This is a genomic window from Rhizobium sp. CFBP 13726 (assembly GCF_014841925.1).
Lineage (GTDB): Bacteria > Pseudomonadota > Alphaproteobacteria > Rhizobiales > Rhizobiaceae > Neorhizobium > Neorhizobium soli.
In genome coordinates, this window is sequence record NZ_JACYUU010000002.1 from 624,367 (window position 1) to 679,974 (window position 55,608).

Sequence of the window (55,608 nt, forward strand, 5' to 3'; positions counted from 1 at the left end):
CTTCACCTCCTCGCCCTTCACCTTGACCACGCGCCGGACGAGATCGACACTGAGATCACCCGTCTGGAAGATCGGCTTTTCGCCCTGGGTCTGCAGCCGGTGGCGCAACGCAACCCGGATCCGCGCAATCAGCTCGTTCATGTTGAACGGCTTGGTGAGATAGTCGTCGGCACCCATTTCCAGCGCCTTGACGATCCCCTCCTCATCCGTCCGGCTCGACAGGATCACGATCGGCAGCGTCAGCCCCTCGGCCCGCCATTTCGCCAGAAGATCGTGCCCGGCCATATCGGGCAGGCCGAGATCCAGCAGAACGAGGTCGGGCTGATCGGCAGCCACGAGCTCCATCGCGGTCCTCGCGTTCGGTGCTTCGATGATGACGAAATCCTGCGTCGAAAGCCCGACCCGCAACAGCTTGCGGATCGGCGGCTCGTCATCGACGACCAGAATTCTCGTGGCGGCCTGGTTCATCGCATGTCTCCGTCAATCTGCAGCTGGGCCGGAATTGGCATACGGATCGTAAAGATCGCTCCCTCACCTGCTGGTCTGTTTCCGGCCGTCAGACGCCCGCCCATCGCTTCGATGAAACCACGGCTGATGGACAGTCCAAGGCCGGTGCCGGCCTTGACATGATCGATCTTGCGCACCCGGTAGAAGGTGTCGAACACCCGTTCCAGGTCGGCATCGGGGATCCCCGGCCCCTCGTCCAGAACGGCGAGGGTGACGTATTTCGCATCTGACCAGCCCAGAACTTCGATCGTTGTGCCCTCTGGCGCATATTTGGCCGCATTGTCGATGAGATTGAAGAGTGCCTGCTCCAGAAGGACCGGATCGCTTCTGATCATCGGCATTTCGGATGGAATAGCCACCTTCAGCCTGTGATCGGCGGTGATTTTCTGTGCCCGCTTCAAGGCCGTCCCGACGATATCGCCGACATAATGAAGCGCAAAGTTTGGCTCCATGGCGCCCGAACCGATGCGCGTCATGTCGAGCAGGTTGACGATGAACCGGTTGAGCCGCTCCGACTCTTCGATCACGGTGGTCAGAAGTTCATCTCGCGAGTGATCGGTCAGGTTCGCCCCGAAATCCTTGAGCGTGCTCGCCGACCCGAGCACGGCCGAAAGCGGCGTCTTCAGATCATGCGAAAGCGAGGTCAGCAGTGCGGTGCGCAGTTTGTCCGTTTCGGCGGCAAGCTTTGCCTTGTCGACGTCAGCGACGAGCTGGATCCGCTCGATCGCGAGTGCGGCCTGATCGGCCAGCGCATCGAACAGACGCTGCTGGTCCGGGGTGAGCAACGGTCCCTGCCTGTCGTTGTCGAGGCCGACAACGCCGATCGCCCCGCGTCCCGTGCGCAACGGCAGGTACAATCGCTTGGCGCCGGGTAACGTATCGGCCGCGCGGCCGGCCGGACGATTGTGTTCCCATGTCCACTTCGCCGCCGCGATGTCGGCATCGACAAGCGTGTCATCAGGCGGATAGCCGGCCCGGACGGCAAGGGTGTCGTTCTCGGGCAACAGAATGACAACCCGAACCTTCAGCATGGAGGCAATCTGGAACGCGGTGGCCCAGAGCACGTCGTCAAGCGTCCCGGTTCCGGCAAGCTTCTTCGAGAACAGGTAGAGATCCTCGGTCGTGCGGGCTCTCTGCCGGGCGGCTATCGCCTGCCTTTGAACCGACGCGGCCAGATTGCTCGCCACAACGGCGGTTCCGAGAAACGAGAGAAGGGCAACGACGCTTTCCGGATCTCGGATCGTGAACGTGAAGCGCGGCTCGAGAAAGAAGAAATTGAAGGCGAGAGCGCCGATGAAGGACGCATAGAGACCCGGCCCGAGCCCTCCCCGGATTGCCGAGGCGAGCACGCCCATCAGAAAGACAAGCGCCAGGTTCTGCACGTCGAGCGCCTGGTCGAGCAGCGAGCCGATCGCAACCGCCGCCGTCATGAACAGCGATGCGCGGATGTAATGTTTCGGATTGAGCTTCTTGGCCGGCAGCGCTGTCCGCACACCTGGAGATACGGCCTCCTCGCTGCCGCCGGACATCACATGAACGCTGATCGCACCGGAATAGCGGATCAGATCGTGTGTGATCGACCCATCCAATAGCTCCCGCCAGCGCGGCTTGGTGGACTTGCCGATGATCAGGTGATTGAAGTTGTTGGCATTCGCGTAGGCGATGATCTCCCGCGACACCCGCGAGGCGGGCAGCGTCACGGTTTCGGCGCCGAGCTGTTCGGCAAGCCGCATCGCAGCCGATAACCGGTCCTTGTCGGCCTCGCCCAGATTGGCAGATCCGGGCGTCTCCAGATGCAGCGCCGTCAAGGGTGCCCGCAGCCTGTCTGCCTGCCGTCTTGCGTAGCGCACCAGTGCCGCACCGTTTCGGCCATGATCGAGGCAAACGAGAATGCGTTCGCCCGCAGCCCAGGGACCCGCGATGGCATGCGCCTGCATGTGATTGAGAAGCTGATCATCGACCCGCTGCGCCGTGCGACGCAGCGCCAGTTCGCGCAGCGCCGTGAGGTTGCCCGGAGAGAAATAGTTCTCGACCGCACGCCGCGCGGTCGTCGGCAGATAGACCTTGCCGTCATGCAGACGCTTGATCAGATCCTGCGGCGTAATATCGATGATCTCGATATCGTCGGCGCGGTCGATCACCGAGTCCGGCACCGTTTCCCGGACGCGGATACGCGTGATCTGCGCGACGATGTCGTTCAGGCTCTCCACATGCTGGATATTCAGCGTCGAAAAGACGTCGATGCCGCTGGCGAGAATTTCGAGGACGTCGAGATAGCGCTTCGGATGGCGGCTGCCGGGGGCGTTGGTGTGAGCCAGTTCATCGACCAGAACCAGACGGGGCTTCCTGGCAAGGATCGCATCGAGATCCATTTCGTCGAGCTGCTGGCCGCGATAGTCGAACACGCGGCGCGGGATCATTTCGAAGCCCTCGACCAGCGCTTCGGTTTCCTTGCGTCCATGGGTTTCGACCACGCCGATCGCCACATCGATCCCGTCGGCCTTTCGGCTGCGGCCGGACATCAGCATTTCGTAGGTCTTGCCGACGCCGGGTGCGGCCCCGAGAAAGATCTTCAGCCTGCCACGCCCCTCCTGCCGGGCGTACTCGAGAAGTGCGTCCGGTGATGGTCTGCTAGCGCCTTCGTGTTTTGCTTCCGGCATGGAGGTCTTTCGTTCCGCAAACGAGCGGCGGTCAAACTGACCGCCGCTCGTTCAACTACGACTTCTCGGCGTCGAGCGCCATATTGAGCGCCAACACATTCACCACAGGCTCACCCAGAAAGCCCAGTTCTCGCTGTTCGGTATGCCGCTCGACTAGGGCGCGAACGGCCCCTTCATCCATGCTGCGCGCCCTTGCAACACGCTGTACCTGAAACAGCGCCGCTTCCGGCGAGATATGCGGATCGAGACCACTGCCCGATGCGGTGACGAGGTCGATCGGCACATCCGCGCCCGGGTTGGTCGCTTTCGCAGCCTCCGTGTCGGCCTTCACGCGGTCGATCAGCTTCTGGCTGGTCGGGCCGAGGTTGGAACCGGACGACGAGGCTGCGTTATAGCCATCGCCTGCAGCGGACGGGCGACCATGGAAAAACTGCTCGCCGGTGAAAGCCTGGCCGATCAGCGCGGAGCCGACGACCTTTCCATTCTGTTCGATCAGGCTGCCATTCGCCTGGACGGGGAAGATCGCCTGGGCGATGCCGGTCATGGCAAACGGATAGACAAGACCGGTGATGACGGTGACGGCAACGATCATGACGATTGCCGGACGGATCTGTTTCAACATGACGAAAGCTCCTTAGGCAAGACCGATGGTTGTGATGACCATGTCGATCGCCTTGATGGCAAAGAAGGGAAGGATGATACCGCCGAGGCCGTAGATCAGAAGGTTTCGCGACAGCAGAGCGCCTGCACCGACGGCGCGGTATTTGACGCCGCGCAGCGACAGCGGGATCAGGGCAACGATGATCAGCGCGTTGAAGATGATCGCCGACAGGATGGCGCTTTGCGGTGTCGCCAGTCCCATCACGTTGAGAACGCCGAGCTGCGGATAGAAGGCCAGGAACATGGCCGGGATGATCGCGAAATACTTGGCGATGTCGTTGGCGATGGAAAACGTCGTCAGCGCGCCGCGGGTCATCAGCAACTGCTTGCCGATCTCGACGATTTCAATGAGCTTGGTCGGATCGCTGTCGAGATCGACCATGTTGCCGGCTTCGCGGGCCGCCACCGTGCCGGTGTTCATGGCGACGCCGACATCGGCCTGGGCGAGCGCCGGCGCATCGTTGGTGCCGTCGCCGCACATGGCGACCAGCTTGCCCTTGGCCTGCTCCTCGCGGATCAGCGACAGCTTGTTTTCGGGCGTTGCCTGGGCGAGGAAGTCGTCGACCCCTGCCTCGGCCGCAATCGCTGCCGCCGTCATCGGATTGTCGCCGGTGATCATCACGGTGCGGATGCCCATGCGGCGCAATTCGGCAAACCGCTCGCGGATGCCGCCCTTGACGATATCCTTGAGCTGGATGACGCCGAGCAGTCTTCCGCCGCGGGCAACGGCCAGCGGCGTACCGCCGGCCTTGGCGATCTCGTCGGCGATCGCCTGGCATTCCACCAGAACGGCGTCCTGCGTGACGGGCCCACCGGCCACGGCATTCTGGCGTATATAGGAAAGGATGGAATCGACGGCACCCTTGCGGATCTGCTCTCCGTCCAGATCGACACCGCTCATGCGGGTCTGTGCCGTGAACGGAACGAAGGTTGCCTTCAGGCTCGCCATGTCGCGACTGCGGATCGCGTATTTTTCCTTGGCAAGCACCACGACGGAACGTCCTTCCGGCGTTTCGTCGGCCAGCGAGGCGAGTTGCGCCGCATCGGCAAGATCCTGTTCCGATACGCCTTTGACCGGACGGAAAGACGTCGCCTGGCGATTGCCGAGCGTGATCGTGCCAGTCTTGTCGAGCAGAAGCGTATCCACATCGCCGGCAGCCTCAACCGCGCGGCCGGACATGGCGAGCACGTTGAAGCGCACCAGGCGGTCCATGCCGGCAATGCCGATTGCCGACAAAAGCGCGCCGATCGTCGTCGGGATCAGCGTCACGAACAGCGCGACCAGCACGATGACGGGGATGGAGCCGCCGGCATAGGAGGCGAACGCCGGAATGGTCGCAGTTGCCAGAACGAAGATCAGCGTCATCCCCGCGAGAAGGATGTTGAGCGCGATTTCGTTCGGGGTCTTCTGACGTTCCGCGCCTTCGACGAGCGAAATCATCCGGTCGATAAAGGTCGAACCGGCGGCTGCCGTGATGCGCACGCGGATCCAGTCGGACAGGACCTGCGTGCCGCCTGTCACAGCCGAGCGGTCACCACCGGATTCGCGGATGACCGGAGCAGATTCACCCGTGATCGCGGCTTCGTTGACGGAGGCGACGCCCTCGATCACTTCCCCATCCGAGGGAATGATGTCCCCGGCTTCGACGAGAACGATGTCGTTCAGCTTGAGAGTGGTGCCGGCGACCATCTGGAAATCGGTCCGCTCTTTGCCGGTGAGAAGTTTTGCCTGGACCTCGGTGCGGGCCTTGCGCAGCGATTCCGCCTGCGCCTTGCCACGTCCTTCGGCAACGGCTTCCGCGAAATTGGCGAACAGGACGGTGAACCAGAGCCAGATGTTGAGCTGCAGGGAGAAGCCCAGGTCGTCACTGCCGGCGGCAAGATCGCGCAGGAACAGAACGGTGGTCAGCACCGACACGGTGGCCACGACGAACATGACCGGGTTTTTGACGAGGGTTTTCGGGTTCAGCTTGGTAAAAGCACCGCCGATTGCCGGAACGAGGATGCGCTTGTCCAGGATACTTGCGGATCTTGGTGCGCTATCGGATTTTGCCTGGCTCATATGAGGCTCCAGCCTTGGAAAGGGAGGCGACCGGGGAAAGGTCAGCCACGAAGGATTTCTAGTGTTGCGACGATGGCGAGCACTGCCGTCATCATCACGAGAATGGCGTTCGATCCGCACCACCAGCGGGGGACCATCCCGCCACGCTTTGGCGTGACGGGAGGTGACTGTGCGGGGTGCGTCTGACGGTTACGCATGGTGCGACCTCAGAACGTTTGGCCGGCGATCATCATCAGGTGCTCGACGACGGGACCGAGCGCCAGTGACGGCAGGAAGGTAAGGCCACCGACGATCATGATCGTGCCGACCAGCAGACCGACAAACAGGGGGCCGTCGGTCGGGAACGTGCCGGCAGACGCCGGAACCGTCTTCTTGGCGACCAGCGAACCGGCAATTGCCAGCGCCGGAATGATGACCAGGAAGCGGCCCATCAGCATGCCGATGCCGAGCGTGATGTTGAACCAGGGCGTGTTGGCGGACAGTCCCCCGAAGGCGGAGCCGTTATTGGCGGCGGCCGAGGTATAGGCATAGAGAATCTCGGAGAACCCGTGCGGACCGGCCGTCCCGATCGAGGCGACCGCCGACGGCAACACGCTGGCGACAGCCGTGAAGATCAGCATGGCGAGCGGCAGGCAGAGAATGGCGAGAAGCGCCATCTTCATGTCCTTGCCCTCGATCTTCTTGCCCAGATATTCCGGCGTACGGCCAACCATCAGACCCGCCACGAACACGGCGACGATGATGAACAGCACGATGCCGTAGAAGCCCGCGCCGACACCGCCGACGATGACTTCGCCAAGCTGCATGTTGATCAGAGGAATAAGCCCGCCGAGTGCCGTGAACGAGCCGTGCATGGCATTGACCGCACCGCACGAGGCCGCAGTGGTAATCACGGCAAACAGCGACGACATGACAACGCCGAAGCGGACTTCCTTGCCCTCCATGTTGCCGCCCGAAAGGCCAAGCGTATGCATGATCGGGTTTCCGGAGGCTTCTGCCCAGTAGACGACGGTGACGCCGGCCAGAAACAGGATGCCCATCGAGGCGAGGATCGCCCAGCCCTGGCGCTGGTTGCCGACCATCCGGCCGAACACGTTGGTAAAGGCGGCACCGATCGCAAAGATCGACAGCATCTGGATCATGTTGGAAATGCTGTCGGGGTTTTCGAAGGGATGCGCCGAATTGGCGTTGAAGAAACCGCCGCCATTGGTGCCGAGCATCTTGATGGCAAGCTGCGACGCGACAGGGCCGACCGCAATCGTCTGCTGGACGCCTTCAAGCGTCGTGGCATTGACATAGGCCGAAAACGTCTGGGGAACGCCGAGCGAGACATAGATGAGCGTCAGCACGACGCAGAGCGGCAGGAGGATGTAGAGCGTGGCGCGGGTCGTATCGACCCAGAAATTGCCGATCGCCTTGCCCGATGCCCGCGAAAACGCGCGAATGAGACCGATGGCGATCGCCATGCCTGTCGCAGCCGAGGCAAAGTTCTGCACCGCGAGACCAGTCATCTGGCTGAAATAGGACATGGTGCTTTCGCCGCCGTAACTCTGCCAGTTGGTATTGGCGACAAAGCTGACGGCGGTGTTGAACGACAATTCCGGTCCGGGCGATGCGAGACCTGCCGGGTTCATCGGCAGAACGTCCTGCAGCCGCAGGATACCGTAGAGCAGCAGGAAACCGGCCAGATTGAACACCAGCACGGAAAACGCATAGGCGGTCCAGTGCTGCTCTTCACGCTCGCTGGTGCCGGCCAGCGCGTAAAGCCCGCGTTCGATCGGACCGAACACGGGGGAGAGAAAGGTACGCCCGCCGGAAAACACAAGGGTCATATAGGCCCCGAGCGGTTTGACGAGCAGAAGGAGGATCCCGCAATAGACGAGGATCTGTAGCCATCCGTTGAAGGTCATGGGAAGAGACTTTCGGGCAAGCTGAAGCTTTGGTCAGAAGCGTTCGGGGCGAATGAGAGCATAGGTGAGGTAGAGGGCGAGGAAGACGGTCACACCGCCGCCGAGGATATAATCGAGGGTCATGGCATCCCTCCTCAAAGCCTGTCGCAGGCGCGGGTGTAGACCAGGCAGAGACCGAAGAAGCCAACGGTCGCCGCGACGAGAATAAGATCCATCATTGTTCTGGAATCCTGGTTGTTCGTGGATGAAGCCAGGAAAGGCGCCATTTTGCTGACGCCTCATTCTCCGTGGCTGGAGACGATCACGATCCGTCTCCAACACTATATGCGGCCGATCCCCATAGGGATTCGAGATGGCTCGGAAGGCTAAGAAATATAAACCGCATAGGAATTTGCGGTCGGGACCCCGTGCCGGGAGCGTGCCGGCCGCCGCTCGGAACAGCCCGGTTGCGGCGTTCACGTTGCGGTTTCACCTCCAAATCCTTACATCTACGGAGGATTGAATTTCTCTTGCGGAAAAGACAGGTGCGCGATGATTTGGGTAATAGGCGCAGCAGCCGTCGTGGTTCTCTACCTGTACTCGCGACGGGCGGGGATAGTGGCGGTGGCCGTTCTGGCTGTGCTTTATGTCGGCCTCTGGCTGATGTCGGGACAGATCAACTCGAAAGTGCCGACCAACCAATCCGTCGCCGTGGTCGCAAGCTCCGGAGGCGAGACATGCAAGGCACCCGGCGCGCCCGTCTCCGTCACCTTCACCAACAACGCGGACAGACAGCTGCTCGCGACATCCTTCACGCTGAGTGCACGCCAGGCGGGTCACAGCTCGCTGATCTACAGGGCAACGCTTCGAAGCGACAAGATCATCGAGCCGGGCGGCAGCTGGACCGAGTGCTACGGCCTCAATCCGCTGTCGTTTTCCGAACGGGACGTCCACTACAACCCCAGCGACCTCGAATGGTCGGCCGAGGTCTCGCTCTCGCGATTTGCGTCCAGCTAATCGTTTCTGGGACAAACCGTGCCGCAACGACTTGCGGTTTTGCTTGGCTTGAACGCTTCCACTTTCCCCGTCAGCGTGACCCGCAAACGGCTGTCGCGAATTATTTTTGCGTCACCGCTCGATAAGTTTTGTTCCAAGCGCATTTACACTGTCATGCCTGGCTTCTGGCAGCAGCGCATTCAATCGGGGACGGCTATGAGCGACATGAGTAAAGGGGCTATCGCAGCGGCGGGGATCGCGAACAAGCCTGTCGGGCTGAGCGCGCCGACCCTTTCGGGCCGAACGATCCTTATTCTCATCGGCGTGGCGGTGATCCTCTATGTCGGCCAGGAAGTGTTTGTGCCGCTTGCGCTCGCACTCCTTCTTACCTTCACGCTCGCACCCATCGTCAGTTTCCTGCGCAAGCGCTACGTCCCGAGGATCGCCGCCGTCCTCCTCGCCGTCGCCACCGCGTTTTTTGTCATTGCAGCCTTCGGTTTCATCGTGGCCGGACAGGTCGCCAATCTCGCGGACAATATTCCGACCTATCAGCGCAACATCGTCGCGAAGGTGCACTCTCTCAGCCAGGCGGGCTCCGGCAACGGCGTTTTCGAACATCTCAGTAAGGTCGTCGAGCGCATAGGCTCGGAACTGCAGGACAACGCCGAAGAAAGCAAGGAAGACGCGCCGCCACAGATCAAGCGTCGCGATCCGATGCCTGTCGAGATCGTAACCCGCGCCAACCCGATCGAAACGCTCGGCAATTTCATTCTGCCACTCATCAGTCCCTTTGCAACCGCGGGTCTGGTTATCGTCCTCGTGATTTTCATGCTGCTTGAGCGGGAGGAACTGCGCGACCGGTTCATACGCCTTGTCGGCCTCGGCGATCTCCACAGGACAACGGCGGCTCTTCAGGACGCGGGAAAACGCGTCGGCAAATATCTGCTGATGCAGTTGGTCGTCAACGCGCTGTATGCCTTGCCGATCTCGATCGGCCTCTGGCTGCTCGGCATCCCGAACGCCATCCTGTGGGGACTGTTGACGCTCGTCCTGCGCTTTGTCCCCTACATCGGTCCGGTCATCGGCATGATCCTGCCGCTGTTTCTGGCACTGGCGATTGCCCCCGGATGGTCGCTGGTTGCCTGGGTCGCCGCACTGTTTATCGTCACCGAACTCGTCAGCAACAACGTCGTCGAACCGTGGCTCTATGGAAGCCATACGGGCCTTTCGCCGCTCGCCATCATCGTCTCGGCCATCTTCTGGTCGTGGCTCTGGGGGCCTGTCGGACTGATGCTGTCGACCCCCCTCACAGTCTGTCTCGTCGTTCTCGGTCGCTACGTCCCGCAGTTCAGCTTTCTCGACGTGCTGCTCGGCAACGAGCCGGTTCTGCAGCCGCAGGAAAAACTCTACCAGAGGCTGCTTGCCGGCGATCCCAACGAGGCGACCGACAACGCGGAGGATTTTCTCGAGGAGGAGTATCTCGTCGACTATTATGAAAAAGTCGGACTGCCTGCACTCAGGCTGGGTGAACTGGACCGGCAGCGCGGCGTGATGAGCGAGGCCCAGATCGCCCTGTTTGCCTCAACCACCCAGACGCTGATCGGCAATCTGGCGGAGATCGCGATCGAGGAAGAAGCGGAAGACGATCCGGCCGAAGGGGAAGCCGCTGTCACAGAGCAGATCACCGGTGAAATCGACCTGCCCAGCGGCGAAGGGAAATCCGTTCTCTGCCTCGGCGGCAGAGGCGCGATCGACGATGCCGCGGCCGCCATGTTGTCGCAGGTTCTCGCCATTCAGGGCGCCACCGTGTCTCAGGCCGACCACACGGCCGTGAGCGGCAAGACGGTAAGCCTGATGAACCTGACCGATGTCGACACGGTTCTCATCGCTTTCCTCAATGGCGGCTCCAAAGCCCACGCCCGCCAGGCCGTCCGCCGGTTCAAGCGACAGAAGCCGTCGGTTCGGGTGGGGATCATGATCACCGGCGTTGACGGTCAGCGGGAAAGCCCGCTTGCGACAGAGGACATCGATGCAGACTTTGTCGTCACCACCATTTCCGATGCGGTTCGTGGCGCGCTGACCACAGCCCAGGCGGTCGAGATCAAGGCGCCGAAGCGGATCGGCCGGCCTCGCGAGCGCAAGACCACGCCGCTCGTCGCGTGATCGGAGCACCCCGCAGGCATGCCTGACCTGTGGGGTCCTCGATGCCGACGCGCCTGAGTGCATCGAGATCTGGATAGACAAGGATCAACTCGTCAAGACCTGAAGAGCCCGGGAGGCATGGACATGACCGAGACATTTACCGCCATGGTGATCGATACCGTCGACGGCAAGCCGAAAGGCGCCTTCCGGGAAATCTCCCTCGCCGATCTGCCTGACAATGACGTTCTGGTCGAGATTGCCTATTCGACGGTCAACTACAAGGACGGTCTGGCCATCACCGGCAAGGGCCGGATCACTCGCCGGATGCCGATGGTCGGCGGCATCGATCTTGCCGGAACCGTGGTCGAATCACGCTCCCCGGATTGGAAGCCGGGCGACAAGGTGGTCGTGAACGGCTGGGGCCTGTCAGAAACGGAATGGGGCGCCTATACCCGCTACCAGCGGGTCAAACCGGAATGGCTGATCCCGCTGCCCGACGCCTTCACGATGAAACAGGCGATGGCAATCGGCACGGCCGGCTATACCGCGGCGCTCTGCGTCGACGCGCTTGAAAAATGGGGCTCGATTAAACCCGGCGCAGGCGAGGTCCTCGTGACCGGCGCCGCCGGTGGCGTCGGCTCGGTGGCGATCGCGCTTCTGGCGGCGCGCGGCTACGTCGTCACAGCCTCGACCGGGCGTCCGGAAACCCACGACTATCTGGCCTCGCTCGGTGCCACCAGCTTCATCGATCGCGCGACGCTTGCCGAAAAGGGCGGCCCGCTGCAGACGGAGCGCTGGACCGGGGGCATCGACAGCGTCGGCTCGACGACGCTTGCCAACGCCCTGTCGCAGACCATGCGCGGCTGCGCAATCGCAGCCTGCGGCCTTGCCGGCGGACCCGACCTGCCAGCGACGGTCCTGCCGCATATCCTGCGCGCCGTCACCCTGATCGGGGTCGACTCGGTCATGGCCTCGCGCCAACAGCGCCTCACCGCCTGGTCGCGCCTTGCCCGCGATCTCGACAGCCGAAAGCTTGCCGCCATGACCAGAACGGAACCGATGTCCAACCTGCCGCAACTGGCAGAAGAGATCATCGCCGGCAAGGTGCGCGGCCGGATCGTGATCGACGTCACGAGGTAACCCCGCGCGCCGTGCGCAATGGCCAGCCTCCCTCTTCAGCCGCGTTCGCGCTAGAACGGATAGTGCTGGTGCGGATCCTCGATGGTGATCCAGCGCAGATCGGTGAATTCGTTGATCGCAGCCCTGCCGCCGAAGCGGCCATAGCCGGAGCCCTTGACGCCGCCGAACGGCATCTGTGCCTCATCCGCGACAGAGGGGCCGTTGATGTGGCAGATCCCCGATTGCACCCGGCCGGCGACGGCGAGCGCGCGCTGGATATCGCGACTGTAGACCGAACCCGAGAGACCATATTGCGTATCATTGGCGATCCGGATCGCCTCCTCCTCGTCCTTGACCCGGATGATCGGCTTGACCGGACCGAAGCACTCCTCGTCATAGATGCGCATGCCGGGCTTGACGTGATCGAGCACCGTAGCCTCCACGACGCTGCCGGTGCGCTTGCCGCCCGCGGTGAGACTGGCCCCCTTGGCGATCGCGTCGGCAATGATCTCTTCCATCTTTTCCGCGGCACCGATCGTCACCAGCGAACCGAGCACGACGTGACCGCGGGGATCGCCCGCCGGAAGCTTGGCTGCGCGCTCGGACAGTTTAGCCACGAATTCGTCGGCGATCTTGTCGTGGACGATCAGCTTTTCGGTCGCCATGCAGACCTGGCCCATGTTGATGAACGAGCCGAAGATCGCGCCGTTGACGGCCGCATCGATATCGGCGTCCTCGAGCACGAGCATCGGTGCCTTGCCGCCCAGTTCGAGAAGCGCCGGCTTCAGATGGCGGCCGCAGAGTTCGCCGATGATGCGGCCGACCTTGGTGGAACCGGTAAAGTTGACGCGGCGGACTTCGGGTGCCGAAACCAGCGCCTCGACAACGAAGGCGGCATCCTCGGGTGCATTGGTGATGACGTTGACGACTCCATCCGGGAAACCGGCCTCGATAAACACCTTGCCGATCGCGACATGCAGTCCGGGGCATGCTTCGGAGGCCTTGAGGATGACCGTGTTACCGCAGGCAAGCGCCATGGCGATGGCCCGCACGCCGAGAATGATCGGTGCATTCCACGGCGCGATGCCAAGGCAGACGCCGACCGGTTGGCGCATCGCCATCGACAGGTTTCCGGGCTTGTCCGACGGGATGATCTCACCCTGGATCTGGGTCGTCATGGCCGCCGCCTCGCGCAGCATGTTTGCCGCAAGATGCGCGTTGAAGCCGGCCCATCCGCCGGTCGCGCCGGTCTCGGCGGTCATCAGCTCGGTGAGCTCGCCACCCTTGGACGCAAGCACATCGGCCGCCTTGTTGAGAAGCGCGCGACGTGCACCGGGACCGGTTGTAGACCATGCCGGAAAGGCGGCCTGGGCTGCCGCGACCGCGGCCTTGGCGTCCTCGACGCCGGACGCCGGTGATTGGCTCGCGACATTGCCCGTATAGGGATTGATCCGTTCGAACGTCTTGCCCGAAATGGCGTCGGCCAACTGGCCGCCGATGATCTGTTTGATGTCCAAGGTCGCATCCTTTCTTCGAGAAACCAGATAGCCAGCTTCGAGGGATGCGCCACAGCCGTAAACGACGGCATCACACGTCCGCTTTCTCGACCGATCGCGCGAACAAACAGTCAGCCTGCGCATGACTTCGCACAGTCTGACCGTCAGTCTCCGCGGTTTCCATCGAGAAGCGAAGCCCCTCCTCCAACAGGCATGTTAACGAACTCCAGCCGCGACTCAAGGGGAGGATCAAACAGCCGCAGCCACGAACATGGCACTTGCCTCAAGCCATCAAACGGAAAGATACGGGACTGATCTGCGCTACTTCGAGCAGACACGGCCCGCTCGGCTCTTTCGCACCCTATCGACGAGGGATAGGTAGGATTGCGGAACCGGCGCCGCGGTCGACATGCGCAACTGAAAGTACCCAATGTTTCATCTCATCTTTGGACTGCCCTGGCTGATTGTCGTCCTCCGCTTCATTCAGCCGCTGCCCTGGCACTGGTCGGCGAAGGTGGCAGTGGCGGTGCTTTTGCTGATCGCCTCGCAATACCATTTCTTCAGCCGGCTCTCCTCCGGCTCGGTCTTTTCGCCGGAGTTTCCGCGACCGCTGATCATTGCGTTCAACCTCCTGTTTGGCGCGATCGTTTTTCTGGCCGTCTTCCAGATCGCGCTTGATGTCACCTCGCTCCTGGTCATGCCCTTCAACGGGCACTTCCCCGCCGCACCCGCCGGGCTCCGTTATGCCATGGGTGGCGTCGCGCTCTGCCTTTCCGCCTATGGTGTCAGCCAGGCAATCCGTGTACCGCCACTCAACGACATCGAGATTGCAATCGCAAACCTGCCGCCGGAATTCGAGGGCTATCGCCTCGTCCAGCTCTCCGATCTCCACATCAGCCGGCTGTTCCCGGCGAAATGGGCCGAGGCGGTCGTATCGAAAACCAACGCGCTCGATGCGGACCTCATCGTCATCACGGGAGACTTTATAGACGGAAGCGTCGCAGACCGCCGCGGCGACGTCGCATCGCTGGCAAGCCTGCGGGCGCGCGATGGGGTCTATGCCATCCCTGGCAACCACGAATACTTCTTCGATTACCGGGACTGGATGCGCCACCTCGCAACCTTGAACATGACGATGCTTCAGAATGCCCACGTTGTGCTGACGCGAGGGAGCGGCAGGCTCGTGCTGGCCGGTGTCACGGACCTTTCGGCACGCGGACACGGAGCGCCGGCCCCGGACCTCGATACGGCTATTGCGGGCGCTCCCGCCGACGCGCCGATCATTCTTCTCGACCATCAGCCCAGGTTGGCACAGAAAGCCGCCGCATCGGGGATCGCCCTCCAGCTGTCGGGACATACCCATGGCGGTATGGTTTTCGGTCTTGATCGCGTGGTCGCACGCGCCAACAACGGCTTTGTTTCGGGCCGCTATCAGATCGGCGGGATGACCCTCTACGTCAACAACGGCACGGGGATTTGGCCCGGTTTCGCGCTGCGGATCGGTGTTCCCTCCGAACTGACCCGGATCACGCTTCGGGCCGGTCAGCCGCTTTGAAGGCTGAAGTGACACCGCTTCATCTGCTTTCTCTATCCACAACCATCGGCCCGCCGCGAACGACAGGTGTTGACGCGGGCGCTCTCGCCAACACATAGTCGCCGCCAATGCGCCGTCATCGACACGGTGCGTCGATCGGGATTGGAGGATCTCGACCGGTATTCATGCCAAGGGAGGAATTTTCATGAAAGTCATTACAGGCTCGGCAATTCTGGCGACCGCATCGTTTCTGATGGGATCAACCGCCATGGCCGCGACGGAAATCTCGTGGTGGCACGCCATGACCGGCGCCAACAACGAGGTTGTCGACCAGCTCGCCAAGGAATTCAACGAAAGCCAGTCGGACTTCAAGGTCATGCCTGTCTTCAAGGGCACCTACCCGGAAACGCTGAACGCCGGCATCGCCGCCTTCCGCGCCAAGCAGCCACCGGCCATCATGCAGGTGTTTGACGCCGGCAGCGGCGTCATGATGGGCGCCCAGGGCGCCATCGTGCCGGTTGCGGACGTTCTGGAAAAGGGCGGCTTCAAATTCGACAAGAGCCAGTACCTGCCGGGGATCGTTGCCTACTATTCGAAGCCTGACGGCACGATGCTGTCCTTCCCCTACAATTCGTCCTCGCCAATCCTCTATTATAACAAGGATATCTTCGAGAAGGCCGGGCTCAACCCCGACACGCCGCCGAAGACCTGGGGCGAGGTGTTTGACGCCGCCAAGAAGATCAAGACCAGCGGTGCCGCTCCCTGCGGCTTTACCTCGACATGGCTCACATGGATCCAGACGGAAAACTTTGCGGCCTGGAACAACCTTTCCTATGGCAGCAATGAAAACGGCCTCGGCGGCACCGACGTCAAGCTTGCCTTCAACGCCGAACCCTTCGTCAAGCATTTCCAGGCAATCGCCGATCTCGCCAAGGACGGCACGTTCCGTTACGGCGGCCGCACGTCTGAAGCCAAGCAGTTGTTCACATCAGGCGAATGCGCCATCCTGACCGAATCCTCCGGCGGTCTGGGCGACATCGTCAAGTCCGGCCTGAAATACGGCATCGGCCAGCTGCCCTATGCAGAAGGTCCGGGACGCCCGCAGAACACCATCCCCGGCGGCGCCAGCCTCTGGGTCTTCGGTGGCAAGAGCGATGCCGAATACAAGGGGGTCGCGACCTTCTTCAACTTCCTGTCGCAGACCAAGATCCAGTCGCGGCTGCACCAGGTCTCCGGCTACATGCCGGTCACGATGGCAGCCTACGAGGATACCAAGAAATCCGGCTTCTACGAGAAGAACCCGGCGCGCGAAACGCCGTTGCTGCAGATGATGGGCAAGGCTCCGACCGAGAACTCCAAGGGCGTTCGCCTCGTCAACCTGCCGCAGGTCCGCGACATCATGAACGAAGAGTTCGAATCGATGCTCGCCGGTAAGCAGGATGCCAAGGCCGCCCTCGACAAGGCTGTCCAGCGGGGCAATGCCGCCATTCAGCAAGCCATCGGCAAGTAAGCGGTAAGCATAAGGGCCGCCCCGGCGACTGTCGCGGGCGGCCTGCAGCATTTCAACGGAGCCTGCCCGTGCAAAGCGTCGTATTTCCCAACAAGGTGCTGCCCTATTTTCTGGTGGCGCCGCAGATTGTCCTGACCGTTGTGTTCTTCTTCTGGCCGGCCAGCCAGGCGCTCTACCAGTCGGCCATGCGCGAAGATCCGTTCGGGCTGCAGAGCAGCTTTGTCGGCTTCGCCAACTTTTCCGCCATCCTGGCAGACGAGAGCTATCTTCACGCGCTCCGCGTCACCGTCGTCTTCAGCGTGGCAACCGCGCTGCTTTCCATGGGTGTCGCACTTCTGCTGGCGACCGCCGCCGATACCGTCGTGCGCGGTAAGGGTTTCTACCGCACGATGATGATCATCCCTTACGCGGTGGCGCCGGCGGTTGCCGGCATGCTGTGGCTGTTCATGTTCAACCCGGCCATGGGCACGTTTGCCTATATTCTGCGGCGCAACGGCATTGCATGGGACCCGCTGCTGAACGGCGATCAAGCCATGTCCCTCGTCGTGGTGGCAGCCGCCTGGAAACAGATCAGCTACAATTTCCTGTTCTTCGTCGCCGGCCTGCAGGCAATCCCGAAATCCCTGCTCGAAGCCGCCGCGATCGACGGTGCCCGGGGCAGCCGAAGGTTCTGGACGATCGTCTTCCCGCTGCTTGCACCGACCACCTTCTTCCTTCTGGTCGTCAACACCGTCTACGCCTTCTTCGACACGTTCGGCATCATCCATTCGGTGACCGGCGGCGGACCGGCAAAGGCCACCGAAACGCTGGTCTACAAGGTCTACAACGACGGCTTCGTGAACCTCAACCTCGGTTCGTCTGCGGCCCAGTCGGTGATCTTGATGGTCATCGTCATCGCGCTGACCGCCTTCCAGTTCCGCTTCGTCGAGCGACGCGTCCATTACGGGTAAAATTATCAGATGATCGAGAACCGTCCTGTCGCACGCCTGATGGCGCATCTGATGCTGATCCTTGGGATCATCATCGTCGCCTTCCCCATCTACTACACATTCATTGCCTCGACGGCGACGTCGAGCGCGATCATCCGACCACCGCTGTCGCTCTTGCCGGGCGGCCATATGGTCGAAAACTATAGCGAGTCCATTTCCGGCGGTGTCGAGCGCGTCGTCGGCGTCAGTCTGGAGCGGCTGTTGTTCAACAGCTTCGTGGTGGCGGTGGCAATTGCCGTCGGCAAGATCATCATCTCCTTCCTGTCAGCATTCGCGATCGTCTTCTTCCGCTTCCCGTTCCGCATGGGTTTCTTCTGGATGATCTTCATCACCCTGATGCTGCCGGTCGAAGTGCGCATCCTGCCGACCTACAAGGTGATCGTCGATCTTGGCCTGCTCAACACCTATGCAGGCCTCACGCTGCCGCTGATGGCGTCGGCGACGGCGACCTTCCTTTTCCGCCAGTTTTTCCTCACCATCCCCGGCGAAATGGTCGAGGCGGCGCGGATCGACAATGCCGGACCGTTCCGCTTCATGCGCGATATCCTGCTGCCGCTGTCGACGACCAATATCGCGGCCCTGTTCGTCATCCTGTTTATCTACGGCTGGACCCAGTATCTCTGGCCGCTGCTCGTCACCGACCGTGCGGAGATGAACACGATCATCATCGGCCTGCGCCGCATGGTCGATTTCACTGATGCATCAACTCCTTGGAACTACGTCATGGTCACGGCGATCCTGGCAATCATCCCTCCCGTCATCGTCGTGGTGCTCATGCAGCGCTGGTTCGTCAAAGGTTTGGTGGAGACCGAAAAGTAATGGCAACAATTGAACTGAAAGACGTCCGCAAGGTCTATGGCGGCAATATCGACGCCATCAAGGGCGTGTCACTGGACATCGCAGACGGCGAGATGATCGTTCTGGTCGGCCCATCCGGCTGCGGCAAGTCCACGCTGCTGCGCATGGTTGCCGGGCTCGAAAGCATCACCGGTGGTGACGTCATCATCAACGGCAAGCGCGTCAACGACATGGAACCGGCCGAGCGCGATATCGCGATGGTGTTCCAGAACTACGCGCTCTATCCGCACATGACGGTCAAGCAGAACCTTGCCTACGGTCTGAAGAATCGCGGAACCTCGAAGGACGAGATCGAACGGCGCATCACCGAGGCAGCGCGCGCACTCGAAATCGAGCCGTTCCTCGCCCGCAAGCCACGGCAGCTTTCCGGCGGCCAGCGGCAGCGTGTGGCGATGGGCCGCGCGATCGTGCGCAAGCCCGCAGCCTTCCTGTTCGACGAGCCGCTGTCGAACCTCGACGCGAAACTGCGCGTGCAGATGCGGGTCGAGATCCGCCGGCTGCAGCGATCGCTCGCGACGACGTCGATCTACGTGACACACGACCAGATGGAAGCGATGACGCTCGCCGACCGCCTCGTCGTCCTCAACGCCGGCCGGATCGAGCAGGTCGGCACTCCGATCGAGCTCTATGAAAAACCCGCTACCACCTTCGTCGCAACCTTCATCGGATCGCCCTCGATGAACCTGATGACGCTCGGCAAGGCCGGCGGCTGGAGCGTGGCCGAAGGCCTTCCCTCCACTGTCGCCACCGTCGGAATTCGTCCGGAAGACATCGTGATTGCCGAGGGAGAGGTTTCCTCGCCTTTCAGAGCCGAGGTCGAGGTCATCGCCGTCGAACTCGTCGGAGCAGAAAGCTACGTCCATGGTGCGACGTCGGACGGAAGCCCTCTTGTCTTCCGGGTCCCCGGCCGCTCGCGCATCGCGATCGGCGAGAAACTGCCCGTGACGACAGCGCCCCACCATCTTCATCTTTTCGACAGCGCCGGAAAGCGCATCGAACGTACCGGTTGATCCGGGACGCGCAAAGATGCGCAGGAGTGCGCTCTCGACGGACGCCTGCGCACTCCTGCAACTTCGCGACATTGACCCTATCGGAAAGTGAGCTATTACTCATGCGAGCAAAAAGGTTCGCATCGCAATAATGGTCACCATTCTCGTAACACTGCTGGGTTTCCTGGTCCTTCTGATTGCAGCCGTGTTCTTCGCAGTTCGCGCGCGCGCGCTTGCGTACGACAAGCACTTCCGCGATCAGGTCCGCCTGCAGCGAAGACTGGAGAACCGGGAGGCCAAGCTCAAGATCAGAGCTCGCAAGCACCGCCGCAACCTCGCAAAGAAACGCCTCGCCAGGATGAAGCGCGCAAAGGCGCTGGCCGCGCGGGCGAAGTGATTTTCCGCAACAGCTGCTGCCTGTGAAAATGTGCGGGCTGCAGCACTTCGCACCGAGAAGCTGCGGGCGCAGAAGCATCCGGGCCAAGCCTCGGATATCACCCGCAGGATACAGCTGAGATCAGATAGAAATTTAGGGAAATTTGGTAGCGGAGGGCAGAATTGAACTGCCGACCTCAGGGTTATGAATCCTGCGCTCTCACCAACTGAGCTACCCCGCCACAGGGTGGATCGAGTGTCTCGATCCGTTTGGATGTGCGGCTTATAGAACCCGCGTCACTGAAGTGTCAAGCGCAGGATGGGAGAAAAACGGCGAGATTTGAGCCGCTATTTTCCCGATCCCTCGTTCATTCTCCAGGCCGAATAAAACCGGTCTTTCAAGCGGCTACAGGGGTCGCCAGAAGCGCCCGCAGCGATGCCTCGGCATCGGCCGCCCGTTCGGACCGTTCGACGAAGCCGCCGCCGTGGACGCGCGCATCGGCACCTTCCGCGGAATAGAGAACGCAGGCCTGACCGGGTGCCACGCCCTGCTCGCCGATCGCCAGATCGACATAGACCCCGCGCTCATCCGTATGCAGCGTGGCAGGTGACGGCGGGCGCGTCGAGCGTACCTTGGCAAAGCACGCAAAGCCGTTGCCCGCATCATCCTGCAGCGTCCCGTCGCCGATCCAGTTGACGTCGCGCAGATAGACGCGGTGCGTATCGAGCGCTTCCTTGGGACCTACGATGACGCGGCGCGAGCGGGCGTCCAGATAAACCACGTAGAGCGGCTCGCCTGTCGCAACGCCCAGACCCTTGCGCTGACCGATCGTGTAATGGACGATCCCCTCGTGGCGGCCCAGCACGCGGCCGTCCATGTGGACGATATCGCCCACCAAAGCCGAGTTCGGCTTCACCTTGGCGATGATATCGGCATATTTGCCGGCGGGGACGAAACAGATATCCTGGCTGTCGGCCTTCTTGGCAACCACCAGCCCCATGTCTTCGGCCAGCTCGCGCACCTGCGCCTTGCCCATGCCGCCCAAAGGAAAGCGCAGGTAGTCGATCTGCTCCTGCGTGGTCGCAAACAGGAACCAGCTCTGGTCGCGGTCCGCATCGATCGGCCTGAACAGCGCACGGCGGCCCGGATTGTCCGCCGTAGGGTTCGGCGCCGAACGGATGTAATGGCCGGTCGCCAGTGCATCGGCGCCGAGCTCCCGCGCGGTCGCCAAAAGATCGGCAAACTTGACCGTCTGGTTGCAGGCAACGCAGGGAACCGGCGTTTCGCCCATCGCATAGGCTTCGGCAAATGGATTGATCACCGTCTCGCGGAAACGCTTCTCATAGTCGAGCACGTAATGCGGAATACCAAGCGTCTCGCAGACCCGGCGCGCGTCGTCGATATCCTGGCCGGCGCAGCAGGAACCCGCCCGGTGCACGGCCGCGCCGTGATCGTAGAGCTGAAGCGTGATCCCGATCACGTCATAGCCATCGCGTTTCAAAAGGCCGGCCACGACGGAGGAATCCACGCCGCCCGACATGGCGACCACGACGCGCGTATCTTCCGGCTTCTTGTCAAAATCCAGCGTATTCACGGGGTACTCTCTTAAAGTCTCTCAGGCCGCGGCAGCAAGCACGCCGGCAGACTGGCACCAGATGTGCGGGATCGTCCGCGCAAAGGCTTTCAGAAAGAGGATATAGAAAGGAATGAGCTGGCGCGCAAGAGAAGCCCGTTCACCCCATCTGCGCCCTCAGTGTCAGAGAGCAGCAACATCAGGACTGGAAGTTCGCGTGACGCAGGGCCGTCTCCGCGACGGCGCCGTTTGCGTGCCCGTTGCTGTTGCTCGCACCTTCGGCCCTTAGACGAGGCAGCGCTGCCGGATATTCCCGCTGAACGAAGTCGATGATCTTCTCGCGCATCTCGCAACGCATGTCGAACGTCTTCGGCGCGTTGTTGGCGGAGATCAGGATACGGATCTCCATCACGCTTTCCTTGAAATCCGTCACCTGAACATTGACCACGCGCCTGTCCCAGATCTTCGACTCGTTCGCGATTTCCTCGACCCTGCGCCTGATGGCGCTGACGGGAACGGAATAGTCGAGATAGATCATCACGGTGCCAATCAGGGCCGAGCCTTCGCGGGTCCAGTTCTGGAAAGGGTTCTCGATGAAGTAGGAGAGCGGCAGGATCATGCGCCGCCAGTCCCACAGCTTCACCACCACATAAGTCGAGGTGATTTCCTCGACATTGCCCCACTCCCCTTCGACGATCAGCGCATCGTCGATGCGGATCGGCTGCGTGATGGCAAGCTGGATGCCGGCAAAGATGTTTTTAAGCATGGGCTGCAGGGCAAGACCCAGCACGATACCGGCGACACCGGCGGAGGCGAGCACGCTGACGCCGTATTGCTGGACGGCCGGGAAGGTCATCAGCATCGCGGCAACCGTGACGATGACGATCATCGCGCCGGCAATGCGCTCGGCAATCCGCGACTGGGTCACGTGGGTGCGGGCAAGAAGGTTGTCTTCCGCATCCAGCTTGAAGCGGCGCAGATAGACCGTCATCCAAATATGCAAAGCCGTCTTTGCGACCCAGCCGAGCACGAGGATGAAACCCAGCAGCAGCACATGCCGGATAATTTCGGCGGGTCGAGCCGCAAGCGGTGCGATAGATGATGCAAACGATACAGTGAATGTCAGAACCGTCAAACGCATCGGCCGGCGCCCGCGCGACACCAGCGATCGCCAGAACAGGTCCTTGTCTTCCACCAGCCGCTTGAAGATACCGAACGCGAAACGGTGGATCGCCAGACCAATCAGGACCGCGCCCACGAGAAGGCCGACGCTCACCATCCAGTTCGGCAGCCAGTCGGTATATTGACGAAACTCTGTAATCAAAAAATCCATCCAACCGATTTAGGGTGCAGTGCAGCATGAAACACCCCTGCCGCAAAAATTTCACAGTTGCGGTGTCTTCATGGCGGCCGTTGGGAGATGATGCGAGGAGCGCGGCATGACTGTCGATAACGGAAAATCCGACCTGACCCGGTTCGTGGATGCACAAGACCCGGTCTACGCGCAGGTCATGAGCGAACTGCGAAACGGCCGCAAAGAGTCGCACTGGATGTGGTACATTTTCCCGCAGATCGCCGGTCTTGGTCCCTCGATCATGTCACAACGCTTCGCACTTACCTCTCTGGAAGAAGCCCAGACCTATCTCGACCATCCGGTGCTTGGACCACGTCTCCTCGAATGCACGCACGCCATGCTTCCGCATGAAGGACTTACGGCGCGCACCATCCTCGGGTCCCCCGACGACATGAAGTTTCGCAGTTCGATGACGCTGTTCGATAAAGCCGCAACAGAAAAGGGCTCGCCTTTCGAGCGAGCCCTTGAGAAGTTCTTCGGCGGTCAGCGCGACGACAAGACGATCGCGCTGCTGGGAATTGGCTGATCAGGCAGCCGACTGGATGGCCGAGACCTTCCAGTCATTGGCCGGCTTGCGCACGAAGGTCCAGATCTCGACCGTTTCCGTGACGGCATTCGGATCCCCTTCGGCGACAGCGCCGGTGTTGCGATCGCTGAGGAAGTCGACGCTCGAGTAGCGCATCGCAACCGTTGCGTATTCCTGGCCGTTTTCGCGCCAAGCTTCCGAAAGGTCGCCCTGCAACAGGGTCACGTCGCGGACTTCGTTCTTCACGCCGTTGGTGGCGTTTTCACCAAGCTCTTCAGCCAGATAGGACATGGCTTCCGGCGTGGTGAGATTGCGAAGCTTTGCGTAGTCTTCCGCGCCATAGGCAGCCTGGACATCCGTCAGCATCTTTTCAAAGAGGCCGAGATCGCGACCGGTGATACCGACTTCATCCGTGTCGGGACCCGCCTGACGCGGAGCAGACGCCGCCTGCGTGGCACCGAAGCCACCTATCGCACCGCCGCCAGAACCGATCTTAGGGATCTGGAAGCCGCCACCGTTGTTCTGCGGTGCCTGATAGGCATGGTTGTTGTTGTCACGGCTGTTACCGCCGAAACCGTTATCGCGCGCGTTGCCGGCAGGACCCGCCGGGTGCTGCTGCTGGCGACGACGGGCGAAGAAGCGGAAGGCCAGCATGGCAAGACCCGCGATCAGCGCGATCTGCAACAGCATGCCGAACATGCCGGCCATACCGCCAAAACCGTTGCCCATCATCATGCCGAACAGGCCACCGAGAGCCAGACCGCCAAGAAGACCACCCGCCATGCCGCCGAACAGGCCACGACGCGGCTGAGCCGCCTGGGCGCCTGCGCCGTTAGCAGGAGACGCTGCGTTCTGCTGCGTGTTGGGCGTCATCGAACGATTGATGCCGGTCGCCGTGCCTGGTGCCGTGTTCGTGGTCGGCGGCGGTGCGAATGTGCGTGTACCGCGGCTGCCGAAGCTGGAACCGCCGCCGGCGCGGCGCGCCTCCGCCATATCGACGGCTGTTAGCGAAACTGCCATTCCGACCGCGAAGATCGCGAAGAGTTTCTGGAAACGCCGAAGCTTGGATAACATTGGTTTCTCCTCTGGCCGCCCGATGCGGTCGTGATCCTAGATATAGAGAGTGGCAGGCGAGAATTTTAGAGCCACCACCATCTTTTCCCGCCGAAGTAGATATCGGACGATGAAACGGGAGCCAAGCGATGCAAATACAACCATCGGGAGATTTAGCGTATGGACCGATCACATCGGCTTGATCACAACGAAAAAGCCCGGCGCGCTGGCACCGGGCTTTGTCTTGGTCATCCGGGAGGATGGTTTATTCGACGTTGAAGACCAGCTGGCGGGCCTGACGGATCGCCGGGTTGGCGGTCAGGCGGGCGAGCACGTCGTTCGAAACAGGACCATCGACATAAAGCAGCGCGATCGCATCGCCGCCATCCTTCTCGCGGCCGAGATGGAAGTTGGCGATGTTGACGCCGGCATCACCGAGCGTCGTGCCCATGAAGCCGATCATGCCAGGTACGTCGGTATTGGAGATGTAGACCATGTTGGCGCCGACATCGGCGTCCATGTTGATGCCCTTGATCTGGATGAACCGCGGCTTGCCGTCGGAAAACACGGTGCCGGCGACGGAACGGCTCTGCTTGTCGGTGGTGACCGTCAGCTTGATGTAGCCGTCATAGACACCGGTCTTGTCGCGCTTGACCTCGGACAGGACGATGCCTTTTTCCTTGATCATGATCGGCGCGGAAACCATGTTCACGTCTGCCACCTGGTTACGGATCAAACCAGCCAGAAGCGCGGAGGTGAGCGCCTTGGTGTTCATTCCGGCCGTTGCGCCATCAAACAGGATCTCGATTTCCTTGATCGGATCTTCCGTGACCTGACCAACGAAGGCACCGAGAACATCGGCAAGACGGATGAACGGCTTCAGGATCGGTGCTTCTTCAGCGGTGATCGAGGGCATGTTGATGGCGTTGGAAACGGCACCCTTGACCAGATAGTCCGACATCTGTTCAGCCACCTGCAGCGCAACGTTCTCCTGGGCTTCCGTGGTGGAGGCGCCCAGATGCGGCGTGCACACGACGTTGTCGAGGCCAAACAGCGGGCTTTCCGTCGCAGGCTCGACTTCGAACACGTCGAAACCGGCACCGGCGACATGGCCGGACTTGATGGCTTCTGCAAGCGCTGCCTCATCGACGAGACCGCCGCGGGCGCAGTTGATGATCCGCACGCCCTTCTTGGTCTTGGCAAGGTTTTCCTTGCCGAGAATGCCGCGGGTCTTGTCGGTCATCGGAACATGCAGGGTGATGAAGTCGGCGCGCGCCAGTAGATCGTCCAGCTCGACCTTCTCGACGCCCATGTCCAGCGCGCGTTCAGCCGAGAGGAAGGGGTCGTATGCGATGACATGCATGCCGATGCCGATCGCCTTCTTGCAGACGATGCCGCCGATATTGCCGGCGCCGATGACGCCAAGCGTCTTGCCGGTGATTTCGACACCCATGAACTTCGACTTTTCCCACTTGCCGGCCTGCGTCGAGGCATCGGCCTGCGGCAACTGCCGGGCAACGGCAAACATCAGCGCGATCGCGTGTTCAGCCGTCGTGATCGAGTTGCCGAACGGCGTGTTCATGACGATGATGCCGCGCTTCGAGGCAGCCGGGATGTCGACATTGTCGACGCCGATACCGGCGCGGCCGATGACCTTGAGGTTGGTCGCAGCAGCGATCAGCTTCTCGGTCGCCTTTGTGGCGGAACGGATGGCGAGGCCATCGTAATTGCCGATGATTTCGGCGAGCTTGTCCTTGTCCTTGCCGAGCTTCGGCTGGAAATCGACTTCGACGCCGCGATCGCGAAAGATCTGGACAGCGGTTTCGGAGAGTTCGTCGGATACGAGAACGCGAGGTGCCATGGGTTGGGCTCCTGATAAGGGGTGTAATCTCTAAATGCGGATGAAACGGTGCCGCGTCCCTAGACGGGTGAGCGGCGGCACCGGAATTCGATCAGGCAGCGGCCTTGGACAGCGCGGCCTTCTGCGTTTCGAACGCATAGGTGAGCCACGGCATCAGCGCCTTCATGTCCGCCTCTTCGACGGTGGCGCCAGCCCAGATGCGCAAGCCCGACGGTGCGTCGCGGTAAGCGCCGACGTCGAGTGCGACGCCTTCCTTTTCGAGGATTGAGGTCACGCCCTTGGCAAAGGCTGCCTGTGCGTCAGCGTCGAGAGCGGCGACATCGGCATCGGCGATCTTCAGGCAGACCGAGGTGTTGGAGCGGGTCTCATCGACCTGCGCCAGATTGGCGATCCAGTCGTTGGCCGCCACGAAATCGAAGATCACCTTCGCATTGGCGTCGGCACGGGCGATCAGCGCCTTGAGGCCGCCGAGCGACTTTGCCCACTGCAGTGCATCGATATAGTCCTCGACGCAGAGCATCGACGGCGTGTTGATCGTCTCGCCCTTGAAGATGCCTTCGGAAATCTTGCCGCCCGAGGTCATGCGGAAGATTTTTGGAAGCGGCCACGCCGGGACGTAGCTTTCAAGACGGGCGACAGCGCGCGGCGACAGGATGATCATGCCGTGGCCACCCTCGCCGCCCAGCACCTTCTGCCAGGAAAAGGTGGTGACATCGAGCTTGGCGAAATCGAGGTCCTGCGCAAATGCGGCCGACGTTGCGTCGCAGATGGTGAGGCCCTTGCGGTCATCAGGGATGAAGTCGGCATTCGGAACGCGAACGCCAGATGTCGTGCCGTTCCAGGTAAAGACCACATCACGGTCGAAATCGATAGTGGAGAGGTCGGGAAGCACGCCGTAATCGGCTTCGATCTTGCGGACATCCTTCAGCTTCAGCTGCTTCACCACGTCGGTGACCCAGCCGGCGCCAAAGCTTTCCCAGGCGACCATGTCGACGCCGCGCTCGCCGAGCAGCGACCACATCGCCATTTCGACGGCGCCGGTGTCGGATGCGGGAACGATGCCGATACGGTAATCGGCCGGAACGTTCAGAACTTCACGGGTGAGATCAATGGCCTGCTTGAGCTTGTCCTTGCCAACCTTGGCGCGGTGCGAACGACCGAGCGGGGCATCGGAGAGAGCGTCGAGCGACCAACCGGGGCGCTTCGAGCAAGGGCCAGAAGAAAAATGGGCGTTATTCGGACGCAGGTCCGGCTTTGCGGCATTGGCCATATGTATACCCTTCCAGGTAATTGGCTCCTCGTTGGGGAGGAGTGTCCCGCCGCTGTGGATAGTGGAAAGCCGAGAAAAGCGCAAGTCTGCAGGTGATATTTTGGCACCGACCATGCAAATTCGTGCTGCATCATGCAGAACGGTTCGGGAACGAGTTGCCCCAGTTGACACAGGGCTGACACACCTACGTTCGCTTGACGTTCACGGTGACCGGGCCTTGAGTGCGCTCTTGGCTAGCCGTTACCTGAGACCGACGCGGAAAATTAGATATTCGTTTGTTCTTGCCTTGTTCTTTTTCGACGACCAATTTAGGTTTGCCGTCATGAGCGAGATCGGGACCATAGGCGACGCATTTAATCAGGGTTGGCAGCTCTCGGCCGCCTGCCGCCATGGCCTTGTCGACACGGGCGGCAGCAGCCGCAAATGCGACTGGAAGTACAATCTCGACATGACGACATTGGTCGCTACCCGCGGGCGCGACTTTCCAATCGATCGCGTATCTGAGCGCCTGCGTTGCCCCAGATGCGGCAGTCGCAAGATCTCAGTTTTTTTCGTCACGCCGTCGATGCCGACTCGCAGAACGGCGAATCGCTGACCTGCCGCAAGGACGAGATATCGGGAAGAGAATGAGACTCAAGACAGTAACAACAATCGCGATCCTGAGCTGGGCAACGCCAGCAGGCGCGATCGATATTTGCAAGGGCGGAAATCGCGCCGAGCGGCGAGTGACCTGCGTCGTCGACGGTGACACCATATGGCAGAACGGCGTGAAAATGCGCCTGCTTGAGATCGACACGCCAGAGACGTTCGAAGCGCAGTGCGATCATGAGAAGCATTTAGGAGAGAAAGCGAAGCTGCGGCTGCAGGCGCTTATGTCAAAAGGGTATCAACTAGACGACAGCGGAGCAAAGGATCGCACTTCGGATCGCCGCAACCTGGTGCATGTCATTCTGCCCGACGGCAGAGATGCCGGGAAGGTATTGATCAGCGAAGGACTCGCGCAGCAATGGCCGAACAAGGGTAACCGGTGGTGCGAAGGCCTGCAAGGCAACGGGAAGTGATGTGCCGACTAGGGCTGGCTGACGTGCTGTCGCTGGAATCGGCCGCGGCGTTCCCGTGGTTCCTTGAAACGTTCTGGTCAGATGAACCGGAACCGCGCAAGGCCACCGGCCCACCAGCAGTTCTACTAGTCGAATCCATTGCCATTACCCGCTATTGTTCACCGCGAAAGGCGGAGTGCGATGCGCAAAATGAATCCTGAGGAGATCCCCGCGTTCGTCAACGATGTGGTCGCGACTGGCTGCAACATCACAGGGATTGCGGGCGTAGGTTATATCATCGGCGATGCGGACCTTCCTGATGACCGGCTTGAAGAGGTCATGCCGAAGCTTTCTGCGATCACCGAAGGTTACGGCAAGCGCGACCACCTGCTGGAAGAAATCACCAAGTATCTCGTCTCGATCGGTCGGAGCTATCCTCCGCCGGAGATGCAATAGCGCAAGGCGACTGCACGCACTGCCGAGTCGCGCGACATTCTGGCCACTGTGCGGAAACATGTTGGAAAATAATATGCGTATTGCGCAAATTGCATCGAAAACGCAAAAACATTACCGACTTGTTAATTGACGCTTAACTCCTACATAGGTATCACCATGATACACAGCGCGGGAACGTAACAACGTCTTCGCGCGAAGGAGCAGCCGTGACCGACGACCCTTGGACGCCACCCCAAGCTACCATTAAACTCCGCGAAATTGCCCGACACCGGTCACTGGAGATGACGTACAAACGTCACGCGACTGAGCGACTAGGCGAGCGCAACCTTGTTGTGTCGGATGTGTTGTACGCACTGAAGAACGGGTTCGTTTACATCGATGCCGAGGCGGCGACACGCCCTGGGTATTTCAAATACCGCATGGAGTGTAGGACGCCCAATAGCGGAAGCCGGTCTATAGGAGTGATCGTAATCCCCGAGCACTCCGGTTATTGCCTCAAGGTCATAACTGTAATGTGGATTGATTAATTCGGGCGCAGGACTGCCTCGATAATTGGAGAGAACAATGAGTAAAGTCGATCACCACTACACCGAATGCGGCCTGACGAATGTCTTCATCGCCGGCATCGAGGTGCAGGTTGACGACGACGGTGATGAAGTCATCACCATCCCGGCCGTCAATGAACTGCATATGGTTATCGCTGACGGGATCGTACGCCACGAAAAAGGCATCACGGGTGAGGAGCTGAGATTCCTGCGGACGGAAATGGGCCTTACCCAAGCTGAACTCGCAGGCTTCGTAAACCGTGACAAACAATCAGTCGGCCGCTGGGAACGAGGCGAGGTCGAGATCGACAGCCTCGCGGAAACAATGATCCGCCGGCTGGCAATCGAGAAACTCGGACTTACAAACGCTGGAATTGAAGAACTGTCACGCCGAAGCGTGCCAACTGCCGAACCACAACCGATCCAGATAAGCAAGGTCAACGATAACGATCGCACGTACGAACTGATCGCTGCTTAAAACAGAGTCCCGCCGAGGCGGGACTTTTGCATTGTAGTCCCTCATTCAGCTTACGGCCACGAAAGGTATCAATATGCCTACTGAGAGCCCCAAAATTGAGATCGTAAACGGATATCAAGTGATCGAAGCATCGACGAACTGCTTCAAGGTTTTCACGGACGACCACCAGATGGGGGGCGATTTTTCTACGTTGTCCGACGCCGCTGCCTATGCTCGCAGTTTGGAAAGTCGAAACGTGCCGAGAAGCGGCATTTGACTACTCGTTGGCTGTTTACCCGAAATGGTGATACCGCATTCTATCAAGTCGGGCAGTACCTCTACACCCAAAATGGGAACTGCGTTTTTTTTGAAAAAGACGGCTGGTTCTTCAAAACGAACGGCGGCGATCCGGCGTATTACGTCAGTGACAACTGGCTGTTTACTCCCAAGGGAGATCCCGCGTACTACTACGGTGATGTCGCCTAACTTCCAGGGGAGGATGCGATCCGCTCACGCTCGACGCGATCAAGTCGCTGCCTGAGATCCATGATGACGTCTCTCGCCCCGTAGACGCTGCCTTGAGCTTGCTTCAGCTCATCGACCTGGCGCTGTTGATCTTGGAAGCGCTGGTCATAATTCGCCCATATCCTAGTGAGCTCTTCGCGTGGCACCTGAGCATCACGGACCTCTTTCAGAGAACCCTCCATTCGGGCCCTATCCTCCGCACTGCGAGCTGTTCGCCATTCCATTTCTTTCTGGGTCACCATCTTGTCGACGATGGTCGAAAGTGCTGATGAGGTGCCGGAGGCCTGCCCTTTCGCGTCTTCGCGAATCTGCGTGATATTGTCCTTAATGGGCTGCAGCGCGAGATAGCCTAGCCCCCCGAGGATCGAGACGGACACAGCGCACAAGCTGATCAAGACCGGCCACTGCGTTTTGGACCCACCACGGATGTCGTCGACTAAACCGCGGATCTGAGACGCAATTTCGGAGAAACCCTGCGTCATCCGGGAATCGACTTGTGCAATCTGGCGGGACTGGTTGTCTACCCGCTCGCCCAACTGTGCATACTTCGCTTCCGGATCAAAGCCGCCGTTTGGCATGTCGTTTCTCCCAGTCATTCGTATTTAACCCTCTGGCATTTTCGCGCGATGGCGGGTGTTGACTCGTCGTAAAGATTGAGAACATAGTAAGAACGAAAACGCCGCATGAAGTCGGCAATCACATCCTTTTTGAAGGCGAACACGTGCACCGTCCGCGAGCGAGAACCCGTGTCCGAACGACAGACGAAACCTGCTATGCCGCTTCCAACACTCCGAGACTATCGCGCCGACACCATCGAAATGGTGTGCAGCCCATGCGCACGTGAGGGCGTCTTCACCCACAAAAGCCTGGTCAAGAAATTCGGAGCGGACGCCGAGTTCGTGCAGATCCGACGCATTCTGGCGATGGGATGCGAGCACGCTGGGACCGATAAATGCAGGGCGAGATTTCCCTGCCTCCTGCAGGCACACATCCTTTGGGAGCCACGCCGATGAGCGACGAAACCAGGACAGCCCAGAGCCGGCCAGCATCCCTCTACGTCCATTGGTGCCGCATCCCCTCATGCAAACAATGGGGCGGCTTCGGCTTCTCAAACAATCGGGGCGAGCCGCAATGGTGGTGCTGGGAGCACTACCCACACAAACCGAACAACGCACGCATTGAAGCTGCCGAGATTGCTGAGATGCTGCGGTGAGCATACGTTCAAACTCGCGGCAGCTAGAAAGACATGCTGATCACCGGAGTTTCAATTCATGGCGGTAGAGCATTTAGAATGGCAAGGTTTCAAACTAACGATGCAAGATCGCTCAGTGTTGCTAAGGGCACTATCGATCTCGAAAGAGAACTCTTCTTTGAGCGATCACCAACTTATTGAATTCAGCAAGGCGTTAGGGAAATTCAGTGATGATTTGGAACTCCGTTCGCCTCTTGCGTTCAGCCGCACGGCCATCACCCCCCTGCATGTTCCTACGCTCAGCCACGACGCTGCGGCCTATAAATTTACGAAGGATGAAGCGGTCCCTTTTTGGCTGGCTGGATCTATCCGCCTTCACCCGCTGACATACTATCATGTGATTGAGAACGACAACGCTAGAGACGTGCGCGAGGGCTTCGGTCTGGTCAGTCTCCGGTCTGAAAAACGTGAAATGAGCGTTGAGCTGTTGTCAGGCTTCAACTCCTATGTGATCTGCACATCGTCGGATGCGAGAAAGAGTGAAAGGGTTGAAAGGCACGCTAAATTCGGACCGCGGCTACTGCGGATAAACAGGGCGAATGAGTTCGCAGAGAAAGTCGGACACCTCCTGGGCGCTTCCCGGGTCGTTGTACGTGATGTTGCCTATTCGGACTCGAAAATAGTACGCGGCGAGAGTGACCTTGCCGACGCACTCGCAGAGTTCGACGTCGGTGACGAATTCCAGATGGCCATGTTCGAGTACCTCGCCGATCACCGTGTCGATCAGTTGGTAGAAGCAGCTGAAGCAGCATCCGCCTTCACAAAGCCAAATCATTACAGGGTAGAACGAGAACGCCGCTTCCTATTCGCGATGGATCGGGACGTTGACGGTTCGATTGATGTTCAGAGCGACGAACTCGCCGAGCACATTGAGCTGATCACATGAGATCACCGCCAGCTGGCGAACACGTCCGGTCTAGACCTCCCGGGCCCTACGGTAAGTATCAGATAAATAGACCAACGAAGTACGCGAGAGCATCATGGCGAAATCAGAGACAAGCGCAGGCTTCAATGCTTGGTGGAACTTGCTTCGAGAAGAAACCAAGAATGGGATTGATCGCCGGGTCGCATAAATGGTCTTCGTGGCGGGCTGCCGTCATCGAACGAATCCTCCAAGGAATACATATCGATTTCGAGCCGGTCGCTGGATTGTCACGGTGACCGCAGACACTGTCGAAGATGCCCGCGTGAAGGCCGCAGAAAAGCTGGACCAGCGTGCGGAAAAGCTGGACCAGCGTGCGGAAAAGCTGGGGGCCACCCCTCCGCCGAGCGGTTGGCTGCTAACGAAGCTTGCAGGCTCAGCCTGAAAGGCAGATGTGCCGTAAGTTCGAATAGACCGGACGCGACAGCGTTCGGACCAATGGCCCGCTGGATAACTTCGAATCACAACGATGCTCGATTAAGAAAGCAAAATACAGACGCCCGAAATTTACCAAATCATTCCATTCTACTTTACTTATCCACACAAATTTGTAACTTTCTTAACAGAAGATAAATCCGACGTTAGGAATGTGCGCATGTACATCGTCTCCCGCATGTTGAAGCCGATCGTAGTTGCAGTGATAATGTTTATATCGCTGCATTATCTGGGGCTCTCCGTTGTCCAAGCTCTATTGGTATGCTTGATCCCGCTGGCTCTTGGCTGGCTGAACATATTAACCGAAGTTGGTTACTTGCTGACTGCTGTCTTCATGATGGCCGCAATTGGCTGGGCCGTCGTGCCGACGGACGTAAAAGCCGCAGTTGTTCAGAATGTTAAGCTTGTTCTCGACGATTTCGCAAATCGCGATGCCGTCACCACACCAACAGGCACCTGATATATTAGGTTGCTCATCGCTATAGCTGCAGCGCATCCACCGGTGTAGGGGATGGGGTCGCAGCTCCGAAGGCGATGCCAAATGATCAAGCGACAATAGACGCTGAGCGCTACACGAGAGAGCTGAGAGGCTTGCACATAACGTACCTTCTCACGCCAGTATGCAAAGGCTCGAGGCGCATCTCTAACTACCCGTCTCAGCGATATCCAGCCTCGTCCTACTGCCCTGTCTGTTTCTGGAGCTCTTCCTGAGCTTCGACTAGGGCCATCGACATCAGATACGAAAGCATGTCCCAGCGACGGTTACGACTGGACATTTCGATCATCATTTTTAGGTATTCAATTATCCTCTGAAGCTCATCCATGTAGATCCCCATCCCACATAATTGCGGATGGTAGCACTGGTGTAGTTTTACGCAAATCAACTTGAATAAAAAATCTCGTCCTAGACTAGGACTGGAAATCTGTGCGCGTCAGAGCGATCGATTTATCCTTATGACGCATTCAATAGCCCGCCGGACGCGCAAGTCCGGCGAGTTGCAGGATTAGCTTGTTGGCGGGAGCGCCAAGTCATGCTGGCTTGTTGGCTGGAGAGAGATAGACAAAGGCGGCGTTAATCGCCGTCATCAGGCCCGCCGTGATCTGCGCCTGGCTGAAGCCGAAGGCGGTGCAGGTCTGCACCTGGTCGACGAGCGCGCACTCGGCAACGCCGGTCCACCTGGTTGCGACGTAGGCGAGCAGGATGGCAACGAGATTGCCGACCAGCGCACCGATGAGCTTGCTGTACTGAGACATGCGAATACCTTTCTGGGGTTAAAGCTTGGACTGCACCATGGCGCGCATCTGGTCGCCGATCGCGGCCGCGCCTTGGATGGAGGTGTCGAACGGCAGGCGGGCGATGTCCCACTTGCCCTTCTGCTTGATGCCGAGGTTCGTCTGCACTTCGGCATGGCTGAGAACTGTCTTGCGGCTGACCTTGATGCCGTAGCGCTTGCACAGCTGCGCCAGGACGTTTGCCAGCTCGTCCCACTGGACGCGCGTGATCGGCTGCTTACCGGCCCTGAAGGGGCTCTCGACGGCGCCCGCCATGCCGCAGAGCGATACGCCGATGAAACCGGTGTTGCAGTTCAGCGTGTGAGCCGCATAGCCGGCCTTGGCCTTCGGCAGGCTATTCAGATCAATCGACGGGACGCCGCGGACGTGCTTGCCGTCGCTCTCGATCAGGAGATGATAGTGAGAGCGGTCGAGGTCGCTCGCCTTGTTCTGGCCGGCCGTCCAATGGAAGACGATGCCGATGAACTTGGCATCGGGCATCCAGGTGGCAGGGATTACCCTGTCCTTTATGTCGACCGTGGTCGTGGGCACCGGAGGCGGCATCGAGGTGGTCGGCGCGTCGGCAGGGCTTCGAAGCTTCTCCAGCTGGTCGAGCGCCGCGTTGAAGGCGTCATCGGCCTCGTCGCCGTAGTCGCCATCAGCGCCGTATTTCGGTAGCCAGAAGCCAAGCATCAGCAAGCGCTTCTGCGTTTTCTGCAGAGACGGGTTCATGTCAAATTTTCCTTTGAGATTGCCCCGTTTCAGAACGGCGGCTGTTGGATCTATAGAAGGCGGTAACGCTGCGCGCCATCAGGCAGGAACCGGAAGCACCGTCGTGCTTTCGGAGATGAGCGGAGGTTTCGATGGACAAATTTTCAACGGTATTCGCAGTGTTGGCCGCGTTCCTTGCGATGGGCTTAGTCGCAATGGACTTCCTTGCGTACTGGTGACCAACGAGGAGGGGCGGTTAGATCTGGCCGTTGTGCTCGTCTGATGATCAGCTACAAACTAATGCGTCGCGGTTGCCTTCCCCTAAAGGACCCCCTCCCGCGGCGGAGGCCCGGCGCGGTGGACCTCGCGTACAGCGGGCGCCGGGTCTCCTAAGTAGAAACCGCATCTGGCCAAACAATTTTCACGCGCTAGCTTCTGTGATGCCGTGGCCGTCTTCCTTGATGCCCACCACGGCAGAGGCTCGGCGTTGGGTCTCCGGTTCCCTACAGTAAGCGCCGAGCCTCAACTTCTCGCTATTGGTGGTCACAAATTATGCGCTAGACCCTATCGTAGAGGCGTTGTGGTAGCCAAATGTTTCGGATCATCCGTATAACCCTAAATCTCGCTGTGATCTTCGCGGCCTGCTTCTGGTCAATATGTGCAATGTCGCTAACCATATGGTTGGTGCTATGGTCGCTGAATCTCAAAGGTTGTGAGCTTGGCGAAGAATTTCCGATCTTTAGTTGCTCTTTCAGCTGGTATGGATCTCTCATCGTCGAGCTAAATGGCATCTGGGTACTGCAGACGTTTATCGCTCTCGCGCCAATGCATTCGTTTCTCGTAGACCCGCTTGGGTTATGGTTCCTGTTTCCAATAACTTACTTTTGGATCGCGACAGTCGTACTGCTCTTTCAGGTCGTGAAGCGTATAGCCTTCCGTAGGGCGCGATCTAGCGAATCAGGCTAGCGCTCGTTACGTTTCCGACGCCGTGGCAATCTCGACAGTTGCTGCGGTAGAGGCTCGGCGATGGGGCTCCAATCCCGAGGCGACCGCCGAGCCTCGCCCTTGCGCAGCGCTGGAGCCATGGCCTAATCCGGCCAGGCGATCTCAGGCATCCCGCCGACGAACTCGGCGATAGTGGGTGCGGCGCTCTCACCGGCCTCTACGGAAGACAGCAGCGAGAACATGTACAGCAGACAGGCATCACGCCACGCAATGAACGTATTGGCCTCTGCCGCCCACGCCGGGTTAGTGCTGATCGCGTAGGCGGTGATCGTATAACGGCTGTCGTACTGACGCTGGCCGGCAACCTCGTCGAGGTGAGCATCGAACGCACCCTTGTAGGCGGCCAGACCCGCATTTTTCGCCTCGGCGGCTTTCTGCGCAGCGGTCACGAACATGCTCGGATCAGGTGTCCACATTGTCTATCTCCACGACCGGGTCGCTCGGTATCAAGAGATCACCGTCTTTAGGGTCAGTAAGGGGTTCTGGGAAGGCAACAGCTTGAGATGGGTTGCTGCCATGGGGAAGGATCAGCGTGAGGTGGATCTGGCCATCAATCCTCTCGACCGGGCCGGCGATCCATTCGCATGGTACGTTCCCGTACGGGATGGTAGCGCCGTCAGGGAGGGAGATGAAGCTAAACAGCGCTCCGTTGATCCGGAGCTTGTCGCCGTCCTTGACGACCTTGAGCGATCCTTCACGGCGCTGAGGTGTGAACGCGATTTTCATCAGAACCACCTTCCGATTGCTTGGAAGTAAATGCGAATATTGCTGCCAGACAATGCGATCGGCGCGAAAACAGGGCAGCCGTTTAGCTGCGAAGCCGATGCAGCACCAACGCCCGTCCAAGCGGAGTTGCTCGCCGCCGAGGTCGAGACGGCGGGCGCAGCTGCAAAAGCGGCAGGATAAGACCATGCACCCACGCTCGTGGAGTCGCGATGGATCGAACCAACCGCGCCTGTCGTGATCGAGTAGACTGCATTGTAGGTGCAGATCTGGGTACCATCTGCAAACCGGACATACTCACCATTCGCCGTGCTGCCACGCTCGACGATCGCGCCAGTTGGAATACCGCCACTCTGGGAAACCGTTCCAACCATGTCCTGCATGACGGCGGTGTTGGCCCCTGTCGACCGGATGAACTTTCCATTGCCGCCGGTCAGGCCGATGATTGCACGACCATGGGCGACCAAGTCCGTCAGCGACGCCACTCCGGCACCTGTGTAGTAGGCAAGCTTGTTCGCGGCAGTCGTCAGGGCACCGATCGAGAACAGGTTGCCGTTCGTCAAGGCATCGAGGACTTGCCGGGCTGCCGTCAGCGCTCGCGTGGCATCCGAAGCGAAGCGCACCTCATAGACATCGGCCGAGCGGGCCGTTCCCGGCCAAGCGTACGCCAGCGTCAAAGACGTGTTGCTGTTGACAGCGGCAATACGAACAGAAAGCCCGGCCGCCCAGAATATGTCACCCGCCTGCAAGCCAGAAGTCAGCCAGCTCGTTCCCTGCCCGGTCACCGCCGTGCCGTTGGCATTCACCGTCGCAGTGCCGGTGTTATAGGATGTCGGTAGAGCCATCACGCTTCTCCTTCAAGGAGTGGCGCAGCGGCCAGTTCCAGCTTCAGGCTTTCGAGCTCTTCCTGGCTGCGGGCCAGAGCATCGCGGAGTTCCGCAACACCTTGCGCCAAGATCAGAACGCGGTTTTTGAGCGTAGCCGAAATGGCTCGCTCTTCCTGAAGGGCGACTTCAGGCGAGATATTGACGGTTGTCATGGGGTTTTCCCTGGTTACTGGGGGATGCCGAGGATGTAGTAGCGAATGCCGATGATCGGATCGACGGGATAGTCGTATTGCCAGCCTCTGGAGTCGGTGTACTGCTCTGCCTGCGGGTTGCCCCGGAAAGTCCAGAAACGCGCGACGTTGCCTTCGATTTCGCAGTAGCTGGAATTGCCCTGGTGGTACGTCGGCGAACCACGGTAGTTTTGGGTTATGAGCGTCTGCGCAAACTTGACGAGCTTGCCCAAAGTCGGATGCTGGTGAACCGTCATGTATTTGACGACAGGGAAGAACCCATCGGCGTTGATGTTGACCTCGAACGACTGGCCTGTGTTCTGGTTTGACGGCTCCACATTGGAGCGCGAAGCTATCGTCCTGTAGCCCTCTGCGAGGATCTGGATGCACGGCCAGCGGCTATCAAGCATGATATCGCGGAAGGCCGGGTTTGCCCCTGCGCCCGGACGCAGAAGCTGCATGACGTTCTGGCCGCCGGCGGTGAACTGGCGGAACACCTTGTTCGTGCCCGTCGTCAGCGGCGACCTGTCATTTGCAAAGACGATAAACCTGCAGCGGACAGCGGACGACTGCGTGTTGTTGAAGAAAATGCTCGACCCGCTGAACCAGTATTCGCATTCAAGCGAAGTCCCGCGGCGGCTCATGGGGAACGTGAGCGCTTCGCCCGAATAGAGGAACACGTCGGCGAGCATGTTGGCAGTCACCGGGAAACCGAGGTTATAGCTCGATACGCCTGCAGGTAGATTGATGTCGTCTGCACCGATCGCTGAAAGCGGACGGCCTGCGCTGTCGAAAGCCAGCTGTGTCGGGGTTGCCGTCCTGACGTCGTAGCCGGGCTTAGCCACGCGGCAGAAGTCCTTCGTGATCTCGACCGAGCGCTGCCCAGCAACAGGAGCCTTCGGCGTCCCATCCAAGATAGGCGTGTCATCGCCGGGGAGCCGCCAGACGATCAGCTCTTTCTCGAACTGGTTGGCGTCAGTGGAAGCATACCGGTCGCCATAGTACAGGATGCCGTTGCCAACGGCGCCGACCCATTGCTCCGCCGCTGCATTGGTCTGTGGACGGTTTTCGAACCACATGCTTGTGCCGCGGTCGAAGGTTTCGAAATAGCTAGTTCTCTGCCCTAGATTGTCGTCAGAGCCATCGCGTCTTACCCGCGAAATCTCGATATAGCGGCCACCCGAAAGCCGCCTGGTTTTCAGGTCGAACAATGGCAACGAATACGGAAGATCGGGGAAGTTCGTGTTTCTCATGGCGATCAGGAACGCGCCGTTTAGAGAGTTCTTGTCGTAGGCCTTCCTGTACGAATTGATGTTGGTGCCCGACGGCAGGTAAGCCCGTCCGTTCACAAAAGGCTGGCTGTCGGTGGCGGCCAACTTTACGTCAGCCGCCAGCTTTGAGTTGTAATAGAAAGACGACCGGTTCGCGTCGGGTTCGGTCACGGGGTTTATGCTCCCCTTCGTGATCTTCACACATGCCGCGCCGACGCTGTCCGTCCCGATGAGCATTTTCGTCATGAACTCACTACGATCCCGTTCGTGTCGATCTTGGTCTTGCCGATCTCGATCGTTCCGGCGTTCACGAGCCCTATGTTTGCGATGGCCAGAACCAACTCGCCCCCCTCGAAAACGAAGGGCTGTTTCTTCGATGTCCCGTTCAGAATTGCGAAACGGTCGGCATTGACAAGGAACTGCGTCGGCTCTGACACGTCGGTTGGGACGTCCATGTACCAGCCGGCGGTTCGCCATCCCGCGCCGCTAGAGACTCGAGCCTGTGCAGCGATACGGGCAAAGCCGCTAGGCCCGGACGTTGCCGTCATCCGGAACCTGGCATCAGCCGAGACGTCGTCCACGCGCGACGTCACTGTCGACAGGCTGTCCGATACCGCCGAGATCTGGCCTTCTGCTGTGCTCACGCGGGTCGTGAGCGCAGTAAGTGCTGACGCGCTCGCCTTCGTCCCAACAACGCCTTGTAGGTCGCCGAGATCGCTCTGAAGCGAGGTGATCGCGCTAGAGGCGCTACTGATGTTGGCTTCCGCGGACGTTACGCGCGTAGTGAGCGCGGTGAGAGCCGATGCGCTTGCTTTGGTGCCCACCACTGTAGTGAGACTGCCTAGATCACTCTGAAGCGATGTAATGGCACTCGACGCACTGCTAATGTTTCCTTCGGCTGCCGTGACGCGCGTGCTGAGAGCGCTCAACGCAGTCGAAGTCGCAAGGCCTGGCAACACCGACTGCACCTGAGTTACGGCTCGGGCTACGATATCGATGCTGTTGTTGGTCAGGGTTATCTTGGTGTCGAGGACGTCACTTGCGTCCGCGGTGACCTTCAGCGCACCCATTGTGCCAAGGAAATTGGCGAAGTCCTGCTCGATCGTTTCGCTGGCAAGCGGCCATATCTCGTTTCGGACGGCTCGAATATCGCCACCCTGCGAAACTAACCCACCACCGCCCAGAGCCTCGACCTCAGCCGACAACTCATTGACGACATCGATACCCGCTTTACCATCAAGTGAGACTGCTAGCGCATCAAGCGAAGTCGCCTGTGCGTTGATCAGCCCCTCGTTATCGGTTACGCGGGCTTCGAGGACCGAAACGCCTGTAGCGACTGCACCAAGACCGGTCTCCGGATCGTTGAACTCCGCTTCAAGAGCAACGAGACTGCTTGCGATTGCTTCGTCCTGATCGATCCTGGCAAGGCGCTCGGCTGCCAGCTCAGCACGGGAGGCGCCGGGGGACGGAGCGCCGACCGAGATCCAGTCGATAATGAAATAGTCCGTAGCAGTCTGGGCCGCTGAGAGGTCGATCCTGATCTGCGCAATCAAGCCGGACCATTCCGGGTTGAACGTGATCAGCCCGATACCGTTGGCATCATAGGCAGGTTCACCGACGACCGCGCGGCGCGCCGTGTCCCATGTCGTATCGGTGGATGCCTTCCAGTAGCAATACCCCTCCCATACGGGTGAGCCGAACTTGCGGATGCGCAACCTGACTTGCCGATACTTCGCGGCCATGACCTCTATAGCAGGCGAAGCTACATAGGGGTCCGTCGCAGCATTCGCCGGTCGTAGAAAGCCCGAGGCGACCGTTGGCGTGCCGTTACCGGTCCAACCGGAAGCGTCAACCTCGAAGTCCCATAGGTTGACAGGGTCAAACTGGTTGTCCGTGCCGGCCGATAGAAGCGAGATCTGTTGGGCAAGCGCAAGATCTCCATCGACGCGGGCTTCGTCAATATCGGTGATCTGCGCCGCAATACTGCTTGTCGAAGCTTCCAGCGTCGTCACGCGCTGCGATACCGCCGATGTATTCGAGGCTGCTACCGTGATCCTTTCTTCGAAAGATGCAAACCCACCTTCGACGCGGGCGGTTATGGCCTGACGAAGCTGCTCCTTGTCCCGGTAGTTTGCGAAATCCTGGTCGGCTGCATAGTCGCGTATCGCCGACATCTCATCGAGGATCGAACGATACCGGGAAGCGTTCTCGATAGCCCCGGATACCCTGTCACCGATCTCACTCGACAGGTCTATCACGACCTGATCGAAGTCGGCCTTGAAGCCCTCGTCGATCCAGCCCTGCAGCGTCTCTAGATCTTCTTTGATCTCTGCTGCGAGTTGGTCAACGGTGATCTGGATCGAGCCCGTCGCGACAGTCGTGGTCGCGTAGGGCGTCCATGTCTTGAAGCGGTCTGGAACCGTCGAGATCGTCGCGTGTGCTTGATAGATCAGCGTCGGCAACACGTTCGTCGTGATGATGAACTCACCGGCGTCAGGGTTCGGGCAAGACGTGGTGGACACATCCGAGCCGTCTGTCTGGGCCTGGTACTCGATGCGGACCGCAACAATCGTCGGGTCGTCCGGCGGCGTCCAGCGAAACCGCAGTGCTGGCTCCTGATACCCGCCATCGTTCTTTATCAGCCAGGCTTCAACCGTAAAGTTCTGGACCGTCGACAGGACCGATGGGTTCACTGGCGGGGTTGGCGGGATGACGACCGGGCCCGGCTCAATGTCCTCGTCGTCGTAGATATCAGCGCCGGTCTCAGTGAGCTTCAGTGTGACGCAGAACTGCTCGTCAAGACCCCACTCGGAGATCATCCACTCCCGGCCGCGCCAGGAAACCCACTCGCCCTCCTGGACACGGAAGCCGACCGATCGGCTTACTGGTAGCGTGGCGGTGGCACCCTTGCGGTTCTGCCGATACCGAATGTTGAGAAGATACTGGGCCAGATCGGGGTCGCTGACCTGCAGGAAGTCGTTCGACGTCTGGCGATTGCGTCCATCTTCTGCGATGTCGGCGTTCACGTAGACAGGCTTCAGGCTTTCCGGGTTCCACATCGACTCGATCGAGGTGAACTGTCCGGAGAGGTGGTTGAACCGCTCGAACGCTGATTTGCGGAACTGGATATCTTTCGCGCGGTCAACCGGAATATCGTTCGCCGTGATCTCCAGAACGGGGATCTGCGGTGCGCCCGGGATGACACCGGAAAGACCTCTACGATTGAGGCCGTAGCCTGCCATCGCATCTTCGAACTCGCGAAGAACTTCCGTGTGGTCATCGTCGCCGGTCACGAAGAGTGAGCACTGGTAGCGCTTCTTGCCGTCCGTGCGCAGCGCATCGCAGACGTTCATGGCGAGGAAATATGTCCCAAGATCCAACTGGCCGAGGGACTTGCCCTCACCGATCAGTGTGCGGCCAGAGACAAGCGCTCTGAGGCCAAGCTGATAGTTCAGTCGGTGAACAGCGGGATTGAGCGTGTGACGCCACGTAGACGGATCAGCGACCCTTTGCGTGCCCGATCCGCCGGCAACTGTCGAATCCTTGCGAGGGTCATACTCGCGCAGACCACGCAGCACGAACTCGATCCCCGGCTTGCCCTTCGTGCCGAAGAACTCTTCTGACCAGCGACGCTCGACAACCACATAGCAGATGCCAGCGTTGACGCTTGTCGTCTTCCACTTCTGGCCAAGATCCGCCGAGACGTCGACCAGCCGCTGATCGACGGGTTGACCAGGGCGCCCGTCGTAGAACCGGAGGACGAGCATGCCGTTCGGGCCGTCCAAGAAATCTTCAACGAAGTAGCGGGCGGTCTCGCCACCAACTGTAGGCTGCGAGATGAGAGACTTCTTCTCACCGAAGACATAGATGTAGGGTTCAAGCCCGTCGCACCATCCGTTTGCCAGCAGGAAGACGTCGGCGTTCAGGCGGTTACCCTTATCCCACTTGGCGTAAAAGACGCGCTGGCCCTTGGTCTTGCCGGTGCCATACAACGTTTGAGCGGAGATATCGCCGCCGTACTGGGTCTCACCCTGAACAGCCGAGTACTTCCGGGCCTTCGGCCGATTCAGGTACTGCATGCCGATCCGGGCAGCGAACGCCAGACCTGTGCTGATCACCGTCGCTGCGAGAGCGGATCCAGCAAAGAGCGCACCAGCTATGGCCGTGCCGATCGCAGTGAAAATTGCCATTCAGATTTTATCCGATGTGAAAAGCTGCGACGACGTCAGCGAGCGCGTGATCGGTTGAACCGTCAGGGGTTTTGGTTCGGAACCGGGTGCCGATGCAGATGGCGACATGCTCGGCGCCATCATCCAGCGTGAGAATTACGAGATCGCCGAACTGCGCTTCCGCTGGCGCCACAGGTGGGCGGCCGAGTTCTGTAGTCCAAAAGTCTGTGAGGCTCGAGAAGCCCCGCTTGCGAAGCGCCTTCTGCGCGCCCGTGAGCGTCTTGTAGGTTCCGGCATAGGCCCTTACCGTCGAACGACCCTCAAGCGCGTCCACGAGCGCGCATCCCATCATGAAGCAGTCGGAACGGGCGGGGTCGCCATAGGCGTACGGCTTCGCAAGCTCACGCTCGAGCGTGGCCTGTACAACACGGAATCGGTTCATGATTACTGAGCTGTCCTTTGGCCCCATTCCTCGGGAATGGTGGCATTGGTGGCGACGTATTCGAGGCCCGTATCGGTCGGGTCGTTGTCAAATTTCTGCTCGGCCATCGACCGTTTCACACCGGTGGAGCCTCGCGCCGATCGGCCAGGCGGCTGCAGGTCAATCGAGAGGGTCAGACTTCGTTCCGATCCCGACAGCGCACCCTCGTTGAACCGTACTTGGTCAATTTCATAGATGGACGAGGCAAGGATGCCGACGACCTGGTCCGTATCGGGGTTGCCGGCAAGGTGGGCGATGATCACCGGCGAGTTCTGATAGTTGAACTCCTCGATCGTCGCGACTGCGTCGTCTGGGTTCGATACCGGGATATTCGAGAACACGATCGTTCTCGTCGTGACCGCCGTTCCCAGAGCGCTTGTCATGCTTCCCATCTGAAGGAAACGGTTCGGCAAGTAGACAAGCCCGTTATAGGTATAGGGGCGACCGCCGCGGTGATAGCCGACAGACTTCCCGGGAAGATCGAACCGGATCAGGTCCAGGCGCGCGATGCGTCCGGCGATGACCAGCGCCTCGACGCTTGGGTCTAGAGCGCTCATGAGAAGAACACCTCGGTAGCCGTGAACGATGGAGACCGACTTGCCCACGATTTGGTGCCGTCGTAACTGCCTGGGTCGATCTGCATAGTGCAGGACGCCTTCTCGAAGTTCACGACGTTGTTGACGGCAAACACACCAGTATCGAGCCCGTATTTGATCGAGAGGGTGACGACGCCGCCGGTGCTTGCTGTCGATGCGGCCATTATACGGTGGAGCGATCGGACGAGGGGTGTTTTCCGGATCTCGACATAATCGCCTGAGGTAAGCTTGAACGAGGCAGGCAGACCAGAAACGACGATGGTTCTGCTGTTTGTGATCGACTGAAGAACGCCAGTCCCGACGAAGGCCCCGCCCCCAGCCTTGGTACCGGAAAGCGGGACACCGGTGTCGTGAGCGATCGGACGCGGTCGGAATGCGTCATGAGCAAGGAAGGTCTCGCCGTCGTCCCCTGCCTGCATCATGAAGGCGTCCATAACGCCATACTCCGCCCTCAGAAGCGGTCGCGGGACGTACCGGGCTGTCCAGTAGGGCGTGCCGAAAGATTGCGCCTCAGTGCGCCTCCCTTCCATCTGGTTCGTACTGCGGGGCCGGATCGGATCGAACTTGCATTCGACCCAGTCGCGCCGGCCACCGCCGAAGGTTGGGAGTGCGATAGGATCAGCCATTAAGCAGCCTGCCCATTCTGGTAAAGCGTGGCCTTATCCTTGTCGTACTGGTTGACCGCAGACTTCGAGACAGTGGCGGAGATGTTCTCAACCTTTGCCTGCCAGTTCCCGTTCTCGTCGACATACGTCCTGAAGTCACCAGTGACGCGGATTTCGCTTGGGGATGATGCCTGAGCCATGACAGACCCGCCCGAGTTCTGGTTCGCCGCCGATACAGTCTGATGGTTCGAAACGACCTGCTCACCACCGCGGAAGCGCACAAGCTCCGGTCCCTTCTCGCCGACCAAGGCAACGCCCGATCGAGCCGACATGGTCCCGTTCGCATACTTGGAGATGCCAGTATCAAAGCCGCTGTTGAGCCATGAAGGGGCCGAAGCACCGCTTCCCGAGCCACCGCCAGTGAACAACGAGCCGAGGAAGCCGAAGATACCACCGCCGCCGGCGCCACTCCCTGCGCCCGATACCTTGAACACGGCATCGAGAACGTCGTCGAGCAGCTTGTCGGTGATTTTGTCAAGGACGCCCATCGCCGCGTTGCCGAAGCTCTTCCAAAGTCCTTCACCGTTCTCAAGCCCTGAACGGAAGTCGTCGATGAAACCGCGGGTGGCATCCTTCGCGAAGTCCATCCGCTCTTTGATCATCTTCGTGCCATACTCAAGCGATGCCATCTGCTCGGCGAGGCCAGAGAGTTGCGACTTCTGGGCGTCGGTCAGCGTGATCCCCCGCTGTTGCGCCTGGTTGAGGAGATCGGTCTCGTACCGCAGCTTAAGAGCGGCCTCTTCAGTCAATCCAAGAGCGTCACGCTCAGACTGGAGAGACGCGATACGCCTGTTCGCGCTGTCAACAATGCTGTCGTAGCGCTCTGCCTCAGACTTACCGCCGCCGGCAGCCTTTTTCGACTTCTTCTCGTCGACCTTCGTCATCCATCCCGCAAGATCTTTGAGCGCCCCAGCCGCTTTAGAAGCGCCTTGCTGTATTCCGGTACTTAGCTGTCCGATCCAGTCCGTGCTCAGATCCTGTTGAATCTGCTTGTTCCGGTCGCCGACAGCCGATGACAGCGCGTCAGCGTATGGGTTTGCAATCTTACCGAAATCTACGTTGCCAATTTGACCGATCTGGATGCCACCAGGAAGCGATCCGAGCGTCGAATTTATGCTCTGGATCATGCCGTTAAGCATGCCGGTAGCTCCGTTGATCATTTGCTCGATCGCGCTGATCGTAGCGTTTGCAGCACCGATAGCGGCCGAGCCAATTATGTTCGGAAACTGATTCCACACGAACTGGAGGTCATGGAATGCGGCGACGAACGACCCAATAACGAGATTGGCTCCTTTCTTCGCGGCATCAACGATGTCAAAGCCCAGTATGCGCGTCAGCTCGTCGCGGAAGATGTTTGCCGCCGTCACCGCGGCAACGATTCCGGCAACGAAGGCAATTGCTGGGTTCGCGGCAAGGAAGGCGATCGCGACAACGCCCAACTGTGTGACAAGTCGGCCCAGCAGCGCGATGACCTGCACAACCCCGCCGATGATTGCAGGTGCGTACAGTAGAGCGAGAGCCGCCGCGGCAGCCACAGCATAAGGGGCTATCTCATCTAGAACGTCTGCCAAGGCTAGCAGCGCGCTTGCCGCGAGCTTTGCCCAGTTGACTGTCTGGATGCCAAGCGCAAACAACGTTGTCAGTGCGACAGCGACCAGGGTAACCGGTGACAACATCGCAAGAAACGCAGCCCCGAGGGCTTTCGCAAAACCTCCGGTCGTCGTCATCGCGACTTGCGCGATTTGGAGACCTTGCTGCATGCCGATAAGGCCGGCGCTCATCCCACCGGCGGCAGTCGTAACTATGTCGAAGCCCTGGGCGGCAAGGTTGGCCGTGTTGTGGTTTTTCGCTAGACCGGAAACGTTCTGGTTTGCAGCCCGTCCCATCATCTCGATCTGACGCGATGCCGACTGCGCTGCGGCCCCTTCGCTGACGTAGGCTTTAGCTGCAGCTTCAGCCGCACCAGATGCACCCCGGTTGGCAACAGCAAGCCCTTCGGTTGCTGCTTCCGCGCGAGCGGCGGCACCAGAGACCTTCGTGAGGTCGGCGGCGGCTTTGTCAGCACCCTGCGTCGTGACCTGGATACCAAGAGTTGCGACGTCAGCCATGATGTCTTTACCTTTTTGGCGATTGGTAGCATCGTCCCGGCGTTGAACCAGGAGGACGATGTATGAGAATTTCAGTGCTGGCGTTGCTTAGCTTGGCGTTCGCTTATCCAGCGAGTGCCGCGTGCAACAAAGACATTTTGTCGATCACCGCGTGGTCGATAAAGCCAGTCAACACCCAGACAAACGAGTTGACGGTCACGATGACTTACAACGGCGCTAAGCCATCCAAGATGATCGACGCCACTTTCGGCTTCACGGACGCGTTGGGTGGAAGAATAGCAGCAGCGGCAGTCAACCGCGATTTGAAGGTGGAACCTGGCGAGAGCTTCACGCAGGTGGGGAAATGGGGGACCAACACGTTCGAGCGGCTTCTGACGCTAGATCGCGATGACGTACAGGCTGAGACATGCGTCCGGTCGATACTACTCAGAGACGGGTCTAAGGAGACGTTCAACTAGATAAGTTGAGGCCGTCAAAAACGACGGTTGACGCCTATCGTTACGTTATTCAGCCGATAGCCGGTGTCGACGATAATGTCGTTGTTCGCCCTTTGGTACGGGCGGTCCGTGAAATCATAGTGCAGGAACTCACCCTTCACGGACCACTGCTCCGTAATCGAATACTCGACGCCGCCGCCGATGACCCAACCTGCATGGGTTCGATCAATCTCGCCCCTATCGGATCCCCTTTGGGAGACCGCTTCGAGCTTGGAAAAGCCGACGCCGCCAGTTGTGTAAAGCAAGACGTCGGAGAAACTATACCCGAACCGCGCTTTGGCTGATCCAACCCACTGAGCATCGCTTTCGCACGACCAACTTCTACCTGGGCATCGAGCAGACCCCTGTACATGAGCTTTAGCCGCTTCTGCGTTAATACCCACAACCCAGCTACCGATTTGCCAGTCGTACCCTATTTGGGCGCCGGCAAGTAGACCGCTCCCATCGTGGTTTACCTGGTTATTCGGCGAGCCGCCGGGCAGTGGGCGGAACCACCAATCGAAATCGGCGAGGCTGCCACCTAGATGTGCCCCGAGGTATGCTCCGTCCCAATCCGTGGCAGAGCTTGGGCTGTGAAGCCCACAAACCATGGCTACAACGAATAATGACGCGATCGATCTCTTCAACTGACAGCCTCCCAAGCTTGGGGCCATCCTTAAGCAGGAGCGTCAGCTACGCAATCTGTGATTTTGTACCCGCAAATGAAAGGCCCGCTTAACCTGAGCCTACGAGGATTCTCGCTCGCGGATCGACTCGGCCTCTCGATCGATCTCTGAGCAATACCGAACATCCATCGTCCTGAGGATGGCGGCTTCCTCACGGCGCACAATGTTGCCAGTGATCTGAAGCCAGTATGCGACCTCGATGTTCGAAACCCGCATCACTCCGTTGAAGCCTGAGTTCTGGGACGAGCGGATGTCCCAGAACCATTCCCAGAGTACGCTCCCCTCATCGGGGAACTCGACTTCCGGACTATCGATTTCGAACGCTTCATTGCGTTCCCGCCGCGTCAACCCGTCCTTATCGCGGACGCTGTCGTAGCGAGCCGTTATTTCGACGGCTTGGCAGAGGGCTTCGCCAAGCTCTTGGTAAAATTTGCACGCTCCTCCGAGGCCGCGGACACCTGGTCATAGATCCAGCCGGCTTCCTCGACCACTTCACGGGCCATCTCCATCGAATGTTCCGGCTTCTCGCCCTTCCAGTCGTGGTCGCCCCAGTCCCAGGAAGCAATGGCAGCTGCTGCCTTGTCGAGCAGTTCGTCCTCGACCTTCGACGAGGTGAGCTTCTTCTTCCGGCTGGCGAGCAGCTTGTCACTGTGCTGACGGGAGATGCGCTTTACCGCGTCACTTTCCGCCGACCGGATCATGAAGCGGATGCCAATCAGTTCGTCCGAGTCCGGCGCCGTGAGCTTCAGTTCGAAGAGGTCTTCGGAGTTTACGAGCTGTGAAATGTCCATATTCTAAGCCTCTTACGTAGCGTTGACGCGGATTGGGAGCTGGTTCAGGCCGACAGTGAACCGTTCGAGTTCGAAGTCGTCGGAACCGCCGCCCGGGTAGAGAGGGCCGGACACGACGCCGCGGCTGTAGAAGATCGTGTTCAGGCCACCCGTGGTGAGCTTGTCGTTGCGCTCGATCTTGATCGCCATGTTGTCCTGGTTCAGCGGGTCGCCAAATGTGCGAAGGATCACCTGACCGGCGTCCGAAGCTACGGACGCGACTTCGATCTGCGGGCTGCCGGCGCTTGCCGTACCCTTCTGCTGCTGCCCAACAGCTTCATCCAGCGTGTTGTAGCTGTTCATGTTGGACGTGGCGCCGAAGTCACCGATGTTGCCGACCTTGCCAACCTGGACCCATGTCAGAGCGGCAAAGGTAGTGGAGGTGAGATCGGTGTTCTGGGCAAGAGCGCAGACGTAGACTTTGCTCCCGAATTTCGTAGCTTTATTGGGCATTGCTTAGGTCTCCGGTTCGAAGGCGATGTATGGGATGGTGACGGGGACGTTCATGCGGTCCTCGTCTTTGATGGGGCGCGATGCCCATGGTTCGCTGTTGATCGTGATCTTCACACCAGAAGCGAATATCGTTTGAGCCTTGAAGTGGCTGATGATCTGATCGGAGACGTCGATCGCGTCGATGATCGCCGAGCCAATCGGCCACATGACGCTCACCTGGACCATGCCAATCTTCTGCTGCGGGTCATCGCCGAGTGTGATCTGCCGCGTCCTGTTGGGCATGAAGTCGTATTTCAGGAACTTCGGTGGCTTGGTCTGGCCGGACGGCGGGAACGTGATGCCTGGCGTAGCGATCGGCAGAACGTCCGGTAAGCCCTTGAGATGCTGCAAAAGCGCAGCGAAGATCATTGCGTCAGTGCCAGTGGCCATGTACCGGTTGCCTATGTCAGAAAAGCCGCCCCTATCGGACAGCGAGGTTCATGAAGCGCTGCACAACGCATGGATGGCGCTTGCCCGCGAGGAAGGCTCGACGGAGTTTGGCAACAACATGCTGAAAGCCGCCAGGCTGTCGCTGTTCTCGTTCATGATGGCGATGATGATGAAGTCGGAAGGCCTTACAGACCGAATGCCTTCTTCACCTTCTCTGCATTCCGGTTCACATGGACGTCCCAGTTCTGAACCGCCGAGCGAACAAAGCCCGCCGGCGCCCGGCCATTAGCGCCGTATTCCTGGTGGCCCGCGTATGCTGCGGTATAGCCGAAATATAGATCATCCTCGAGCGAGGCCCCGGCAATCACCGCTTCGATCGTGCTGAAGTCGAAACTGTAGGTCTTGCCATCGACCGGGTTCAATGCCCCATTGATCCTTGGCATTGCTGCCGTAGAGGCGAGAAGCGATTGCTGCAGGAAGCCGGTATCGAAGGGCATCTTGCCGCCTTCGCTGTCGAGCGTCTGCATCTCCTTCACGACATCAGCCGCGCTCTGGTTGCGAACTGCCTCGACGGCTTCCGGGATATCCTTTGCCCAACCAGCGACCTGCGCGGCGAACGATAGCGTAGCCATCAGACTGCCCGAGCACGGTAGCGGCGCAACCCGGCCGCGATATAGTCTATCTCGTATTCCATGCGGCACTTGCAGCCGATGCGGTGGCGGGCCGGCGCGCGCGGGTCATGCGGGTACATCAGCATCGTGCCATCTGCTGCCACAAATGGCTGGTCGACCGGAATGCCTTTCTTCTTCGACTGAGCGGCAAGCTGGATATGCTGCAGCCTGGGCTTCTCCGATCCAGAATGCTTCCAGATCTTCGTGACTTCGTTGGCGGCGATCTTGCCGGACCCGATCTGCTGGCGGATGGCGTTATCGCGGACCGAGAACAGCGCCGTCCGCGTTTCTTCCAGCCCGATCGTCTCGCCGCGGAGGAGAAGGTTCCTGTCAGCCAGGCGACGGATGATCTTGCCGACCATCTCGGCATCCACTGCCCTGCCCTCGCGAATGGCCTTCAGAACCGATCGGTCGAAGCGACGATCCCTCGTGGCGAGTTCAAGGTACTGCCTCATTAATGCCGGGTCGCCGGAAAGCAACTTCGCGCGTGCTCCATTCTCGCCGTAGATGAACTCTACCTGCCGAGAGGTAAGCCCGATCGTTCCGCCCTCACGCCGGCCGGTGATCCTGCTCATGCGCCCGACGACGTCGAGAGCCGTTGCTGTTGGGTTCCGACCTGCGGCCAGCCCTGCTTCAAACGCAGTTCGCAGCGCGAGCCTCTGGTCTTCGGTGATATTCGTGACCAAGGTCGACGACTGCTCTCGGATCAGCCTTTCGGCCTCCATATTGCGAACGCCGAACTGAAAAAGAACGCGCGTCCCATCCGGTGCAATCAGCGATGGAAGGCTCTGAACCATGCCAAGCCCGCCGGCGTTGAACGCTTCACGCAGGGACATTTCCAGCGCCGCGAATGCTTCTGGCTCAAACTGTACCGCCGCCACTGCGCCCGCGATGTCGCCGCGCTCTAACCGTTCCACGATCGTTTTGAGCACGACAGCCGATTTGATTGCCTCAACGGCCTCGCGGAAAGCCGCGGCAATCCTAGGCGGGTACTGCGCGAGGAGTTCGTCGATCGTCATTGCATGCGACCCTGCACGATGAAGACGACGTTCGTCAGTCCGTCGTAGTTGTTCGGATCACTGGCGATGACATGATAGGTCTTGCCACCGGCTGTCACGATGTCGCCGACGCTGGGCTCGATCGCGAGGCCCACGCTGCTGATGTAGATCTGCCTGTCTGCGGTCGTGATGGTCGTCCCGTTCACGTAGCGCTGATCATAGGTCATCGGCACCAGAACGGCCGGGTGCGGGTCTGGCGTCGGGTCTCCACCAACCATTGGGTCGGGTTGGATCTCGCGCGTCACGGAGCCAGTCTGGCCGAACTCGGAGATCAGATCGTCGGCAACAGCCTGCATCTCTGCATAGTCAAACGTTGCCATTTCAGACCACCAGTACGGCTGGAAGGACCGGGGTCATAAACTGCCAGAGAAGGCACTCGATGACCGTTACCACTGGCGTCGCCAGCTTTACGAGATCGTCGACATCAGTCGCGCTGGAAGAGGCATACTCGATTTCCAGCTGGCCTACTTTCTTCCGCTTCGCCATCGACGAGCCGGTAACCACCGGGCTCAATATCCCGGGCTTGCCGTATTCAAGCCAAGCAGCCTCGAATGATGCGTTGGCGATCGCCACCGGCACAACGCCATTCGGAATTGCTTGTCCATAGTAAGTGGAGGCGCCATAGCGGCCCCATGCGTGCGCCTGCTCATAACCGCCAGAGCGAACGCCCGAGAAGTGAAGCTCATAGCGATCGATCGCCGATGCGCCGCGGTTCCATGCCGCCGCAACCTTTATAGGGTCAGCGTCGGAAGGAAGGACATAGCCAGCTTCAGCCCAGTAGGCTTTCATCGCGTCTACGGTCAGATACCCGGCCATGTTCATTCTCCTGGGAGGAAGTCGCCCCGGCAGTTGCCCGCCGGGGTCAGTGGTTACGACTGCTTGTTCAGTTCAACGAACGCCGCCTTGTCGTCGGCGCTCATCGTCGGGAACTCAGCCACATCGTCCTTGCGAAGCGACTTAGTGACCTCGGCATCGCCCTTGACGATGACGAACCAGCCGGGGCTCTTTTCCTTGATGGCGAACTCGGGCGTGGTGCCGTTGTCCTTCGGCTGGCTGGCAGCTTCGAGAGATGCCTTCAAGCCGACGATCTCGCCATTCAGGGTCTCAATGGTCGCATCGCGCTCGCCAACCGTCGTCGTGAGGTCGGTGTTCTCGGAGGTCAGACGGCCGATCTCGGCGACCTGCTCCTCGAACTTCTTGCGCAGATCGTCCATCTGCTCTGCCGTCACTCGGACGGCTCCGCTGGCATCAGCAGAACCGAGCTCGTCCTCTTCAGCCTCGCCGTCGAGCTCGAAGAAATCGAGGCCCTTGGCATGGCTTTCGAGCGTCTTGTTCAGCCGGACGGTCTTTGTCTGACCCGGCAGAACGAAGACGACGCCGGTCAGGGTGTGAATACCCTGAGGCGCCTTGCTGCTGTTGGTGACTTCCATCGTTCCGTTCTCCTTACGGTGCCGGGGTGATTTCGTCGCCATAGGCGGCTGCGCCAGGCAGGCGCCATTCCGTGCCACCGGTGCGGGCGATGAGGCCGGTTTCGAAGCCCATGATGGACTTCTGACGCGGCTGCAGCGCGCGGCGCGGCATAGGCAGGTGGAAGCGAAGGACTTCTTCATCCTTGCGATAAACCACCATGCGACCGCCACCGTTCTGCGATGCCTTGGCAAGCTCGCGGAGCGGCTGGATGTCCAGCGGCTGGTTGGTCTCAGCCGTGTAGACGTTGTTCTTGCGCAGGTATTCGAGCGCGGTGATGTAACCATCGCCGGCGCCGAGGCGCTTGGTGGCGATGTACCGGAAAGCCGCTGGCGGAAGGCGGAGCGTGTCGACCCATTCGACTTCGCTGGTGTTGGTGCGAACGCTGGAAATCAGGTCGTTCACATCGCGCAGCATCTGGTCGACGGTCTTGTTCGCCCAGAAGGTGGTGGCGCCGGTGCCATCGGCAGCGACCGTGACGCGGGCAACGCCCGGGTTGTTGGCGAAGCCGGTCCAGTTCTTCTCGGTATTGCCGATGATGGCGATCGAGTTGAGCAGGCGCTCGACCTTGTCGGCGGCCGACAGGGCCTTGGTCGAGTTCAGGTCGATGCCATAGAGCGCCGCCTGATTGACCTCCTCCAGATTCCATTCCCAGCCGGAGCCGATCATGGCGAAGTCGGTGCTCGACTGGTCGCGAATAGCCTGGTTGAACGGCATGTCGGTGCCAGCGCCAGAGAGGAACTTGGCCTCGCCGGCAGTGTCGACGGTGAAGAACGTCGTGCCGATCGCCCATGCGTTGCCTTCCGTCACCACGGGCACGGTGGCGCCGTAGTTGAACGTCGGATAACGGCGCTGGTAGATCTTGGTCTCGATGTTCCGCCCCTGCGCCAGGACAAACGGATAAGCCGCCTGGGCATCAGCAAAGGGCTGACGAATGATCTGGTTCATGGCTTATGCGCTCCTGTGCTTGAGCGACACTTCGACGATCGCTTCCGCGGCGCCTGTGGTGTCGAAGAATGCGTCGGGGATCGGACCGACGATGTTCGTGCCGGCTGCGGCGACGAAACGGTCGGTGACGGTGTTGTAGTAGACGGGGTCGCCGTCAACGACACCGCCGACACCTGCTCGAACGTACATCTGACCATCGGTCATGAACGCGCCGGTGAAATACTGCGGGTAGCCATCGACGAGCGTTGCGCCCGGTGCGACCGGCGGGACGGCAGGGGTCAGGACAGCGAGGCCCATGAACTTGCCACCAGCCGCGAGAGGAATGACGCCATGATCGCCAGCGCCGCGCTGGACAGGCTGACCGAACTTGACGCCAGCTGCGTTCTCGACGGTCCGGCTGACCTTGTTGCACTTCTCCTCGCTGGCGATCTGGCCAGGCAGGCCCTTCGGAGGCGTTTCGGTATACGTGGTCTGGTAGGTAGCCATTGAAGCGCCTCCTTAGTTGACCGTTGGGGAAGTCTTGCCCGCCTTCATGTCGGCAACCATCTGCGCATAGGCATCGGTCACGACCTTGTCGGCATCAGCGGTGGGAGTGACGCCGTCCTTGACGACAGCGGCAAAAGGATCAGCGCCGGCGATCTTCTTGGCGTCTTCAGCCAGGATGTCGAAGCGAGCGTCGACGTAGGCGTCGGCCTTGCCAGCCACTGCAGCATCGCCGAGCTTGGCGGTGACGACAGCCTTGCGGATTGCCGCATCGGACAGGCCAACAGTCTTGACGTCCTTGACGATCGATGCTGCCAGCGTGATCAGGTCGGCGCGATCCTGCACGCGCTTGTCGAGATCGGCGTCGGACAGCACCTTGGCCTTCTCGGCGTCGAGTGCAGCGTCCTTCTTGGCAAGTTCAGCGTCCTTGGCAGCCAGCGCGGCGAGGTGCGCAGCGTCAGCCGTGCTCATCTTGCTGTTGGCATCTTCCAGCCGCTTGAGCAGCGTGTTGATGACCGTGGCGCCCTGGTCGGTCACCTCGACCGGGATACCATCGACGGTTACCGTCTTCAGGGTCATGATCTTTTCCTTCTGAGGTTGATGATCATTGATCGGGGCAATGCCCCACACATCGGAGGCACCATCGCCTATCCGAGCCATAGAACCGGCCCGGCCGCGATCTACGATTGCCAGGTGGTTGATCTTGATGTTGGTCTGGGTGGCGTTGAACGGCTCGCCTTCAGGCGTCATGCCGTCGCCCCACACCAGTTCGCAGGTATAGCCGGCAGACAGCTCACGCTTGCCGCTCTCGACCGCTGCGATGGCCGTGCGATCCTTGAGGATCAACGGCAGGTGCACCCATTCGCCGTCCTTCTTGGCGGCTGTGCTCACCTCGCCGACTGCCAGATCCTTCCAGTTGCCGTCGTTCACGGCTTCCGCTGGATGGTTCATGGTCACTGGCGCGTGGGTGAAGCTCTGAAGGCTGTCCTGGGC

60 protein-coding genes and 1 tRNA gene (2 of these 61 cut by a window edge) are annotated in these 55,608 nt (G+C 59.9%); 21 read left to right on the plus strand and 40 right to left on the minus strand.

What is annotated here, in order from left to right:
- The 7 genes in view from IFT66_RS10125 to kdpF are tightly spaced (at most 55 nt apart) and all read right to left on the minus strand, a layout consistent with a single transcriptional unit that may run on beyond the window.
- Positions 1-468: the 5' portion of a response regulator transcription factor gene (locus IFT66_RS10125; RefSeq protein WP_174196249.1), read on the minus strand. It extends 222 nt beyond the left edge of the window; 468 of the gene's 690 nt are visible here — the first part of the coding sequence; it begins with the start codon at positions 466-468; its stop codon lies off the left edge, out of view.
- A complete protein-coding gene (locus tag IFT66_RS10130) occupies positions 465-3,167 on the minus strand; it encodes a sensor histidine kinase (protein WP_192077527.1) in 2,703 nt (900 codons plus the stop codon). The genes IFT66_RS10125 and IFT66_RS10130 overlap by 4 nt, the downstream gene beginning before the upstream one ends.
- A gap of 55 nt (positions 3,168-3,222) precedes the next feature.
- Entirely contained in the window at positions 3,223-3,789 is a 567-nt protein-coding gene (kdpC, locus tag IFT66_RS10135) for a potassium-transporting ATPase subunit KdpC (RefSeq protein ID WP_192077528.1), read from the minus strand.
- A 12-nt stretch (positions 3,790-3,801) separates the two neighbouring features.
- Positions 3,802-5,889 carry a potassium-transporting ATPase subunit KdpB gene (gene kdpB / locus IFT66_RS10140; RefSeq protein ID WP_062460668.1) on the minus strand — a complete coding sequence of 696 codons (2,088 nt, stop codon included), beginning with the start codon at positions 5,887-5,889 and terminating at the stop codon, positions 3,802-3,804.
- A gap of 41 nt (positions 5,890-5,930) precedes the next feature.
- Positions 5,931-6,086: a hypothetical protein gene (locus IFT66_RS10145; protein ID WP_156461899.1), complete on the minus strand. Its 156-nt coding sequence runs from the start codon at positions 6,084-6,086 to the stop codon at positions 5,931-5,933.
- A 9-nt stretch (positions 6,087-6,095) separates the two neighbouring features.
- Positions 6,096-7,799, minus strand: coding sequence for a potassium-transporting ATPase subunit KdpA (gene kdpA / locus IFT66_RS10150; protein WP_192077529.1), 1,704 nt, complete (start codon positions 7,797-7,799; stop codon positions 6,096-6,098).
- Between the two features lie 33 nt (positions 7,800-7,832).
- Positions 7,833-7,922, minus strand: a complete 90-nt coding sequence (kdpF, locus tag IFT66_RS10155; protein WP_062460674.1) for a K(+)-transporting ATPase subunit F — start codon at positions 7,920-7,922, stop codon at positions 7,833-7,835.
- A gap of 408 nt (positions 7,923-8,330) precedes the next feature.
- Here kdpF and IFT66_RS10160 point away from each other — a divergent pair, with 408 nt between their 5' ends.
- The 3 genes from IFT66_RS10160 to IFT66_RS10170 all read left to right on the plus strand — a co-directional run bounded on the left by IFT66_RS10160 (position 8,331) and on the right by IFT66_RS10170 (position 12,056).
- A complete protein-coding gene (locus IFT66_RS10160) occupies positions 8,331-8,795 on the plus strand; it encodes a hypothetical protein (protein WP_139283775.1) in 465 nt (154 codons plus the stop codon).
- A gap of 195 nt (positions 8,796-8,990) precedes the next feature.
- Positions 8,991-10,937 (plus strand): AI-2E family transporter, encoded by a 1,947-nt coding sequence (locus tag IFT66_RS10165; protein WP_082471999.1) that lies wholly within the window; start codon positions 8,991-8,993, stop codon positions 10,935-10,937.
- 123 nt (positions 10,938-11,060) lie between these two features.
- Positions 11,061-12,056, plus strand: a complete 996-nt coding sequence (locus IFT66_RS10170; RefSeq protein ID WP_192077530.1) for an MDR family oxidoreductase — start codon at positions 11,061-11,063, stop codon at positions 12,054-12,056.
- A gap of 50 nt (positions 12,057-12,106) precedes the next feature.
- Here the strand turns inward: IFT66_RS10170 and IFT66_RS10175 are convergent, their stop codons facing one another.
- On the minus strand, positions 12,107-13,552 hold the full coding sequence (locus tag IFT66_RS10175) for an aldehyde dehydrogenase (protein WP_249406419.1): 1,446 nt from the start codon (positions 13,550-13,552) through the stop codon (positions 12,107-12,109).
- Between the two features lie 409 nt (positions 13,553-13,961).
- Here IFT66_RS10175 and IFT66_RS10180 point away from each other — a divergent pair, with 409 nt between their 5' ends.
- The 6 genes from IFT66_RS10180 to IFT66_RS10205 all read left to right on the plus strand — a co-directional run bounded on the left by IFT66_RS10180 (position 13,962) and on the right by IFT66_RS10205 (position 19,808).
- Positions 13,962-15,086 carry a metallophosphoesterase gene (locus IFT66_RS10180; protein WP_192077532.1) on the plus strand — a complete coding sequence of 375 codons (1,125 nt, stop codon included), beginning with the start codon at positions 13,962-13,964 and terminating at the stop codon, positions 15,084-15,086.
- A gap of 184 nt (positions 15,087-15,270) precedes the next feature.
- Complete coding sequence (gene ugpB / locus IFT66_RS10185) at positions 15,271-16,575, plus strand: sn-glycerol-3-phosphate ABC transporter substrate-binding protein UgpB (protein ID WP_062460687.1); 1,305 nt, start codon at positions 15,271-15,273, stop codon at positions 16,573-16,575.
- Positions 16,576-16,643: 68 nt separating this feature from the next.
- A complete protein-coding gene (gene ugpA, locus IFT66_RS10190; RefSeq protein ID WP_062460690.1) occupies positions 16,644-17,525 on the plus strand; it encodes a sn-glycerol-3-phosphate ABC transporter permease UgpA in 882 nt (293 codons plus the stop codon).
- A 9-nt stretch (positions 17,526-17,534) separates the two neighbouring features.
- Positions 17,535-18,383 carry a sn-glycerol-3-phosphate ABC transporter permease UgpE gene (gene ugpE, locus IFT66_RS10195; RefSeq protein WP_062460693.1) on the plus strand — a complete coding sequence of 283 codons (849 nt, stop codon included), beginning with the start codon at positions 17,535-17,537 and terminating at the stop codon, positions 18,381-18,383.
- Positions 18,383-19,432: a sn-glycerol-3-phosphate import ATP-binding protein UgpC gene (locus IFT66_RS10200; protein ID WP_062460696.1), complete on the plus strand. Its 1,050-nt coding sequence runs from the start codon at positions 18,383-18,385 to the stop codon at positions 19,430-19,432. The genes ugpE and IFT66_RS10200 overlap by 1 nt, the downstream gene beginning before the upstream one ends.
- A 130-nt stretch (positions 19,433-19,562) precedes the next feature.
- On the plus strand, positions 19,563-19,808 hold the full coding sequence (locus IFT66_RS10205; protein WP_062460699.1) for a hypothetical protein: 246 nt from the start codon (positions 19,563-19,565) through the stop codon (positions 19,806-19,808).
- Between the two features lie 143 nt (positions 19,809-19,951).
- On the opposite strand, the gene IFT66_RS10210 is transcribed toward IFT66_RS10205, so the two are convergent.
- The 3 genes from IFT66_RS10210 to IFT66_RS10220 all read right to left on the minus strand — a co-directional run bounded on the left by IFT66_RS10210 (position 19,952) and on the right by IFT66_RS10220 (position 22,693).
- A tRNA-Met gene (locus IFT66_RS10210) sits at positions 19,952-20,028 on the minus strand.
- A 156-nt stretch (positions 20,029-20,184) separates the two neighbouring features.
- Entirely contained in the window at positions 20,185-21,381 is a 1,197-nt protein-coding gene (mnmA, locus tag IFT66_RS10215; protein WP_192077533.1) for a tRNA 2-thiouridine(34) synthase MnmA, read from the minus strand.
- A 178-nt stretch (positions 21,382-21,559) separates the two neighbouring features.
- A complete protein-coding gene (locus tag IFT66_RS10220; RefSeq protein WP_192077534.1) occupies positions 21,560-22,693 on the minus strand; it encodes a mechanosensitive ion channel family protein in 1,134 nt (377 codons plus the stop codon).
- A gap of 106 nt (positions 22,694-22,799) precedes the next feature.
- Between IFT66_RS10220 and IFT66_RS10225 the strand changes: the two genes are divergently transcribed.
- Positions 22,800-23,240, plus strand: coding sequence for a DUF1810 domain-containing protein (locus IFT66_RS10225; RefSeq protein WP_092659917.1), 441 nt, complete (start codon positions 22,800-22,802; stop codon positions 23,238-23,240).
- Here IFT66_RS10225 and IFT66_RS10230 read toward each other — a convergent pair whose 3' ends face one another.
- The 3 genes from IFT66_RS10230 to IFT66_RS10240 all read right to left on the minus strand — a co-directional run bounded on the left by IFT66_RS10230 (position 23,241) and on the right by IFT66_RS10240 (position 27,424).
- Positions 23,241-24,314, minus strand: a complete 1,074-nt coding sequence (locus IFT66_RS10230) for a Tim44 domain-containing protein (protein ID WP_192077535.1) — start codon at positions 24,312-24,314, stop codon at positions 23,241-23,243.
- Between the two features lie 244 nt (positions 24,315-24,558).
- Positions 24,559-26,154, minus strand: a complete 1,596-nt coding sequence (serA, locus tag IFT66_RS10235) for a phosphoglycerate dehydrogenase (RefSeq protein ID WP_062460720.1) — start codon at positions 26,152-26,154, stop codon at positions 24,559-24,561.
- Between the two features lie 91 nt (positions 26,155-26,245).
- Entirely contained in the window at positions 26,246-27,424 is a 1,179-nt protein-coding gene (locus IFT66_RS10240) for a phosphoserine transaminase (protein WP_062582435.1), read from the minus strand.
- Between the two features lie 322 nt (positions 27,425-27,746).
- Here IFT66_RS10240 and IFT66_RS10245 point away from each other — a divergent pair, with 322 nt between their 5' ends.
- The 6 genes from IFT66_RS10245 (at position 27,747) to IFT66_RS10270 (ending at position 30,408) form a co-directional block, all read left to right on the plus strand.
- Positions 27,747-28,019 (plus strand): hypothetical protein, encoded by a 273-nt coding sequence (locus IFT66_RS10245; protein WP_192077990.1) that lies wholly within the window; start codon positions 27,747-27,749, stop codon positions 28,017-28,019.
- 31 nt (positions 28,020-28,050) lie between these two features.
- A complete protein-coding gene (locus IFT66_RS10250; protein ID WP_192077536.1) occupies positions 28,051-28,485 on the plus strand; it encodes a thermonuclease family protein in 435 nt (144 codons plus the stop codon).
- Between the two features lie 180 nt (positions 28,486-28,665).
- Positions 28,666-28,920 carry a hypothetical protein gene (locus tag IFT66_RS10255; RefSeq protein WP_249406420.1) on the plus strand — a complete coding sequence of 85 codons (255 nt, stop codon included), beginning with the start codon at positions 28,666-28,668 and terminating at the stop codon, positions 28,918-28,920.
- Between the two features lie 281 nt (positions 28,921-29,201).
- Complete coding sequence (locus IFT66_RS23920; protein WP_446737899.1) at positions 29,202-29,447, plus strand: DUF4258 domain-containing protein; 246 nt, start codon at positions 29,202-29,204, stop codon at positions 29,445-29,447.
- A 37-nt stretch (positions 29,448-29,484) separates the two neighbouring features.
- Positions 29,485-29,943 (plus strand): helix-turn-helix domain-containing protein, encoded by a 459-nt coding sequence (locus tag IFT66_RS10265; protein ID WP_192077538.1) that lies wholly within the window; start codon positions 29,485-29,487, stop codon positions 29,941-29,943.
- A gap of 252 nt (positions 29,944-30,195) precedes the next feature.
- Positions 30,196-30,408, plus strand: coding sequence for a hypothetical protein (locus IFT66_RS10270; protein WP_192077539.1), 213 nt, complete (start codon positions 30,196-30,198; stop codon positions 30,406-30,408).
- On the opposite strand, the gene IFT66_RS10275 is transcribed toward IFT66_RS10270, so the two are convergent.
- A complete protein-coding gene (locus tag IFT66_RS10275; RefSeq protein ID WP_192077540.1) occupies positions 30,405-31,025 on the minus strand; it encodes a hypothetical protein in 621 nt (206 codons plus the stop codon). The two genes, IFT66_RS10270 and IFT66_RS10275, sit on opposite strands and share 4 nt — an antisense overlap.
- Positions 31,026-31,456: 431 nt before the next feature.
- On the opposite strand from IFT66_RS10275, the gene IFT66_RS10280 reads away from it, so the two are divergent.
- The 4 genes from IFT66_RS10280 to IFT66_RS10295 all read left to right on the plus strand — a co-directional run bounded on the left by IFT66_RS10280 (position 31,457) and on the right by IFT66_RS10295 (position 33,516).
- Positions 31,457-31,660, plus strand: a complete 204-nt coding sequence (locus IFT66_RS10280) for a hypothetical protein (protein ID WP_192077541.1) — start codon at positions 31,457-31,459, stop codon at positions 31,658-31,660.
- A 58-nt stretch (positions 31,661-31,718) separates the two neighbouring features.
- Positions 31,719-32,585, plus strand: coding sequence for a hypothetical protein (locus tag IFT66_RS10285; protein ID WP_192077542.1), 867 nt, complete (start codon positions 31,719-31,721; stop codon positions 32,583-32,585).
- 271 nt (positions 32,586-32,856) lie between these two features.
- Complete coding sequence (locus IFT66_RS10290; RefSeq protein WP_192077543.1) at positions 32,857-33,006, plus strand: hypothetical protein; 150 nt, start codon at positions 32,857-32,859, stop codon at positions 33,004-33,006.
- 210 nt (positions 33,007-33,216) lie between these two features.
- Positions 33,217-33,516 (plus strand): hypothetical protein, encoded by a 300-nt coding sequence (locus IFT66_RS10295; RefSeq protein ID WP_192077544.1) that lies wholly within the window; start codon positions 33,217-33,219, stop codon positions 33,514-33,516.
- Between the two features lie 569 nt (positions 33,517-34,085).
- Here IFT66_RS10295 and IFT66_RS10300 read toward each other — a convergent pair.
- The 12 genes from IFT66_RS10300 to IFT66_RS10355 all read right to left on the minus strand — a co-directional run bounded on the left by IFT66_RS10300 (position 34,086) and on the right by IFT66_RS10355 (position 47,114).
- On the minus strand, positions 34,086-34,310 hold the full coding sequence (locus IFT66_RS10300) for a hypothetical protein (protein ID WP_192077545.1): 225 nt from the start codon (positions 34,308-34,310) through the stop codon (positions 34,086-34,088).
- A gap of 18 nt (positions 34,311-34,328) precedes the next feature.
- Positions 34,329-35,060 carry a peptidoglycan recognition protein family protein gene (locus IFT66_RS10305; protein WP_192077546.1) on the minus strand — a complete coding sequence of 244 codons (732 nt, stop codon included), beginning with the start codon at positions 35,058-35,060 and terminating at the stop codon, positions 34,329-34,331.
- 1,067 nt (positions 35,061-36,127) lie between these two features.
- On the minus strand, positions 36,128-36,460 hold the full coding sequence (locus tag IFT66_RS10310) for a hypothetical protein (RefSeq protein ID WP_192077547.1): 333 nt from the start codon (positions 36,458-36,460) through the stop codon (positions 36,128-36,130).
- Positions 36,447-36,770 (minus strand): hypothetical protein, encoded by a 324-nt coding sequence (locus IFT66_RS10315; RefSeq protein WP_192077548.1) that lies wholly within the window; start codon positions 36,768-36,770, stop codon positions 36,447-36,449. Before IFT66_RS10315 ends, IFT66_RS10310 begins: the two co-directional genes overlap by 14 nt.
- Positions 36,770-37,612: a hypothetical protein gene (locus IFT66_RS10320; protein ID WP_192077549.1), complete on the minus strand. Its 843-nt coding sequence runs from the start codon at positions 37,610-37,612 to the stop codon at positions 36,770-36,772. Before IFT66_RS10320 ends, IFT66_RS10315 begins: the two co-directional genes overlap by 1 nt.
- Positions 37,612-37,806 (minus strand): hypothetical protein, encoded by a 195-nt coding sequence (locus IFT66_RS10325; RefSeq protein ID WP_192077550.1) that lies wholly within the window; start codon positions 37,804-37,806, stop codon positions 37,612-37,614. Before IFT66_RS10325 ends, IFT66_RS10320 begins: the two co-directional genes overlap by 1 nt.
- Positions 37,807-37,820: 14 nt before the next feature.
- On the minus strand, positions 37,821-39,266 hold the full coding sequence (locus IFT66_RS10330) for a hypothetical protein (protein WP_192077551.1): 1,446 nt from the start codon (positions 39,264-39,266) through the stop codon (positions 37,821-37,823).
- Positions 39,267-39,337: 71 nt separating this feature from the next.
- Positions 39,338-43,285: a phage tail tip fiber protein gene (locus IFT66_RS10335; protein WP_192077552.1), complete on the minus strand. Its 3,948-nt coding sequence runs from the start codon at positions 43,283-43,285 to the stop codon at positions 39,338-39,340.
- Between the two features lie 7 nt (positions 43,286-43,292).
- On the minus strand, positions 43,293-43,706 hold the full coding sequence (locus IFT66_RS10340) for a DUF6950 family protein (protein ID WP_192077553.1): 414 nt from the start codon (positions 43,704-43,706) through the stop codon (positions 43,293-43,295).
- A 2-nt stretch (positions 43,707-43,708) separates the two neighbouring features.
- Positions 43,709-44,302, minus strand: coding sequence for a hypothetical protein (locus IFT66_RS10345; RefSeq protein ID WP_062581274.1), 594 nt, complete (start codon positions 44,300-44,302; stop codon positions 43,709-43,711).
- Positions 44,299-44,967 carry a hypothetical protein gene (locus tag IFT66_RS10350; protein WP_192077554.1) on the minus strand — a complete coding sequence of 223 codons (669 nt, stop codon included), beginning with the start codon at positions 44,965-44,967 and terminating at the stop codon, positions 44,299-44,301. Before IFT66_RS10350 ends, IFT66_RS10345 begins: the two co-directional genes overlap by 4 nt.
- Positions 44,967-47,114: a phage tail length tape measure family protein gene (locus IFT66_RS10355; protein WP_192077555.1), complete on the minus strand. Its 2,148-nt coding sequence runs from the start codon at positions 47,112-47,114 to the stop codon at positions 44,967-44,969. The genes IFT66_RS10350 and IFT66_RS10355 overlap by 1 nt, the downstream gene beginning before the upstream one ends.
- Positions 47,115-47,176: 62 nt before the next feature.
- On the opposite strand from IFT66_RS10355, the gene IFT66_RS10360 reads away from it, so the two are divergent.
- Positions 47,177-47,572, plus strand: a complete 396-nt coding sequence (locus IFT66_RS10360; RefSeq protein WP_192077556.1) for a hypothetical protein — start codon at positions 47,177-47,179, stop codon at positions 47,570-47,572.
- Positions 47,573-47,586: 14 nt separating this feature from the next.
- On the opposite strand, the gene IFT66_RS10365 is transcribed toward IFT66_RS10360, so the two are convergent.
- The 13 genes from IFT66_RS10365 to IFT66_RS10425 form a co-directional block, all read right to left on the minus strand.
- Positions 47,587-48,237, minus strand: a complete 651-nt coding sequence (locus IFT66_RS10365) for an outer membrane protein (protein WP_192077557.1) — start codon at positions 48,235-48,237, stop codon at positions 47,587-47,589.
- 99 nt (positions 48,238-48,336) lie between these two features.
- A complete protein-coding gene (locus IFT66_RS10370; RefSeq protein WP_199864804.1) occupies positions 48,337-48,624 on the minus strand; it encodes a hypothetical protein in 288 nt (95 codons plus the stop codon).
- 35 nt (positions 48,625-48,659) lie between these two features.
- Positions 48,660-49,067 carry a hypothetical protein gene (locus IFT66_RS10375; protein WP_192077558.1) on the minus strand — a complete coding sequence of 136 codons (408 nt, stop codon included), beginning with the start codon at positions 49,065-49,067 and terminating at the stop codon, positions 48,660-48,662.
- A 12-nt stretch (positions 49,068-49,079) separates the two neighbouring features.
- Positions 49,080-49,559 carry a hypothetical protein gene (locus tag IFT66_RS10380; RefSeq protein ID WP_192077559.1) on the minus strand — a complete coding sequence of 160 codons (480 nt, stop codon included), beginning with the start codon at positions 49,557-49,559 and terminating at the stop codon, positions 49,080-49,082.
- Positions 49,560-49,562: 3 nt separating this feature from the next.
- Positions 49,563-49,988: a phage tail terminator-like protein gene (locus IFT66_RS10385; RefSeq protein ID WP_192077560.1), complete on the minus strand. Its 426-nt coding sequence runs from the start codon at positions 49,986-49,988 to the stop codon at positions 49,563-49,565.
- A gap of 185 nt (positions 49,989-50,173) precedes the next feature.
- Positions 50,174-50,620 (minus strand): HK97 gp10 family phage protein, encoded by a 447-nt coding sequence (locus IFT66_RS10390; RefSeq protein ID WP_192077561.1) that lies wholly within the window; start codon positions 50,618-50,620, stop codon positions 50,174-50,176.
- Positions 50,620-51,678 carry a head morphogenesis protein gene (locus tag IFT66_RS10395; protein WP_192077562.1) on the minus strand — a complete coding sequence of 353 codons (1,059 nt, stop codon included), beginning with the start codon at positions 51,676-51,678 and terminating at the stop codon, positions 50,620-50,622. The genes IFT66_RS10390 and IFT66_RS10395 overlap by 1 nt, the downstream gene beginning before the upstream one ends.
- Positions 51,675-52,037, minus strand: a complete 363-nt coding sequence (locus tag IFT66_RS10400; RefSeq protein ID WP_192077563.1) for a hypothetical protein — start codon at positions 52,035-52,037, stop codon at positions 51,675-51,677. The genes IFT66_RS10395 and IFT66_RS10400 overlap by 4 nt, the downstream gene beginning before the upstream one ends.
- 1 nt (position 52,038) lies before the next feature.
- Complete coding sequence (locus IFT66_RS10405) at positions 52,039-52,533, minus strand: DnaT-like ssDNA-binding protein (protein ID WP_192077564.1); 495 nt, start codon at positions 52,531-52,533, stop codon at positions 52,039-52,041.
- 53 nt (positions 52,534-52,586) lie between these two features.
- On the minus strand, positions 52,587-53,147 hold the full coding sequence (locus IFT66_RS10410) for a hypothetical protein (protein WP_192077565.1): 561 nt from the start codon (positions 53,145-53,147) through the stop codon (positions 52,587-52,589).
- Positions 53,148-53,160: 13 nt separating this feature from the next.
- Complete coding sequence (locus IFT66_RS10415) at positions 53,161-54,132, minus strand: DUF2184 domain-containing protein (protein ID WP_192077566.1); 972 nt, start codon at positions 54,130-54,132, stop codon at positions 53,161-53,163.
- A gap of 3 nt (positions 54,133-54,135) precedes the next feature.
- Positions 54,136-54,618 (minus strand): structural cement protein Gp24, encoded by a 483-nt coding sequence (locus IFT66_RS10420; RefSeq protein WP_192077567.1) that lies wholly within the window; start codon positions 54,616-54,618, stop codon positions 54,136-54,138.
- A 12-nt stretch (positions 54,619-54,630) separates the two neighbouring features.
- Positions 54,631-55,608 carry the 3' portion of a DUF2213 domain-containing protein gene (locus tag IFT66_RS10425; protein ID WP_192077568.1) on the minus strand. 171 nt of this gene lie beyond the right edge of the window, so 978 of the gene's 1,149 nt are visible here — the last part of the coding sequence; its start codon lies beyond the right edge, outside the window; the stop codon is at positions 54,631-54,633.

Excerpts from the sequence above, each read along its gene's own strand:
- IFT66_RS10130 (WP_192077527.1), bottom strand. The coding sequence starts at position 3,167 with ATGCCGGAAGCAAAACACGAAGGCGCTAGCAGACCATCACCGGACGCA.
- IFT66_RS10375 (WP_192077558.1), bottom strand. The coding sequence starts at position 49,067 with ATGGACATTTCACAGCTCGTAAACTCCGAAGACCTCTTCGAACTGAAG.
- ugpB (WP_062460687.1), top strand. The coding sequence starts at position 15,271 with ATGAAAGTCATTACAGGCTCGGCAATTCTGGCGACCGCATCGTTTCTG.
- kdpA (WP_192077529.1), bottom strand. The coding sequence starts at position 7,799 with ATGACCTTCAACGGATGGCTACAGATCCTCGTCTATTGCGGGATCCTC.
- IFT66_RS10360 (WP_192077556.1), top strand. The coding sequence starts at position 47,177 with ATGAGAATTTCAGTGCTGGCGTTGCTTAGCTTGGCGTTCGCTTATCCA.
- IFT66_RS10395 (WP_192077562.1), bottom strand. The coding sequence starts at position 51,678 with ATGACGATCGACGAACTCCTCGCGCAGTACCCGCCTAGGATTGCCGCG.
- IFT66_RS10305 (WP_192077546.1), bottom strand. The coding sequence starts at position 35,060 with ATGAACCCGTCTCTGCAGAAAACGCAGAAGCGCTTGCTGATGCTTGGC.
- IFT66_RS10240 (WP_062582435.1), bottom strand. The coding sequence starts at position 27,424 with ATGGCCAATGCCGCAAAGCCGGACCTGCGTCCGAATAACGCCCATTTT.
- IFT66_RS10405 (WP_192077564.1), bottom strand. The coding sequence starts at position 52,533 with ATGGCCGGGTATCTGACCGTAGACGCGATGAAAGCCTACTGGGCTGAA.
- IFT66_RS10345 (WP_062581274.1), bottom strand. The coding sequence starts at position 44,302 with ATGAGCGCTCTAGACCCAAGCGTCGAGGCGCTGGTCATCGCCGGACGC.
- IFT66_RS10230 (WP_192077535.1), bottom strand. The coding sequence starts at position 24,314 with ATGTTATCCAAGCTTCGGCGTTTCCAGAAACTCTTCGCGATCTTCGCG.
- IFT66_RS10220 (WP_192077534.1), bottom strand. The coding sequence starts at position 22,693 with ATGGATTTTTTGATTACAGAGTTTCGTCAATATACCGACTGGCTGCCG.
- IFT66_RS10385 (WP_192077560.1), bottom strand. The coding sequence starts at position 49,988 with ATGGCCACTGGCACTGACGCAATGATCTTCGCTGCGCTTTTGCAGCAT.
- IFT66_RS10255 (WP_249406420.1), top strand. The coding sequence starts at position 28,666 with ATGCGCAAAATGAATCCTGAGGAGATCCCCGCGTTCGTCAACGATGTG.
- IFT66_RS10320 (WP_192077549.1), bottom strand. The coding sequence starts at position 37,612 with ATGGCTCTACCGACATCCTATAACACCGGCACTGCGACGGTGAATGCC.
- IFT66_RS10225 (WP_092659917.1), top strand. The coding sequence starts at position 22,800 with ATGACTGTCGATAACGGAAAATCCGACCTGACCCGGTTCGTGGATGCA.
- IFT66_RS10380 (WP_192077559.1), bottom strand. The coding sequence starts at position 49,559 with ATGCCCAATAAAGCTACGAAATTCGGGAGCAAAGTCTACGTCTGCGCT.
- IFT66_RS10205 (WP_062460699.1), top strand. The coding sequence starts at position 19,563 with ATGGTCACCATTCTCGTAACACTGCTGGGTTTCCTGGTCCTTCTGATT.
- IFT66_RS10170 (WP_192077530.1), top strand. The coding sequence starts at position 11,061 with ATGACCGAGACATTTACCGCCATGGTGATCGATACCGTCGACGGCAAG.
- IFT66_RS10410 (WP_192077565.1), bottom strand. The coding sequence starts at position 53,147 with ATGGAAGTCACCAACAGCAGCAAGGCGCCTCAGGGTATTCACACCCTG.
- IFT66_RS10310 (WP_192077547.1), bottom strand. The coding sequence starts at position 36,460 with ATGTGGACACCTGATCCGAGCATGTTCGTGACCGCTGCGCAGAAAGCC.
- IFT66_RS10200 (WP_062460696.1), top strand. The coding sequence starts at position 18,383 with ATGGCAACAATTGAACTGAAAGACGTCCGCAAGGTCTATGGCGGCAAT.
- IFT66_RS10325 (WP_192077550.1), bottom strand. The coding sequence starts at position 37,806 with ATGACAACCGTCAATATCTCGCCTGAAGTCGCCCTTCAGGAAGAGCGA.
- ugpE (WP_062460693.1), top strand. The coding sequence starts at position 17,535 with ATGATCGAGAACCGTCCTGTCGCACGCCTGATGGCGCATCTGATGCTG.
- IFT66_RS10145 (WP_156461899.1), bottom strand. The coding sequence starts at position 6,086 with ATGCGTAACCGTCAGACGCACCCCGCACAGTCACCTCCCGTCACGCCA.
- IFT66_RS10340 (WP_192077553.1), bottom strand. The coding sequence starts at position 43,706 with ATGAACCGATTCCGTGTTGTACAGGCCACGCTCGAGCGTGAGCTTGCG.
- IFT66_RS10335 (WP_192077552.1), bottom strand. The coding sequence starts at position 43,285 with ATGGCAATTTTCACTGCGATCGGCACGGCCATAGCTGGTGCGCTCTTT.
- IFT66_RS23920 (WP_446737899.1), top strand. The coding sequence starts at position 29,202 with ATGACGTACAAACGTCACGCGACTGAGCGACTAGGCGAGCGCAACCTT.
- IFT66_RS10400 (WP_192077563.1), bottom strand. The coding sequence starts at position 52,037 with ATGGCAACGTTTGACTATGCAGAGATGCAGGCTGTTGCCGACGATCTG.
- IFT66_RS10350 (WP_192077554.1), bottom strand. The coding sequence starts at position 44,967 with ATGGCTGATCCTATCGCACTCCCAACCTTCGGCGGTGGCCGGCGCGAC.
- IFT66_RS10275 (WP_192077540.1), bottom strand. The coding sequence starts at position 31,025 with ATGCCAAACGGCGGCTTTGATCCGGAAGCGAAGTATGCACAGTTGGGC.
- kdpC (WP_192077528.1), bottom strand. The coding sequence starts at position 3,789 with ATGTTGAAACAGATCCGTCCGGCAATCGTCATGATCGTTGCCGTCACC.
- IFT66_RS10245 (WP_192077990.1), top strand. The coding sequence starts at position 27,747 with ATGAGCGAGATCGGGACCATAGGCGACGCATTTAATCAGGGTTGGCAG.
- IFT66_RS10415 (WP_192077566.1), bottom strand. The coding sequence starts at position 54,132 with ATGAACCAGATCATTCGTCAGCCCTTTGCTGATGCCCAGGCGGCTTAT.
- IFT66_RS10265 (WP_192077538.1), top strand. The coding sequence starts at position 29,485 with ATGAGTAAAGTCGATCACCACTACACCGAATGCGGCCTGACGAATGTC.
- IFT66_RS10355 (WP_192077555.1), bottom strand. The coding sequence starts at position 47,114 with ATGGCTGACGTCGCAACTCTTGGTATCCAGGTCACGACGCAGGGTGCT.
- serA (WP_062460720.1), bottom strand. The coding sequence starts at position 26,154 with ATGGCACCTCGCGTTCTCGTATCCGACGAACTCTCCGAAACCGCTGTC.
- IFT66_RS10285 (WP_192077542.1), top strand. The coding sequence starts at position 31,719 with ATGGCGGTAGAGCATTTAGAATGGCAAGGTTTCAAACTAACGATGCAA.
- IFT66_RS10165 (WP_082471999.1), top strand. The coding sequence starts at position 8,991 with ATGAGCGACATGAGTAAAGGGGCTATCGCAGCGGCGGGGATCGCGAAC.
- IFT66_RS10280 (WP_192077541.1), top strand. The coding sequence starts at position 31,457 with ATGAGCGACGAAACCAGGACAGCCCAGAGCCGGCCAGCATCCCTCTAC.
- IFT66_RS10180 (WP_192077532.1), top strand. The coding sequence starts at position 13,962 with ATGTTTCATCTCATCTTTGGACTGCCCTGGCTGATTGTCGTCCTCCGC.
- IFT66_RS10250 (WP_192077536.1), top strand. The coding sequence starts at position 28,051 with ATGAGACTCAAGACAGTAACAACAATCGCGATCCTGAGCTGGGCAACG.
- IFT66_RS10420 (WP_192077567.1), bottom strand. The coding sequence starts at position 54,618 with ATGGCTACCTACCAGACCACGTATACCGAAACGCCTCCGAAGGGCCTG.
- IFT66_RS10160 (WP_139283775.1), top strand. The coding sequence starts at position 8,331 with ATGATTTGGGTAATAGGCGCAGCAGCCGTCGTGGTTCTCTACCTGTAC.
- IFT66_RS10300 (WP_192077545.1), bottom strand. The coding sequence starts at position 34,310 with ATGTCTCAGTACAGCAAGCTCATCGGTGCGCTGGTCGGCAATCTCGTT.
- IFT66_RS10295 (WP_192077544.1), top strand. The coding sequence starts at position 33,217 with ATGTACATCGTCTCCCGCATGTTGAAGCCGATCGTAGTTGCAGTGATA.
- IFT66_RS10390 (WP_192077561.1), bottom strand. The coding sequence starts at position 50,620 with ATGGCTACGCTATCGTTCGCCGCGCAGGTCGCTGGTTGGGCAAAGGAT.
- kdpB (WP_062460668.1), bottom strand. The coding sequence starts at position 5,889 with ATGAGCCAGGCAAAATCCGATAGCGCACCAAGATCCGCAAGTATCCTG.
- IFT66_RS10315 (WP_192077548.1), bottom strand. The coding sequence starts at position 36,770 with ATGAAAATCGCGTTCACACCTCAGCGCCGTGAAGGATCGCTCAAGGTC.
- kdpF (WP_062460674.1), bottom strand. The coding sequence starts at position 7,922 with ATGACCCTCGATTATATCCTCGGCGGCGGTGTGACCGTCTTCCTCGCC.